Origin of the sequence: Ochrobactrum sp. S1502_03 (assembly GCF_044435015.1) — a bacterium.
Lineage (GTDB): Bacteria > Pseudomonadota > Alphaproteobacteria > Rhizobiales > Rhizobiaceae > Brucella > Brucella chromiisoli.
Genome location: NZ_JAYEXN010000020.1, coordinates 1 through 55238 on the forward strand (window position 1 = coordinate 1; position 55238 = coordinate 55238).

A 55238-nucleotide genomic window follows, 5' to 3' on the forward strand; every position below is an offset into this window, starting at 1 on the left:
GTTGCTCCCATCGCTCATAGCGGGGGAGTAGGTTCACATGGCTCAATTCTCGATGGAAATTAGTCGCCCAACCGGCTCAGTTCCGCGTGAAAACCAACACGTAAAGCATTAAAAGAAGGGAAAGCGAGGGCGGTTTAGCGCCCTTCGCGATACCACATGCTGCCGAAGATAAAGAGCAGAGCGGCCAGCGCAAATAATCCTGAGAACAACGGCAGACGATTGACGCTTTTAAGTTGCGTATCGGTGGTTTCGCGCAGACCGATCCAGTTACTGCCGCTGGCAGTGCGACCAGTGCTGACAGCTGTGATGGCAGGCACCTGAACGGAACTATCAGCACTTTCATGAGCGCGGTGAACGGAGCCGCCTGTTGCATCAGTCAGTGGCTTGAGGCGGTCGGTCGTGGAAATGCTGTCTGCAAATTCCGGCGCATCGACAGGGCCGACATGGGCAAGTGTTTCCAGATCGCCATTCTTCACGCGGAAGATGCCGACTTCATCTGTTTGCAACGAGCCTGTGAAGAGACCGGGTTTTCCCTGTGCAAGGTCGACCTGCAATTGTTTGCCGGATGGCGTGGTGACAGCAGCATTTCCTGGATTGTCCCCCATCGTCTGGCGCTGGATTGAAAGCGTGCGGCCGTTGCCATTGGCGGTCAGTGCTTCTTCTTCCAGTTCCGGCTCCTGCATCAGCCAGTGCGCGATACGGCGGTAAAGCGCGGCATAAGGGCCGCCGCCTTCAAAACCACGCGCCCAAAGCCAGCCTTGATCAGACAGGAACATGCCGACACGGCCCTTTCCGACCCGGTCGAGGACCAGAAGCGGCTTGCCATCTGCGCCACTCATAACGGTCTCGCCCCGCGTTGGGCCAATATCGATGGTGCGGAACCATCGGCTCCAGTGCGGAGGCTCCTGATCGCTGCCATCGAGGCCACGGGTAACGGGATGCCGTTTGCCAAGGTCAGTCAGGCGCGGATAGAAAGCTTTTTCGGTGACTGTGCCTGTGGGCATGGCTGGCAGTGCGCTGTAAAGTGGCGTTTGTGCAATTGACATGTCGCCCGCATATTCGGGGCCAGCCGCCACCAGCAAAGCGCCACCATTTTCCACATATTGTGCAATATAATCATAATAAAGCAGCGGCAGCACATCGCGATGCTGATAGCGATCCAGAATGATGAGGTCGAATTCATTGACCTTATCAACAAAAAGCTCGCGTGTTGGAAAAGCGATCAGGGATAACTCATTGATCGGTGTGCCGTCCTGCTTTTCTGGCGGACGCAGAATGGTGAAGTGGACGAGATCAACCGCCGCATCGGATTTAAGCAGATTTCGCCATGTGCGTTCGCCGTTATGCGGTTCTCCTGAAACCAGAAGCACGCGCAGATTCTCACGAATGCCGTCAATTGTCGCAACCGCATGGTTGTTGGAATCGGTTACTTCGCCCGGAAGGGTCGGTGTTGAAATCTCGACAATATTGACGCCTGCGCGCGGCAGCTCGATGGTGACAGGTGTTTCCTGTCCGACCTGCGCCTGTTCTTTGCTCACGGCCTCGCCATTCACACGGATCTCTACAGGTGCGGAACTTCCAAGGCTTTTGCCTTCATCGATCACGGTAAAGGACATTTCCAGCGGTTTGCCGCTGATGCCATAGCGCGGGGCCTTGTTGAATTTGATGCGGCGGTCGAATTCGTCAGGTTTACCTGTGACGAGCGCATGAACCGGCGCATCAAACCCAAGCGCGTTTTTATTGGCGGGAATATCATGCACCTGACCGTCGGTGATCATGATTGCACCAGCCACACGCGACGGCGGCACATCAAGCAGCAGGCGAGCCAGCGGTCCAAACAGGCGCGTTGCATAACCGTCTTCGTTTTCGCCGGGCTGTGCCGCTTCCACCACGCGGGTTTCAAATTGCGGCATGGTTGCAAGCTGGTCTTGCACCGCTTTGAGCGCCTGATCCGTATCGGCTTGGCGCGCTCCCAGTTGCTGGCTCTGGCTGCGATCAACGACAAGGGCCACAACACTTTTAAGCGGTTCGCGTTCTTCATTGATGATGACGGGATTAAACAGCGCCAATGCGAGGGCAAGGGCTGCAAGCATACGAAGCAATCCGCCACGCATGCGCAGCAAAATTGTTGCAAGGACAAACAATGCCAGCGGTGCCAGAATGCCAATCAGCCAAGGCAGGGTGAGAAATGGTTCGAATTCGATATTCATGTTAATTACCAAGCCGCTGAAGCAGGTCCGGCACATGGACCTGATCGGATTTGTAATTCCCGGTCAGCATATACATCACGATGTTCACGCCGCCGCGCAGTGCATAAATGCGCTGCATCGGATCATTGGGAACGGTTGGCAAAAGTGGATTGCCCTGTTCATCAACGGCCCAGGCACCTGCAAAATCATTGGCGGTTATCATGATCGGTGAAACGCCATCGCCGGTGCGGACCGGGCGGTCGCGCTCGGCATTGGAAGCGGCAGTGGCTGCGACCCATAACGGACTTCCTTCATAGCGGCCTGGAAAATCCGGCATGATGAAAAAGGACTTGGTCAGCACATGATCGCTGGGTACAGGCTCAAGCGGTGGCACATTCATGCCATCAAGAATTAAGCGAAGGCGCTGGTTGGCAGGGGATGCGGAAGCGTCAAGACTCGCGCCTGCCTGAAGCTGATCGCGTGTGTCAAACAGCACCGTGCCGCCCTGCTGCATATAGGCATCGACTTTGGCGATGGCCTCGGGGCTTGGCATTGGAGCGTCTGGATCAATGGGCCAATAGATCAGCGGATAGAAATTGAGTTCATCCTTGGCGGGGTCAACGCCGATCGGGTCGCCCGGCTCAAGCGCTGTCTTATCCGTCAAGGCAAAGGTTAAGCCGCGCAGGCCCGCCTTGCTGATATCGTCGGTCGCGCTGTTGCCGGTGATGATATAGGCGAGATGGGTTTTCGAGACAGAATTGATAATGGCTTCGTCACCCGGCTTGCTGTCATCATGGGTTTGTTGCGCTTGCGCGGTTTTCACACCGAACGGTATCAGACTGATTGCCGATGCTGCTGCAAAAAGAAGGGCAATGCCTGCGATTTTGGAGCGAATTTTCATGCGACGACGAAAAGCGCCACGCAGCCAGAGCATCAGCAATGTGTCGAGCGCGAGCAGCATGGCTGCAGCTGCGAAAAACGGACCACGCAATGAAATCGATTGATCGGCGTTGTAAGACGCAGGTGTTATGCCAACGGAAAGTGCTGGTTGGCTGATTGCTTGAAGCCTGATGTCGCTGCCTTCAAAAATGTTGAGCGCTTTCAAGCCATCCTCATTGCCGTAGAAACCGGGCGGCGTGTTGATGCTGACATCAGGCAATTTGTCTTTATCCATGATCAGGGGCTTTGCTTCTGATGATGGCGGCGTCAGTTCGCCGTGGGCTGAAAGAAGCTGGAATGGCGGCAGCGAAATTGAGCGTTGATCGCTTTGTGCGCCAGCGCGTTGCGACAACGATACAATGCGGCGCAGCATATCGACAAAAGCCCCGGATATCGGCAAGCTCGACCATGATGCATCGGGTGAAATATGGAAAAGAATTACGTTGCCACGCCCACGGCTTTCGCCGGTTACAAGAGGTGTTCCGTCAGCCAGTGTTGCATAGGCTTTGTCATTGAGATCAAAGGACGGTTCAGCCAGAACCTGCCGCGAGACGGTCACATCATCGGGCACACTCAGTCCGGCAAAAGGGCCTTTATCAGAAAAAGAACGAAGCTTTTGTGGCTCTGACCACGACAAAGTGCCACCGAGTGCTCGCTCGCCCTTGCGCAGGCGAACGGGCAGCAGTGGATCATTCTCATTGGCACCTGCAAGGCGCGGCCCGGCAAACCGCACCAGTGTGCCGCCATCCTCGACCCATCTTGTGAGTTGGTCTTCCACTGGCTTTGGCAAGGTGCCGATGTCTGCCATGATGAGGACCGATGGCTTGGCGTCGAGCACTTCCGGCACGGTGGTCATCAAATCTGCCGAGCGCGGTTCGATGAGATTGGCATAGGGGGAAAGCGCGCGCGAAATATAATGCAGCGGTGATAAAAGCGGCTGGGCCAGATCGCCATCGCCACTGGCCAGAAGGCCGATTGTGCGGCGCTCGGAACCGGCATCGATCAGACGTGCGGCGGCTGCCTGATTGGTCCCGTCAATGCGGATCACGTGGAAATCATTGCGCAATTCCACCGGCAGATTGAAACGAGCAACGGCTTCATTGCTCCCTACTGCGAAGGACAAAGGCGTTTCGGCGATGCGGCGGCCCTTATCATCATAAGCGGAAGCTGTGAGCGTGCGCGGCATGGTTATGCCTTCGGGGCGGGTTGCTTTTGCTTCAAGCGTATCGGCCTGATTTTCAATGGAAGTCAGCGCTACAACATGATTGAGATTTGCTGCGTACCAGAGAACGGAAGCGAGCTGATTATTTTGATTGAGCTTTGCGAAAGCTTCACTGTCCGTTGCCTGCGCCAAGCCGTCATTCATGAAAGCCAGACGGATTTTCTCACCTTGCGGGATGCTTGATGCAAGACGATCCAATGCAGCTTTTCGGTCAACGGGGATCGGGCGAGGCTGCAAGGCTTGCAGACGCTCGGTCGCGTGGCTGCCATCATAAGGGCCAATGTCTGTATTGGCAGGTTCGGCCGTGCCAAGCACATAAATTTGCGCATTTGCGGCTTGCGCATCTGCAATCAGCTTTTCTGCGGCATTGACGCGCTGTGGCCATTCTTCTGCGGAAGCCCAGCCGTTATCCATGACAATGGCCAGTGGTTGGCTGCCGGAAAGCGTGACAGCGCGTGGGTTCCACACGGGCGAGGCAAGAGCGAAGATAACGAGTGCTGCAATCAGCAGGCGCAGCAGCGTCATCCACCAGGGGCTTTTGGACGGCACTTCCTCGCGTTTGAAAACCTGTGCCAGAATTCTGAGCGGCGGAAAGCTCTCTTCCTGCGGGCGCGGTGGCGTCATGCGCAGCAGCCACCAGATAACCGGCAGGGCAAGAAGGCCGGCAAGGATCAGCGGTGATCCAAAGGCGAGAGGCAGAAAATTCATGCGCGTGCTCCACCAGGAGAGGATGCACTTAACACATCATGCAATCGTGACAGCGCTTCGGTCGCTGGCCGATCTGTGCGATGCACAGTATAGCTCCAGCCAAGCCGTTTGCAGAAATCAGACAAGGTTTCCCGCCGCGCGATGTATAAGCGCCGGTAGTCGTCGGCATAGGTTTCTGCGCGACCGGCAACAAGGGTGCTGCCTGTTTCAGGATCGCGGAACTCTGTGCGTCCCGCATAGGGAAATGTTTCTTCCGCAGGATCGGCCACTTCAACAAGATGCGCACGCACACCGCGCCGCGCGAGCTGATCGAGCAAGTCGGTCAGTTCATCAAGCGGATGCAGAAAATCTGAAACAAGTACCACTTCGGAAAAGCGGCGGATCTGGTTGATGTCCGGCAAAGCGCTTTCGGGTGCTTCATGCATTAATGCGCCTGCAAGCCGTTCGGCACCATTGCGGGTGGAAAAAGGGGGCAGCAGGGTCGGAAAGGCGATGCGTTCGCCTGACCGCGAGAGCAGCTCGGCTAATGCCAGTGTCAGCACCAGCGCACGCGCTTCTTTGGAGACAGGCGTCAGATTGGAGCGGTAGAGCATGGAGGAGGAGAAATCGCACCACAACCAGACCGTATGGGCTGATTCCCATTCCCGGTCGCGAACATAGGTATGGTCGTCGCGGGCTGAACGCCGCCAGTCGATGCGCGCCAGTGCGTCGCCTTCAACATAGGGGCGGAACTGCCAGAAGTTTTCTCCGGGGCCGCGTTTGCGCCGTCCATGCCAGCCATTCATGACGGTGTTGACGACGCGCCGGGCTTCGACCAGCAGATCGGGAATGCTTGCAGCGCGCACGCGCGCACGCGCCAGCGTATCCTTTCGGTCTGAAGCTGAAACCTGTGCGCCAACCGTCATCAGGCTGCTGCCTTCACCAGATTGGCAATGACATCGCGCACATGCATACCATCAGCGCGTGCTGCGAAATTGAGCGCCATACGGTGTTGCAGGACTGGCTCGGCCAGTGCTTTGACATCATCAACCGATGGGGCAAGACGGCCTTCATAGAGTGCGCGCGCACGCGCGCAGAGCATCAATGCCTGACTAGCACGCGGGCCCGGACCCCAGGCAATGTGCTTTTTTGCATGTTCATTATCGGCATCAGGACGCGCTGAACGAACCAGCTTGAGAATTGCATCCACCACACTTTCAGAAACAGGCATACGGCGCACCAGCGCCTGCATCTGGCGCAGACGCTCGGCATCAAGAATTGCGTAGGCTTTTGCTTCTGCAACGCCAGTGGTTTCCAGAAGGATACGGCGTTCGGCATCCAGTTCGGGATAGAGAATATCGATCTGCATGAGGAAGCGATCAAGCTGGGCTTCCGGCAGTGGATAGGTGCCTTCCTGTTCCAGCGGGTTCTGTGTTGCAAGCACATGAAATGGAGCTGGAAGGTCATAGCGCTGCCCAGCGACCGTGACGTGATATTCCTGCATGGCCTGCAAGAGTGCAGACTGGGTGCGTGGCGAGGCGCGGTTGATTTCGTCGGCCATCAGAAGCTGTGCAAAGATCGGGCCTTTGAGGTAGCGGAAAGACCGGCGACCATCGGCATCCTGCTCCATCACTTCCGAGCCGATGATGTCGGATGGCATCAGGTCGGGTGTGAACTGGATACGCTGACCTGAAAGGCCAAGCACGGTTCCCAGCGTTTCGACGAGCTTGGTTTTTGCAAGGCCGGGAAGACCAACGAGCAGAGCGTGACCGCCTGCGAGTACTGCTACGAGGGTACGCTCAATGACGCTTTCCTGGCCGAAGATAACGGTGCCGATGCTTTCCCTGATCCGCGCAATATCTGCAAGTGCGCGTTCAGCTTCGGCGACGATCTGATCGGGATTGGCGGCTTCGGGCGTAACAACAACACTCATAAGGACCTCGCAAAAATATCCGCACCTGCATATGATTGATTAAATCACTATATATGCTGACAAGCCGTGAAACGGTGACTATTTCATGACTTCCGGTATTTAAATTACATTCGAGCAGGAATAACCGAGTCGGATGACAAAAAGCACCCCTGAAGGGAACGAAAGGCTGCAAAGCGCAAAGCCCGCTACTGAAGGAATGGGCGGACTGGAGGCCCTTATTGCGCGTGCCCATGCGGATGCGCAAAGCGGACCGGCGACGAAAGAACGCGGAATTCCGCCAGTAGAGCGCTGGAACCCGGAATTTTGCGGTGTGCTTGATATGGAGATCAAGGCCGATGGGACATGGTTTTACATGGGCACACCCATCGGGCGTAAACAGCTTGTACGCTTGTTTTCAACGGTGTTGCGCAAGGATGAAGACGGAAAAACCTATCTCGTAACGCCAGTGGAGAAAATTGAAATCAGCGTCGAAGACGCGCATTTCATAGCCGTTGAAATGCAGGCTTCGGGAGAGGGAGATGATCGGAAACTGACCTTCCGCACCAATGTCGGCGATGTGGTTGAGGTGGATGCCGAGCATCCATTGCGCTTTGTCGTGGAGGATGAAAGCGGCGGCTTGAAGCCCTATATCAATGTTCGTGGACGGCTTGAGGCGCTGGTTGCGCGTTCCGTGATGTATGATCTTGTGGCATTGGGTGAAGAAATCGAAGTGAATGGCGTTATGATGTTTGCAATACGCTCTGGCGGTACAGTTTTCCCGATCATGCCTGCGGAAGCGCTTCAATGACGGATCGTTTGGTACATCCATACTCCACGTTTTCGGCCAATGATTTTGCCGAGCGTGTTCGCCACTGGCAGCCCGATCACAATGACCTGACGGGTGATCATTTGCTTAATCCCGATTTTACGCAGTCTATGGTCACAGCAAAAATGCGCGATGCTGCCGTGCTTGTGCCGGTCGTCGATCGCGGTTCGGAAGCAACGCTTTTGCTGACAAGGCGTACGGACACTTTGCGCAAACATTCAGGCCAGATCGCCTTTCCGGGCGGGGCCATCGACCCGGAGGATGGGACAGCGGAGAACGCCGCCTTGCGTGAAGCCAATGAAGAAATAGGCCTTGTGTCTGAACGCGCTGAAATTCTTGGGGCAATGCCGCGCTATCTGACGGGTAGCGGCTTTTCGATTACGCCGGTTCTGGCGGTCGTCAACACACCTTTCGATGTCCATCCGAACCCGGACGAGGTTGCAGATATTTTTGAAGTGCCGCTGTCATTCCTGATGAACCCGGACAATCACCGGCGCGAAAGCAGGCTGTTCAACGGCGCCGAACGCTTTTATTACGCGATGCCTTATCATGAGCGACTCATCTGGGGCGTGACCGCAGGCATTATTCGCGGACTTTATGAAAGGCTCTACCGTTGAGCGATACAGTGAATATTTCAGATCGGGCAAGCTGGCTTTGTTCCAAGCCGTTGCAGGCGCTTTTTGCTGCGCTCAACCGTGATGGTGGTGAAGTGCGTGTTGTTGGTGGTGCGGTTCGCAATGCATTGCTTGGCACGAAGGTCAGTGATGTTGATCTGGCGACCACGCATTTGCCGGAAGGAACAGTAAGGCTTGCCAAAGAGGCAGGTTTTAAGCCTGTGCCTACGGGCATTGAGCACGGCACGATTACCGTTGTGGTGCAGGGGCAGCCTTTTGAAGTCACGACCCTGCGCAAGGATATTGAGACCAACGGTCGTCATGCGAAAGTGGCTTTCGGGACTGACTGGAAGGCTGATGCCGAGCGGCGTGATTTCACGATCAATGCGCTTTATGCGACGGCCGATGGCGATGTGATCGACTATGTCGGCGGTCTTGCTGATATTGAAACCAAGACGCTGCGCTTTATCGGCGATGCTGAACAGCGTATCCGTGAGGATTATTTGCGCATTCTGCGCTTCTTCCGCTTTTTTGCATGGTATGGTTCGGGGCGTCCTGAAGCCGATGGATTGCGGGCGAGTGCACGATTGAAAGACGGGCTGAGCCAGCTTTCAGCCGAGCGTATCTGGTCGGAACTCAAGAAGCTGCTGTCCGCGCCCGATCCTTCGCGTGCGATGTTGTGGATGCGCCAATCCGGCGTTTTGACCGCCATTCTGCCGGAGAGTGAAAAGTGGGGTATTGATGCCATTCACGGACTCGTTCGCGCGGAAGCTGATCTTGGCTGGGACGTGGATGCTTTGCTGCGTCTTGAAAGCATTGTGCCACCCGATGCGGCTCGCATGACAGAGCTTGGCAAGCGGCTCAAAATGTCAAATGCCGAGCGTGCCCGACTTGAAGCGTGGGCACGCGCCGATGCTATCAAGTCGGAAACATCTGAACAGGCACTGAAGAAACTCATCTATCGCGGCAGTTCGCAGGCGGTCGCGGACCGTATTCGTCTGGCCTATGCGTCTGCACGACAGGAAGCCGCTGCCAGTGATGAAGCAATGATCCGCGCTGGCGGTTATTCAAGACTTCTTGATGCGCTTGAGAAATATGAACCGTTGGTCTTTCCTGTGACCGGCGGCGACCTTCTGGCGCTCGGTGTCGAGAAGGGGCCGGGGCTTGGCGAAGTGCTGCGTGATCTCGAAACTCTATGGATTGACTCCGGTTTTAGTCTTGACCGCGACGCGCTTCTGGACAAACTTGATCGCAATAAAATGAACGGCTGATGACTTGTAAAATTCAGCCATAGTTTCATTGAGTTATGGCTGAAATTTTTTAGGTTTGTTTTGAAAGAGCAGCGGAATGTCCAACACTGAACCATCGACTTCGCGGAATGCATCTTCTGATCCCAAGCAGAATTTTGGCACTGAGGGTATTGCGCCTATGGAGCGTCCGGGTGCCATCACGCGCTTCTTCATGGGTATCGTTGCCTGGGCCGAACGGCTCAATCTGAAATATGCGAAGCTCGGCAATCCGCCTGTCTATGACAATGCCACGTTCCCATGGGCGGCAGAGGTTGAGAAAGCTTATCCAGCTATTCGCAAAGAGCTTGAAAAGGTTCTGCTGCGTCAGAGCGAGCTGCCTTCGTTTCAGGACATTTCGTCAGACGTAAAAACGATTTCGACTGATAATCACTGGAAGACATTCTTCCTTTTGGGCTTTGGTGTGAAGTCGGAACAGAATATTAAGGCCTGTCCCAACACATGGAACGCGGTACAGCATATTCCGGGTCTGACGACAGCCATGTTCTCGATCTTCGAGCCGGGCAAGCACCTGCCGCCGCATCGTGGTCCTTATAATGGCGTGCTGCGTCTGCATATGGGCATGATCGTGCCGGAGCCCGCCGATAAGCTTGCAATCCGTGTGGATAAGCAGGTCTGCCACTGGCAGGAAGGCAAGGTTCTGATTTTCGACGATGCCTATGAGCATGAGGCGTGGAACCACACCGAGCATACGCGCGTGGTGCTGTTCGTTGATTTCGTGAAACCGCTGAAATTCCCCGCCCGTTTTGTGAACTGGGCGCTGATGAACCTCGCGATCTTCACCCCCTTCATCAAGGAAGGGCTGGATAACCACAATGAGTGGGAAAAGAAGTTTTATGCGCAAGCTGAACAGCTTCGCAATCAGCCAAAAGCCTGAGCGATTTGACTTTGAGCTACGGCGTTCTTAGATAATCTTCTGGAGTGCTTTTTCCTCCAGTTGCTTGTGCTCCACGAATGGGGATGCGCTTTAGAAGGAATTGTTGATGCTAGAGATTGTCGGAAGCCTCTGATCGTTCCGAATAATTGCTGCGCCTTTAGGAAAGCGCAGATGTTCAGGGACGGAAATGGCATTGGCTGTGAGGGAGCTTGGTTTACCCGCATGCGCTGATGCTTGTCATGGTTTCCATCCAGGCATAACAACAATGAATATCTCACGTATTGAACAGCGCGTGCTTCACGTGCTGGCGCAGGGCGGTTACATTCGCCATCTGCGCGAAGACGGACGTATCTGCGAAATCGAATGCTATACGCGTGAAGGCTATGTGCTTTCTGATTGCACGATGGCAATTTTCCAGCAATTGCGGCGAAAACGGCTGATCGAATCGCGTGGGGGAAGTGCTTATCGTATCTCCCTCAAAGGTCGCATCAACGTTCGCGCACAAGCCAATAATCGATGAAGAGGTGCTGAATGTATATCCGCACAGAACAACCGCAGGATATTGCTTCAATCCGTCATCTGACTGCTGAGGCGTTTCGCACGATGCCGTATAGCACTCAGAAAGAAGCGGCAATCATTGATGCTCTTCGTGCCGCGTCGGCTCTGACCTTATCGCTGGTCGCAGAAGAGAAAAACGACATCATTGGACATGTGGCGTTCTCGCCGGTCAGTATCGATGGTGTTGACAGCGACTGGTATGGATTAGGACCAGTGTCCGTACAGCCGGACAAACAAGGCAAGGGGATTGGTCGTGCGCTCATTCGTGAAGGTCTGAAGCGTTTGAAGAACGATGGAGCTTGCGGTTGTGTTCTGGTTGGAGATCCGGCCTATTATCAGCACTTTGACTTCAAAGCTGACGAGCGGTTGAAGCTTAAAGGTGTTCCAGCCAAGTACTTCCAATGTCTTTTGATGAAAGGTGATATGCCATCCGGTGAAGTGACCTTTCACGCGGCATTCGATGTATGAAGAAAGGGCGGGAAAATTCCCGCCCTTTGTCTAACTTATTACGGCCACTTTACCACGGGTGGCATGGACGAGAGAATGGAATTCACATTGCCACCGGTCTTGAGACCAAAGATCGTGCCGCGATCATAAAGCAGGTTGAATTCGACATAGCGTCCGCGGCGGATCAACTGTTCCTCGCGATCTTCCGGTGTCCAGTCCTTGTTAAAATTCTGGCGCACCAGATGCGGATAAACAACCGAGAACCCACGGCCCACATCACGGGTGAAGGCAAAATCCTTATCCCAGCCGCCCTGTTCTTCAGATGAATGCAGCCAGTCGTAGAAGATACCGCCAATACCGCGGGCCTCATTGCGATGCGGCAGATAGAAATATTCGTCGCACCATTCTTTCAAACGCTCGTAGTCGGCGATGTCCTTGTGTTTGTCGCAGATGAAGCGGAACGCCTTGTGGAAGGCAAGCGTATCCGGGTCTTCCTGCGTGCGGCGACGGTCAAGCACAGGCGTCAGATCAGCACCACCACCAAACCATTGCCGGGTTGTGACAACCATGCGCGTATTCATATGGACGGCCGGCACATTCGGGTTCTGCGGATGCGCGATCAATGAAATACCGCTGGCCCAATAGCGCGGGTCTTCTTCGGCACCGGGTATCTGCTTGCGGAACTCAGGAGAAAACTCGCCATGAACCGTTGAGACATGCACGCCGACTTTTTCAAAAACGCGGCCATGCATGATGGACATGACACCGCCGCCGCCTTTGCCTTCGTCCTTTTGCCATGGTGTGCGAACAAAGCGCCCTGGCTCCTGATCGGAAAGCTGGCCCTGCAAGTCGTCTTCAAGCTGTTCAAAGCTTGCGCAGATACGGTCGCGCAGTTCTTCAAACCAGTTTTGAGCGGCCAGTTTTTTCTCTTCGATATCATGCGGGATGATCGCCGGAATTTCGTCACGTTGCATTTCAGGTAACCTCTCGCGCAATCTCTTGAGTAATTTAATTCAGATGACTTAGCAAAGTCCTGCCTTTTGGCAAAGTGCGAAGACAGTATGGTGGGCGAAGGCGAATTTCTCTCCCCAAGAAAAGACTCGTCATGAAGTCGTCGCTTCCCTATCTTATGGGGTAGGGGATTTTAACCCTTTGTACGGGAGGCAACTGCATGAGCGCATCACCGCCCAAACCGCCGCTGGAAGGCTTGCGCAAGCAGCTTGAAAAAGGTCGCGCGAATAAAAGCAGGCTCCCACGGGATGGCTTTGTCCGTGAGACATTTGCTTTGCCGCGGCAAGCCGCACGCGATAAAGCGCGCGAATGGTTCGAGAGTTTTCCCAAGGCTGCATATTGGACAGAAATCGAGAGCTGGTGTGAACGGCCCGATGATGTCATCGAATTTACCATGCGCCGCCTGCCAACGTCAGATTAGAGATCTGATTCAACAAAGCTGCTCAAGCCATTGAAACCAGATTCAAAGGCGGCATTTGCGAAAACGCCCTTCGGTCTTTGCCGAAGGGCGTTTTGTTTTTGAGTCGTTATACCGTTACCGGACTACTTGGCCTCTGTCTGCGGTGCCTGTTCCCACGACTTCCAGTCTTTGATGATGCTGTCGGCATAGGCTTTGCCAACGCGATAGGCATTGGTTGTGGCCAGCGGGAAACCACCCGACTTTGCAGCGAGCGACTCTGATGCTGTCTGGTCTTTGCCCTGACGGTCGAAGTTGGAAGACGTGCGCAGAAGCGCGATACGGTTGAAGTCGAGCTTGTCCGCATCGGCTGCACGCTTAAGCGCTGTCAGCGTTGCGTTGTCTTCCATCTGTGACGTGCAGTAGTCGGCTTTGCCGTCGGTCAGGAGTTTTGCCCACTGTTCCATGGCTTCGCCGAGCTTCGTGCCGTGCCAGTACGTGTCGCCAGATGCGGTGTCGCAGATTGTAACCATCGGGGCGCTGGTTGCGGCTTCTTCCGTGTAGTGCTTGCGATATTCCTTGGCATCGTCGCTGTCGAGAAGTTCAACGCTTTGCGTGGTTTTAAGCGCATAATCTGCAAGCTTGCCATTGAGTTCGAACACTTCGGTGCCTGCTGCCCATTTTGGCTTTTCGCCCGGCTTGGATGCGCCGAGACCGAAGAAATCGGTGGTCCAGCCTTCAGGGGCTTCGCGAATATCAATGCGGTGGTTGAGGTTGGCATCAACTGCATATTTCGCCCAATGCGCAGAGCCGAGCGTGCCATGCTTGGGGTCAACGCCTGCAATGCCCGCGATGAGGAAATAGGTGTTCTTCAGATCAAGCTTGTCGCTCAGCGCCATGGCCGAGACTGCACTGGCTGCATTGGCAAAACCCATGGCGGTCGTCATGTGGCAGAGGCCCTCGGCCGTACAGTCAATATCGGGATATTCAGGGCTCAAGCCCGGCAGCTTCAGCTTCTGCGTGAAGTTTTCACCTTCCAGCCAAGGCTTGGCTTCTTCGCCGAACATAGTGATGACCATAACCTTCGGCGCAATGGTTTCAGCAGTTTGTGCAAATGCAGGAGCGGCAATTGCAGTGCTGAGCAGTGAGGCCGTAAGAACAGAGCTGCGGAACAATGGCTTCATTGGGGAGGACCTTTTTCTGGATGTATTAACGTGTTCGGGAACTGATTCCGCTTATTCGCCTATGCGGTTGAAACGGAATCTGTTTCCTGATTTCGCTGACGCATAGCTTCGCCTGCTGTGATTGCGACAGAAACCGCAAGATTGAGGGAGCGCGCACCCGGTATCATCGGGATGATCAGGCGCGCATCGGCGCTATCCTGAATGCTGTCAGGCACGCCGGCAGACTCTCTTCCGAACAGCAGGATATCGTTCGTCTGAAACTGATATTGCGTATAGGGGATCGCGGCTTTGGTCGAAAGCAACACGAGGCGCTTGCCTGCATGAAGGCGCCAGTCGTTGAAATGCTGCCAGTCGGCATGGCGGGTCAGGGCGGCTTGCTCAAGATAGTCCATGCCTGCACGCTTCAATGAGCGATCGGAAACATCGAAACCCGCAGGCTCGATTAGGTCCACCGCAAAGCCAAGGCAGGCGGCCATGCGCAGAATGGTTCCGGTATTGCCGGGAATGTCGGGCTGATAAAGGGCGATGCGCAAATCCATATAGAGCGGGTAGCTCACAAATCCGATGGCTGCAAGTGCCGTAACCCGCTCTTGCTCTGACATCAACACATCTGTGCTGTGATAAGTTGAAGGAAAACGATGCTTTGGTTGATCACAAAAATATTCCCTTTTTGTTCTCGTTCTCTCTTGGCAATTTCATAAGGTGCCCGTACAAGGATCGCCATGTTTACATGGTTTGAAAATCGACTCGAAGCTTATCCCGAAGAACCGCCGCGCGAGCCTCCGCGCGGGCTGGTCGCTTTTTGCCTTTATTATACCCGTGGCGCATGGCCATGGATTATCGGCATGGCAATTTTTACGACACTGATTGCCATTATAGAAGTGTCGCTTTTTGCCTTTATGGGCAATATTGTTGACTGGCTTTCGCACCAGTCACGCGAGACCTTTTTAAGCAATGAGGGCTGGCGGCTTTCATTGATTTCAGGTGTCGTGCTGGTGGGACTGCCGGGCGTAGTGCTCATTCACTCGCTGCTTATCCACCAGACCTTGCTCGGAAACTATCCGATGCGTGTGCGCTGGTTGATGCATCGCTATTTGATCCGCCAGTCGATGTCGTTCTTTCAGGACGAGTTTGCCGGACGTATCTCAACCAAGCTGATGCAGACCGCTCTTGCCGTGCGCGAAACGGTGATGAAGCTGCTTGATGTGCTCAATTATGTCATCGTCTATTTTGCCGGTACGCTGTTTATTGCGGCTTCGGCGGATATTGTTCTGATGATCCCGTTTGCGGTCTGGCTCGGCGTTTACATCATCCTGCTGCGCTTTTTCATTCCGCGTTTGCGGGTGATTTCGGAAAAGCAGGCTGATGCGCGCTCGCTTATGACCGGGCGCATTGTTGACAGCTATACGAATATTGCGACTGTCAAACTGTTCTCGCATTCAAGCCGTGAGGAGGCTTACGTCAAAGAAAGCCTCGATGGTTTTCTAACCACTGTGCATGGCCAGATGCGCATGATCACCCTGTTCCATTTCACGCTCTATCTTGCGAACTGCATATTGCTGTTTGCAGTGGGGGCGATTGGTATCAGTCTGTGGATGAACGAAGCGATTTCCGTAGGGGCGGTTGCAGTGGGCATCGGCCTGGTGCTGCGTTTGAATGGTATGTCGCAATGGATCATGTGGGAAATGTCGGCGCTGTTTGAAAACATAGGCACTGTGGAAGATGGTATTACGACGATCTCGCGCGCCCATGCTGTGGTGGATGTTCCTGACGCGCCTGCGCTGAGAGTGCGTGACGGTGTAATTGATTTTGATAAAATCGGCTTCCATTATGGCAAAGGCAAGGGTGTCATTGAAGGTCTGTCGCTTGACATCAAAGCAGGACAGAAGATCGGTCTTGTCGGACGCTCGGGGGCAGGTAAATCCACGCTCGTTAATCTGCTGCTGCGATTCTACGATCTTGAAAAAGGCCGCATCCTGATCGACGGGCAGGATATTTCAAAGGTAACGCAAGATTCGCTTCGCGCCAGCATCGGCATGGTGACACAGGATACATCTTTGCTGCATCGTTCGGTCCGTGAAAACATCATGTATGGCCGTCCTGACGCAACGGACGACATGGTCGCGCGGGCAATCCGCCTTGCGGAGGCTGATCAATTCATTCCGCTGTTGACCGATGCAAAAGGTCGACGTGGCTTGGATGCTCATGTCGGCGAGCGTGGTGTGAAACTTTCCGGTGGTCAGCGTCAGCGCATCGCGATTGCGCGTGTGATGCTCAAAGATGCGCCGATCCTTATTCTGGATGAAGCAACCTCTGCGCTTGATTCAGAAGTGGAAGCGGCCATTCAGGACAGCCTCAACACGCTTATGGAAGGCAAGACGGTTATCGCGATTGCGCATCGTCTTTCGACCATCGCTGCCCTTGATCGTCTGGTTGTGATGGATGAGGGAAAAATCGTCGAAGACGGGACGCATGAGGAGCTTGTTGCGCTTGGCGGTATTTATGCCGGACTATGGGCACGTCAGTCGGGTGGGTTCCTTGGCTTTGATGAGCAGGCCGAAGCGGAAATGTCAAAGTAAGGAATACGCAATTGATGAAAGCGGTTTATAGCCTGTTCGAGCGTTGGGTTGATCCCTTCCGCGAACCGGACAAGCTCAGGCCGCCTTCAACAACACTTGCTTTTTTGTGGCACTACGCGCGGCAGGCCAAATGGCCGCTTGCAGCCTCGCTGGTTGTTGGCGGTCTGCTGCCTCTTGTTGAGGCAGGGCTTTTTTACTTCACCGGCAGGCTTGTCGATATTCTTGATCAGTCAAGTCGCACAGGCGTTGAAAGAAGCTGGTCGGCGCTGCTTCAGGCCGCAGGTCCAGAACTTTTGTTCATGGGTATCACAGTTCTTGTCATCCGCTTTGTCGTCACGGGCATAAATACCCTGCTTGAAGGTCAGACACTTTCGCCGGGTTTCTATAATATGATCCGCTGGCAGGCGAATTCCTATGTTCAGCGGCAGTCCTATGCATTCTTTCAGAATGATTTTGCCGGGCGCATTGCGACCAAGGTCTGGCAAGCAGGGCAAGCGGCCGGTGATCTGATTGACAGTCTCATTCAGGTCGTCTGGTTCATGGCGATCTACAGCATCACCACGCTGGTTCTGGTTGGCCAGCTTGACTGGCGGCTTGCGGCCGCGGTCATCGTCTGGATCGTGGCTTTTGGTCTGATCGCAAGGCACTACCTGCCACGCATCCGCGAGAATGCGGAAGCATCTGCCGAAGCAGGCTCTATGATCAATGGCCGTATCGTTGACAGCTATTCCAATATTCAGACAATCAAGCTTAACACCGTCGATGATGACGAGCGCTATATGCGTGATGGCTTTAAGCGTTATCTGGCGGCTATCTTCCCCTTTCTCCGTTCACTTTCCGGTGTGCGTCTCGCCATGACCGGGTTGTCGGGTGTGATGATTGTGACGGTTGCCGTCATCACCATCGACTTGTGGACGAAAGACGCAATTACGGTCGGGCAGGTGTCGTTCACGCTCGGTCTGGTGCTGCGTCTTAACATGCTGCTCGGACGCCTCATGATGCAGCTGAATGGTATGCTGCGCCAGCTTGGTCTCATTGAGAATTCGATGAAGCTTTTGTCTGCACCGCTTGGTCTGGAAGACAAGCGCGATGCAAAGCAATTGCACATCACCGATGCGCGCATCGATATTCGGCATGTGACTTTCCATTATGGCAAAGCCGGAGGTGTTTTGGATGATATCAACTTCACCGTTAAGGGGGGGGAGCGGATCGGATTGGTTGGCCACTCTGGCGCTGGAAAAACCACGCTGGTGAATTTGATCCTTCGACTCTATGACGTCGAGAAGGGGGCTATCCTTGTTGATGGGCAGGATGTGCGTGACGTCACGCAAGCTTCGCTCCGGCGTGCTTTTGCGGTTGTCAGTCAGGAAACTGCACTTCTGCACCGCTCGTTGCGCGATAATATCATGTTGGCGCGTGATGATGCGACAGATGACGATCTTGCGGAAGCCGCGCGTCAGGCGGAAGCGGATGAGTTCATCGCAAGACTTGAGGACTTTAACGGACGCAAATCCTTCGATGCTTTTGTTGGCGAACGTGGCGTCAAACTTTCAGGGGGGCAGCGGCAGCGTATCGCGATTGCGCGCGCAATCCTGAAGGATGCACCGATCCTTATTCTGGATGAGGCGACATCGGCGCTCGACTCAGAGGTAGAAGCCGCTATTCAGGAAAATCTGCGTCAGCTCATGGAGGGCAAGACGGTTCTTGCAATCGCCCATCGTCTTTCGACCATCGCGGCGCTGGATCGTCTCATCGTTATGGATAAGGGGCGCATTGCCGAAGAAGGTACGCATGATGAGCTTATTGCGCGTGGCGGGATTTATGCGCGCCTCTGGGAGCGGCAATCAGGCGGTTTTCTGGGCGTAGACCATTAGTTTCGACATTTTCAGTGCCACAAAAACATTCGTACAAAGGGAAAATTGAGCGGCTGTTTTTGTTTGGCAGGATTTCAATGCACACCAATTCCGTACCCTGCGACATGGTGCCGTCCCTTAGGCTTGGCGTCTGGACAAGACTTTTCAACCTGCCTAAACCTGAACGCTGAGATGGAGGGAGTTTCGTTCTGCAAGTACTTGCGGGACTACCGTTTGCGTGCGAGCGCAAAAGGTAGGATCGCTTTCGCGCAGGTGCAAGGTGGACGAGGGGAGTTTTCAATTGGATATCCAGGTTAAAAAGGAATTGGCACGTGAGCGAACACGACACGGCTGAGCCGACACGGCGTGATTTTTTGTATATTGCGACGGGAATGGCTGGTGTCGTCGGTGTCGGCGGACTGGCATGGCCGTTTATCGACCAGATGCGCCCCGATGCTTCGACACTCGCAGCAGCGTCCATTGAAGTGGATGTTTCTTCTCTTGAAGAAGGTGCGTCCATGACCGTCAAGTGGCGCGGCAAGCCGATTTTCATTCGCAATCGTACTGCTAAGGAAGTTGAAGACGCCAAGGTAACTGCCTTGAGCGATCTGAAAGACATTGCTGCGCGTAATGCCAATCTTCCCTTGGATGCAGAAGCGACGGATGTCGCCCGTTCGGCGGGTGAAGGCAAGGAAAACTGGATCGTTATGGTCGGTGTTTGCACCCATCTTGGCTGCGTGCCGCTCGGTGAATCCGGGTCGTTCGGTGGCTGGTTCTGCCCATGTCATGGCTCGACCTATGACACTGCGGGACGTATCCGCAGCGGTCCGGCGCCGGAAAACATGCACATTCCAGAATACGCATTCACTTCCGATACGGTCATCAGGATCGGCTAAAACAGATCTTGGGGAGATAAAACATGAGTGGTCATCACTCCACATATACGCCCTCGACCGGCATCGAGAAATGGGTCGACGAGCGGCTGCCTTTGCCGCGTCTTGTCTATGATTCCTTTGTTGCCTATCCGACGCCGCGTAACTTGAATTATATGTATACGTTCGGTGGCATCCTAAGCTTTATGCTTATTGCGCAGATCATTACCGGCATTGTGCTGGCCATGCATTATGCAGCTGAAACGTCGATTGCGTTTGTTTCCGTCGAAAAGATTATGCGTGATGTCAATTCCGGTTGGCTGCTACGCTATATGCACGCCAATGGTGCATCCTTCTTCTTCATTGCCGTGTATCTGCACATTGCGCGTGGGCTGTATTACGGTTCTTACAAGGCGCCACGCGAGCTTCTGTGGATTCTCGGCGTGGTCATCTTCCTGCTGATGATGGCAACCGCGTTCATGGGCTATGTGCTGCCATGGGGACAGATGTCGTTTTGGGGTGCGACGGTTATCACGGGCTTCTTCACGGCCTTTCCGGTGATCGGTGAGCCGATCCAGCAATTGCTGCTCGGTGGCTTTGCGGTTGATAATCCAACACTTAACCGCTTCTTCTCGCTGCATTATCTGCTGCCGTTCATGATTGTGGGTGTTGTTATTCTGCACGTCTGGGCGCTGCATGTGACGGGTCAGACAAACCCGACCGGCATTGAAGTGAAGTCGAAGACGGACACGCTGCCGTTCACGCCTTATGCAACCATCAAGGATGCTTTTGGTGCGCTCGTCTTCTTCATCTTCTTCGCCTATTTTGTCTTCTACATGCCGAACTTCCTCGGCCACCCGGATAACTATATTCAGGCTGACTCGCTGAAGACACCGGCGCATATCGTGCCTGAATGGTATTTCTTGCCATTCTACGCGATGCTGCGTGCAATCACCTTCAACATCGGTCCGATCGATTCGAAGCTTGGCGGCGTTCTGGTGATGTTTGGTTCGATTGCGATCCTCTTCGTTGTCCCATGGCTTGATACGTCGAAAGTGCGTTCGGCCGTTTACCGTCCATGGTTCAAACTGTTCTTCTGGCTGTTTGTCATCAATGCGATCTTCCTTGGCTGGCTGGGCTCGCGTCCTGCTGAAGGCACGTACACATTGCTGGCGCAGTTTGGCACGCTTTACTACTTCGCATTCTTCATTGTGATCATGCCGGTTCTTGGCTTGATTGAGACGCCGAAGCGTCTGCCGAACTCGATTACCGAGGCGGTTCTTGAAAAGAGCGAAGGCAAGGCCGAGATTGCCCCAGTGGAAATCAAGGGCTGAAGCGCGAGATGAAGGACGTAAAAATGAAAAACATCCTCAAGAATTTCGCTGTCTTCGGTATTGCTCCGATCGTGGCTCTTGGTGTGACGCTGGGTGGCGCTTTTGCTGCTGGCGGTGGCGAGGGTGAGCCCGAGCACTATCCGATCCATCATCCGAAGCAGGAAAGCTGGAGCTTTTCGGGGCCATTTGGCACCTATGACAAGGGACAGCTACAGCGTGGCCTCAAGGTTTACAAGGAAGTCTGTTCGGCCTGCCATTCGATGAATCTGGTAGCTTTCCGCAATTTGGAAGCTCTCGGTTATTCGCCGGATCAGGTGAAGGCTTTCGCTGCCGAATATGAAGTCACCGATGGTCCGAATGCGGACGGTGAAATGTTCACCCGAAAGGCAATTGCGACGGATCATTTTCCATCGCCGTTTCCCAATGCGAATGCAGCAGCTGCGGCTAATAATGGCGCAGTTCCGCCTGACTTCTCGCTGATTGCCAAGGCCCGTGCCGTTGAACGAGGTTTTCCAACCTTTATCTTCGACGTATTCACGCAATATGCTGAAGGAGGCCCGGATTATATTCATACGCTGCTGACCGGCTATGATGAACAGCCGCCAGCTGGCATGCATATTCCGGAAGGCACGCATTACAACCCGTACTTCATTGCGGGGAAGTCGCTTGCCATGGCAAAGCCACTCAGCGATGATCAGGTGACGTATGATGATGGTTCTCCGCAGACGGTGGATCAGTATGCGCGTGACGTTTCTGCGTTTCTGATGTGGGCCGCAGAGCCGCATCTTGAACAGCGCAAGAAGACAGGCTTTCGGGTCATTATCTTCCTCGTGCTGTTTGCTGGTCTTGTTTATATTGCCAAGCGTTCGATCTGGTCGAATGTGAAGCACTGATCGCTTGTCATAACAGTTGAAGGGGCGCCAAAAGGCGCCCTTTTTGTTTTGATCGTGAAAGATCGTTCGAATATAGGGATTACGCTTGGCGCAGCCGCTATATCGTGGTTGAAGGTAATCTGAAAAAGCCTTTAAATTTGTCGTATTGAAAGGACTGAACATGGAATCCGGCCTTAAAGCCACGTTGAAAGACGCGATCAGAACGATTCCTGATTATCCAAAACCCGGTGTTCAGTTCCGTGATGTCACGACATTGATGGGGGATGCACAGGCTTTCCGCCGCGCTGTCGATGAACTTGTCTATCCTTATGCCGGAAACAAGGTTGATAAGGTGGCGGGTGTCGAAGCGCGTGGCTTCATTCTTGGCGGCGCGATTGCGCATCAGCTTTCGGCTGGCTTTGTTCCGATCCGTAAGAAGGGTAAGCTGCCGCGTGATACCGTGCGTATCGCCTACAGCCTCGAATATGGCATTGATGAAATGGAAATGCACCGCGATGCCATCGTGCCGGGCGAGCGCATCATGCTGGTGGACGATCTGATCGCAACGGGTGGCACGGCGGAAGCTGCGGCCAAGCTGCTTCTCCAGATGGGTGCCGAGATCGTTGCCGCTTGCTTCATCATTGATCTGCCAGACCTTGGTGGACGCAAAAAGCTTGAAGCGCTTGGTGTACCAGTGCGAACGCTTGTCGAATTTGAAGGCGATTGAGTTTAGCAAAAGCAACGGTTTTATGCGTCAATCACCGTTGCTTTTGTTTTAAGCAGGTAGCTTCACCATGGCGGCATTGTCGAAGGATAAAACTTTGTCGCCGTTTTGGTTATAGGCGCTGCTGCTCATGCTCAGCATTGACCAGCCGGGACGTGAGCCGAGAGGCCGTATCGCATGGACGGTACGCTTATAGGTGATCGTGTCACCTGCATAGACCGGGCGTATCCATTTGAGATTCTCAAAGCCGGGTGAGGGGCCAAATGTTGGCGGAACTTCGCCGCCCTTGATAGCGTCTTTGGTTGCCTCAACAATAGATGCCACGTTCAGCTTCATAAAAACTGCGGTGGTGTGCCAGCCAGACGCACAAAGACCACCCAGAACGCTGTTCTTGGCGGCTCGCGCGTCAAGATGAAACGGTTGCGGGTCGAACTTTGATGCGAAGTGGATGATTTCCTCGGCGCTGAAGGTATAGCTGCCGATGGTCAGCTCTTCGCCGAGATGCTCTTCAATAAAGCTCATGCCGCATCCCCTTCTTGCTCAGGATTGCGAAGGCCGATCATGGCCGTGTGCTGTAGCTCGCAAACAACTTCGCCACGCTGATTGACGATCTCGTTATGCACAGTGAGAAAGCCCACATGCGGCATGGATTTGGAGCGGCGGCGGTCAAGCACCGTCGATAGTCCGCTCAGGGTATCACCCGCAAGAACAGGCCGCTTCCAGCGGTTGAATTCAATACCGGGGCTGCCCTGTGAGGTCGAATCTTTCAGGTAGGCATCCCAGATCATGCGCATGAAAAGCGACACGGTGTGCCAGCCCGAAGCAGCGAGACCGCCGAGCACGCTTGCCTTGCCTGCTTCCTCATCAAGATGGAAGGGCTGCGGGTCGAACTCGCGCGCGAATTCAATAATCTCTTCTTTGGTGATGGTGCGAGGGCCAAAGGGCAATTTCAGCCCTCGGGTAAAGTCCTCATAGGCATATTTGGGTGTTTTATCAGTCAATCCGGTCTCCTCCCGACCAGAGTGGCGTTGCCACTCTGTTTCTCTGCCTGCGCATGTCTTAAATTCCCAAACCGGTTCCCATTTTTGGGAGACATGCGTAGAAAAAAGGCCACCGTTTTCACGGTGGCCTGATCGTATCAGGTATTGAAGCGGAACAGCATCACATCGCCGTCATGGACGATGTATTCTTTGCCTTCGTCCCGCGCTTTGCCTGCTTCCTTGGCACCGACTTCACCATTGTATTTGATGTAATCTTCATAGGCGATGGTCTGCGCACGAATGAAGCCGCGCTCGAAATCCGTATGGATAACGCCAGCAGCACCCGGAGCCTTGGTGCCGCGCTTGATGGTCCATGCGCGTGTTTCCTTGGGGCCAGCCGTGAAATAGGTGATCAGGTCGAGTAGCTTATAGCCAGCGCGGATCAGACGATCGAGGCCCGGCTCTTCAAGGCCCATGGCGTCGAGATATTCCTTGGCTTCTTCGTCGGCAAGCTGGGCAACTTCCGCCTCAATAGCAGCAGAAATGATAACGCTTTCAGCACCTTGTTCAGCAGCCATTTTGGCGACGGCAGCGCTGTGCTCATTGCCATTGGCGGCATCGCTTTCAGCCACATTGCAGACATAAAGCACTGGTTTCGAGGTGAGCAGGTTCAGGCCCTTGAGGATCAGCAGATCATCTGGTGCAATGTCTTTGAGCATCAGGCGAACAGGCTTGCCGTTCTGCAACAGTTCAAGTGCCTGTTCCATGACGGGCAGCACGGTGGTTGCTTCCTTGTCCTTGGATGCTGCGCGCTTGCGGATCTGAACGATGCGGCGCTCGATGCTTTCGAGGTCCGAGAGCATCAGTTCCGTTTCAACGGTTTCAGCATCCGACACAGGATCAATGCGGCCTTCGACATGGGTGATGTCGTCATCTTCAAAGCAACGCAGAACATGCACGATTGCATCGACTTCGCGGATATTGGCGAGGAACTGGTTGCCCAGACCTTCACCCTTGGATGCACCGCGCACCAGGCCTGCAATATCAACGAAGTTGATGCGGGTCGGGATGATTTCCTTTGAGCCTGCTACTTTCGCAATACCATTCTGGCGGGGATCGGGGACGGCCACTTCGCCGGTGTTCGGCTCGATGGTGCAGAATGGATAGTTTGCAGCCTGTGCCGCAGCGGTCTTGGTCAGCGCGTTAAAAAGCGTGGACTTGCCGACATTAGGCAGGCCGACGATGCCGCATTTGAAACCCATGATCTTACCTGTCAGACTAGAATAGAATTGGTGTCGCTATGCGACTTGGATAAATCTTTTGTCGCTATGCGACATGTAACTATGAAGCGTCAAGAGCACCGCGTAAAAGTCGCAGTTTAATCCTTGTTTCCCAAGAGCTTCTTGAGCATTTCAGCCATTGGTCCGCCTGCTGGAATCTGCGGCTTCGCTGCACTCTGGCGTGCCTGCCGAATGTGGCTTTGGGCTTTCGGCGGCGCTTTTGCTGCCTGCGCAGGGTCAGCCTTGAAGCCGTTGGGACGCTGATTGCCGTCGCCCATGGCAACAGCCACGCGGTTCATGAAGCTGTTGTCTTCTTTTTTGGCGAGCAGGCCAACATTGTCCGCGATTGCACCAAACAGCTTATCAAGCCATTCATTATCGACTTTGGCGAAGTCGCCCAGAACATGATTGTGGACAAGTTCTTTTGCACCGGGATGTCCGATACCAAGGCGCACACGACGATAGTCTTTGCCGCCGGGGAACGCCTGCACATGGGCGTCGATAGATTTGATGCCGTTGTGACCGCCGGAGCCGCCGCCTGTCTTGATGCGCAGCTTTGCAGGCGCAAGGTCAAGCTCATCATAGATCACGACGAGATCGGCAGATGTCAGTTTGTAGAAGCGCATGGCTTCGCCAATCGACTGGCCGGAATTGTTCATGAAAGTCATTGGCTTGATGAGAAGGACTTTCTCGCCGTCAATCACGCCGTCGGCGATCTCGGCCTTGAACTTCTTCTGCCAGTTGGAAAAGCGATGGCGGCGGAATATTTCATCCACCGCCATAAAACCGATATTATGTCGGTTATGCGCATATTGAGGGCCGGGATTGCCAAGTCCTGCGATGAGCAGCATGGTTGTCTGACCCCTCTATGCGGACAGCGATTACTCGCCGTCCTTCGCTTCTTCTGCGCCTTCAGCGTTTTCTTCCGACTTGAGGCCGGCAGGTGTCGCAATGGTAGCGATCGTGAAATCGCGATCCTGAATAGCAGGGGTTGCGCCCTTAGGAAGCTTAACAGCCGAAATGTGAACCGAGTCACCGAGCTCAAGGCCGGTCAGGTCGATTTCGAGTGCGTCAGGGATAGCATTTGCCGGAACGATCAGTTCAACGTCGTGACGAACAACGTTCAGAACGCCGCCCTTCTTGATGCCCGGTGCTGCTTCTTCGTTCTTGAAGTGAACAGGAACGTTAACATGGACAACCGACTTCGCGGAAACGCGGAGGAAGTCAACATGCTGAGGGAAGTCGCGGACTGGATCGAGCTGGTAATCCTTAGGGAGAACCTGAATCTTCTTGCCGTCTACTTCGATCGTAGCAACCGTGGTTTTGAAGCCGCCGCCATGGATCTTGTAGAAGATTTCCTTGTACGAGACAGCAATTGCGAGTGGCTCCTGCTTGTCACCATAGATGACTGCTGGAATCTGGCCGTTGCGACGCAGTTCGCGGGAGGACCCCTTACCAACCCGTGTACGCAGATCGGCCTTGAGCACGTAAGTATCGCTCATGGCATTTCCTTTCAAAGTTACTGGAGTGTCGCTTGCCGTTTTATCTGTGCATGATCTTGACCGAAAACCGGTTTCCACTTTTCGGGATCATGCAACGACGAACAACATGAAACAGCCCGATATGCCTTTCACAGGGTGAAAGGCCGGGCGGCTTCATTCCGCGTTGCCTCCAAGGGTGTCTACGCGGATGGCGGTGCTATAGAACAAAGGGGCTTTTCATGCAAGGCGTTCCACAGCTTCTGTGGGCTTTTGTCTTAACGGGTGGCATTGGCCGCGTCAAAAATGTTAAGCGCATGGCAGACTGATCGCGGGTTCTGCCTGCCGAGTCGTCACAACATCCACGGAACAAAGGAAACGAGATGCAGGTCGGTATCGACATGGGTGCTGTTGCTGGAAGTGGTTCTGCCTCGGCAGTGGCGCTTGGCGGTGGTAAGCAGGCCATGCTTGATCTTGAAGAGCTTCTCGCAACGCGTCTTCTGGTGCAGGGCAATTCCGGGTCCGGCAAGTCGCATCTGCTGCGCCGCCTGCTTGAGCAGAGCGCACAGTGCGTGCAGCAATGCATCATAGACCCGGAAGGCGATTTCGTAACGCTTGCCGATCTTTACGGCCACGTGGTTGTCGATGCTGCCCGTTCGGAATCTGAACTCACCCGCATTGCAAGCCGCATTCGCCAGCATCGTGTTTCGGTGGTGCTTAATCTCGAAGGTCTGGACGTCGAGCAGCAGATGCGTGCGGCGGCGGCTTTCCTTGGTGGTCTGTTTGATGCGGAGCGCGATTATTGGTATCCGATGCTCGTCGTGGTTGATGAAGCGCAGCTCTTTGCGCCCGCTGCCGCTGGCGAAGTGTCGGATGAAGCGCGCAAGCTTTCGCTTGGTGCGATGACGAACCTCATGTGTCGTGGCCGTAAGCGCGGTCTGGCCGGTGTGATTGCCACGCAGCGCCTTGCAAAGCTTGCCAAGAATGTGGCTGCGGAAGCATCGAATTTTTTGATGGGGCGGACCTTCCTCGATATTGATATGGCGCGCGCCGCCGATCTTCTCGGTATGGAACGCAAGCAGGCGGAACAGTTCCGCGATTTGCAGCGCGGCCATTTCATTGCGCTTGGACCGGCCTTGTCGCGCCGCCCGCTGCCGATCAAAATTGGCAAGGTTGAAACTTCTGCGCGTTCGTCGTCGCCAAAGCTGATGCCTTTGCCCGATGCGCCGGAAGATGCGCGTGATCTGATTTTTACGCCAGCGCCGGAAGAAATCCGCACCGTTGTGCGCCGCACACCACCACCGCCGCCGCCACCATCGACGGCAGAAATTCTGGCACAGGTGGCCAAGCCAAAGCCGGAAGCAGAGCCTGTTGAGGCACCGTTGTTCCCCGGCATTGTGGAAGCCGAGCGTGATAGCTTGCTTGAGAAGGTCATGCGCGAGATCGTTGACGATCCCGATGCTTCTTTCCGCTCTGTTGCTGTGCTTTATCAGGATTTTCTGGTGCGCTGCCGGATTCATCGAGTTCCTGGCGAGCCGCTCGCTTTGCCTGCTTTCCGCCGCCGTCTTGCGGTTGCGCAAGCGAGCATTGAGAGCGATGTTGCGACTGGTGAGACATGGCAGAAGGCATTGGCGCTTTCTGAAAGCCTTACCGATGATGTGCAGGGTGTGTTTCTGATTGTCGCACAGGCAGCAGTGACGGGGGCGATATGCCCGTCTGATGCGGCACTGGCGCGAGCTTATGGCACTCACTCGCTAAGTCGCGCCCGACGCCTGTTGACCTACTTCGAAGAGCGCGGATTACTGGTTGTGCGCAATGATTTCAAAGGTTTGCGCATCGTGAACTTCCCTGATCTTGAGTGCGAGACGGCACCCGGCGATCCGAATGCGCCTGATGATCAGGCGGATGAGGCGCTTGCGGCGGAATAAAGTGGTTCTGTGCAAACCGTCATGAACCTGTAATGATCCTCAGCAACTGCTTGCAGGATCATGCAGAGAGACAAGATGACGACAAAGCCGCAGCCTGACTTCCGAGAACTGTTTATGACATTTGGCAAGATAGGGCTTTTGTCGTTTGGCGGACCTGCCGCGCAGATTGCCATGTTGCAGCGGGTTCTGGTTGATGAAAAGCGCTGGCTGGATCAGGAGCGACTGATCCATGCGCTGAATTTCTGCATGTTATTGCCGGGGCCGGAAGCCATGCAGCTCGCGACTTATACAGGCTGGGCGATCAAAGGCTGGCGCGGTGGCTTGCTGGCGGGGCTTTTGTTTGTTCTGCCCGGTGCAACCGTCATGCTGGCCTTGTCGGCGCTTTATGTTGCCTTTGGACATGTGGATATTGTTGCGGGGCTTCTGTTTGGCCTCAAGGCAGCAGTGCTGGCCGTGGTGTTCGAAGCGCTGTACCGGATGGCGAAGCGCACGCTTGCTTCCGGTTTTTCCTATCTGATCGCGATTGCTGCCTTTGTTGCGATTGCGCTTCTGAAGCTGCCGTTTCCAATTGTCGTTCTATTGGCAGCACTTGCCGGTGGTTTACGACACTGGTTGCGGGGCGGTGCTGCGAGCAATAACGTCGCGCAAGCCGCCCCCAATGCATTGCGTGAATTTTCGCTGCAAACCCTCATCTGGGGTGGGTTATGGCTGGTGCCATTGGTCGGGCTTTATCTGGCCTTTGGCGGCATGCATGTCTTCACTGCGGAAGCTGCATTTTTTTCCAAACTGGCAGTCGTTACATTTGGCGGTGCTTATGCAGCACTGTCCTACACAGCACAGCAGGCCGTTGAACATTTTGGCTGGATGAAACCCGGTGAAATGCTGACCGGTCTGGGACTGGCAGAAACCACGCCGGGGCCGCTGATCCTTGTACTGGTTTTCGTCGGCTTTGTAGGAGCGGCCAATCTGTCAGGATTGCCGCCACTGGCCGGTGGGCTTGTGGGCGGGCTGATTGCGCTCTGGTTTACCTTCGTGCCGTGCTTTCTCTGGATATTGGCTGGTGCGCCATTTGTGGAGCGCCTGCGTCAGCTGCGCTGGCTGTCAGCCATGCTGAGTGGAATCACGGCTGCGGTTGTTGGTGTGATTGCCAATCTCGCGCTCTGGTTTTCGCTGCACGTCCTGTTTTCACAGGTTCAAGAAGTGCCGCTCGGTCCTTTCACGCTGCCGCTGCCAGATGTCAGCACAATAGACAATGCCGCCGTCCTGATTGCAGGCGCGGCGGCATTCTTGCTTCTCGTTTTAAGGCTCAACATGCCGCTTGTGCTGTTGCTTGCGGCATGTCTCGGCATCGCAATTAAATTAATCGAACAGGCTTGAAACCGATTCTTCAGCCGCGGTGCGCGCAATCGCTTCACCAATCAGGCTGGAGATCGACAGGACGCGAATATTCGGTGCGTCGTTGATCGCGGTCGTTGGCTGGATCGAATCGGTGATAACCAGTTCTTTCAGCTTCGATGAAGCGATACGCGCAACAGCACCACCCGACAGAACGCCGTGGGTGATGTAGGCTGTAACGCTGTTTGCACCCTTGGCGAGCAGAGCTTCTGCTGCGTTACACAGCGTGCCGCCGGAATCAACGATATCGTCGAACAGCAGGCAATCTTTGCCGGTCACATCGCCGATGACGTTCATGACTTCCGATTCCCCCGGACGCTCACGGCGCTTATCAACGATTGCAAGCTGCGCATCGATGCGCTTTGCCAGCGAGCGGGCGCGAACCACACCACCAACGTCAGGCGAAACGACCATGCAATTGCCGGTCGGATAGTTTGCTTTCACATCGCGGGCGATGACCGGAACCGCATAGAGGTTGTCGGTCGGAATATCGAAGAAGCCCTGAATCTGACCTGCATGAAGATCCAGTGTCAAAACGCGGTTTGCACCGGCTTCGGTGATGAGGTTGGCAACCAGCTTTGCCGAGATTGGCGTGCGTGGGCCGGGTTTACGATCCTGGCGCGCATAGCCGAAATAAGGAAGCACAGCAGTGATGCGGCGTGCTGATGAACGACGGAAGGCGTCGATCATGATCAGCAGTTCCATCAGATTGTCGTTTGCCGGATAGGAGGTCGATTGCAGAACGAATACGTCTTCGCCGCGCACGTTTTCCTGAATCTCGACGAAGATTTCCTGATCGGCGAAACGGCGAACAGTCGCCTTGCCCAATGGAATGTCGAGATATTGAGCAACGGATTCGGCAAGAACCCGGTTGGAGTTGCCTGCGAAAAGTTTCATTCTTTTTGCCTCTGAAGCCGGAGCAGTTTCGTTCTGTCGCAAAAAGTCCGTGAAACGGACGTGATCTGTTGTGTCAGCGTGAACCGAAACACGTTCGGCTACGCTTATGCCACTCTTAAAAACTATAAAACCGCGTATTCTTTTTTAGAGGTGCCAAATACTGCAGCTTTCAAGGTTTTCTTGAATGAGCGGCCTATTGCAAAGAGTCACCATCATTGCAAGTCCTGTGAGGTCACAATTGCTGCAAAAAGCTCTCTTAAAGTGCTTTCCCACAGGGCTGCCCACTGGATTCAGTAAAAGATTTCAGTATTTTGTCGGCGAACTGCTTTTTCATGCGCGATTTGCCGCAAGCCAGTTTGAATATTCCTGTATGGTTTTGTCAGCGATTGACTGCATGGCCGAAGGTGGAACAACGCTCCATGAGTCTGCCGCTGAACCGGATACTTTTTCCTGCCCCTGAATGCGATGAAGGCGATTGCCTGCCGCATCGAGAACATCCCAGACATAGAGAACGGTTGTCTGATTGTCTTCAGACAGCACCGAGAAATAGCCTTTCATGACATAGGCGGCATCCGCGCCATTATTGCCTGCAAGCTCAATGCCTTTTGCACGCGCGTCATCATTAATGCGATGAGTGAGCGGCGTGACGACTGTGACAGGCGCGCCGATGATCGGGGCAATATAAAGCTTGCCCGGCTTTAAGGCTGCGGAACGCGCTGGCACTGTGGGCGCCGTCGCGGGTGTCGTGGCGGCCGGGGTCGGCGCTGCCGGTGTGGTTTGTGCAGGTTGCGGCGTGGCTCCCTGCACGTTCAATGCAGATTCGGTGCTGTTGCAGGCGGCAAGCAGTCCAGCAAGCAACAACATCATGAAAAGACGTGCCTTGTTCATGTTCGGCTTCATGCTCCTGAAAGCGCAGACTATTCCAGCGCCCGTCAGATTTATCGCCGATTGTGCGCTATTTGGCAATCATATCAAGAGAATGGCGGGATAAAGGCAGAGCAGCACCATTTGTTGTGAGATAAGTCTGCCCCAGCGTCATGGCGGTTTCCGTGTCGGAATCCATAATGATCATGTGTGCAAACAGCGTCATATCCGGCTGTATGCTTTCGGGATTTCCTGAATAAAACATTTGCGGGTCCATCCAGGATGGTGTGAAGCGCGCGCCTACAGAATAGCCGCAGGCATTGAGCCTGTGACGGGTGAGGCCATGGGCTTCCATCGTGCGCGAATGTGCGTCAAACACATCGCCAAATGTTGAAGCAGGTGTCATCGCCTGTTCGACCGCTTCGAGAGCTTCACGTGCAGCGGCGTAAAGTCTTTCGTGCTCCGGCTTTGGCTGCCCGACGATAATCGTGCGCATCATCGGTGCATGGTAATGGCGATAAACGCCGGACCATTCAAGCGTGAGCTGATCGTTTGCAGAAAGTGTGCGGCGCCCGGCTTTGTAGCGGCAGAGCAGTGCATCGGCGCCGGAGCCAATGATATATTCATTGGCCGGATAGTCACCATCGCCTGCAAAATTGGCGGCCATCATCGCAGCAAGAATATCGGCTTCGCTTGCGCCGGCTTTGATAAGTTTCAGTGCGGCATCCAGCGCATCGTCGCCTAACTCTGCCGCACGTTTGATAAGCGTTATCTCGGCCGGGCTTTTGAGAAGGCGCAGACTGTCCACTATGCCGGAGGCATCGTAGAGCTTAGCGAAGCTCTGTAACTGATCATCAAGTTTGCGAGCATTGGCGCCGGTTAGTCCATGGGTCTGGTATTCAATGCCGATGCGCGTGCCCAGCAGATCAAGTTCGGTGAGAATATTTCGCAGATCAATGGCCGGGTTTGCATTGTCGCGATCGGTCCAGACGACGATATTCTCGATGTTGGATGTATGGCGCGCTTGCCGGAGGTCGGCGGAGCGGGTCATCAATACGGTTGAACCGTCGGCTTTGACGACAAGGCACTGGAAAAAGCAGAAGCCAAAGGTGTCGTAGCCGGTCAGCCAGTACATGCTTTCCTGCGCAAAAAGCAGCAAAGCATCCAGCTTCTCTTCCTCCATCTTCAAGATCAGACGGTCGCGACGTGCAGCGAATTCTTCCGGCTCGAAGTGAAGGGCCATGCGGTTCTCCTCAGTCTACAATGGCAATGGCGGCGATCTGACGGCCATAATCAGGCTCGTTACGATGCGTCGTGCGCCGATAGGAATAAAACTGTTCTTCATCGGCATAGGTACACTGACGCAATGATTCTGCCCTGACACCCGCGCGGGTCAGGCGGTCTGTGATGAAAGTCCAGAGATCGAAAAGCTTGTGTGCTTCTTTGTCCGAAGGCTCAAAATATTTGGTATAAGATGGGTCTTTGCTTGTAAATTCGGCATAGAATTCCGGTCCGACTTCATAATTGTCTGGGCCGATTGTTGGACCAAGGACGGCAATAATATTTTCGCGCTTGGCACCCAGCTTGATCATCGCTTCAATGGTGTTTTCGAGCACACCTGTAAACGCACCACGCCAGCCGGCATGGGCCGAGCCAATGACGCCTGCTTCATGATCGGCAAACAGCACCGGGCCACAATCAGCCGACAATGCGCCAATCGCGATGCCGGGAACATTGGTCACCATTGCATCGGCTTTTGGGCGTGGCGCCGTGAGAGGTTCGGTGACATAGACAACATCAGGTGAGTGGACCTGATGCACTGTGACGAGATGATCGGATGCGACGCCAAGTGTCTTGGCCACGCGGCGGCGATTCTCGCTCACGCGTTCCGGCACGTCATTGGAGCCGCTGCCGACGTTCAGCCCTGCATAAATGCCATCTGAAACGCCGCCTTTGCGGGTGAAAAAGCCATGCGCAATGCGCTTGCCGTTTAATCCGGCAATGCCGTCCAGCAGAGGGGAGCGAAGCGGTTGCGGCTTGTCGGTCATGAGCTTTCTCTTTCAAACGGCTGGATGGTGGGGGAGGCTTGATTGCTTGTCAATCGCAGCTTTTTGACGATGTGATTTATCAGGCAGTCTCAAAGGGGAAGATTTTTATTTGTTTGTCGGCAATAGCCAGCACTTTGAAAAGCGTTCCCATCTGGTCGGGCGCTGCCAAGCGCTCGACATCTTGGCGCAGTTTATTCTGGAAAGCGCCCTCGCGCCCGGCCCCCAAACGTCCAGCGCGATCAACAAGACCCATGCCCAACAGAAAATCGCCCTGCGTCATGGTTGCGGTTTTGCAACCGCAATTGCGCGCGGTTTTTTCCAGCATGTCGAAATCGACGTGGCTGGTGAGGTCTGCTTCTCCCGGATGGGCAAAAACATCATCATAGGCATGCTTCAGCATAGCTTGCAGTGTGTCGCCGAAGCCCGATTGCAGATGGCCATAATCGATAGAAAGTGCGGCCCCGCGCGAAATGGCAATGCGCTGTGCAATTTCCTGCATCAAGGCGGTGCGGGCAGGGGCTGCTTCGAAAATTGTGCCTTCGGGTGCTGTCTGGTGGCCTGCGGGCAGCAGTGCCTCATCAATGCCGCCTGTGCCGCTGATGAAGTAAAACTCGTCCTGTTCATTCAGTGCGATCAGCCGTTCGACAAAACGGCCATTCGATTTTACGAATTGTCTGAACGGAATTGCATCGAACAATTCGTTGGAAACGAGGATGAGTGGGCCGCCCGGAACATCAGAGAATTGTTTGAACCATTCCACGTTCTCACGGCCAAGTTTCTGCTTTTGCTTTTCGACCAGTCTTGGACTGGTCTCAACCATGGCAATGCACATTGAACCAGACATTCCAGGCGCAAGCTTTGCTATTGTGCGCAACATGTCACTCATCAGCGTTCCGCGACCGGGACCAATCTCGCAGAGCACGGCGTTATCAGGGCGACCGAGAGCGTCCCAAATGCCAACACACCAGATACCGATCAGTTCACCGAACATCTGGCTGACTTCTGGAGCGGTGATGAAATCGCCATCGCGCCCAAAAGGTTCGCGTGTCGTATAGTAGCCAGATTCCCGGTCGCCAAGGCAGGCAGCCATATAGTCGGCAACGCTGATCGGCCCTGTGGTGCCGATCAGCCGTTTCAGCCGGTGTTTTAACGATGCCTCAGGCATGTTTTGCTGCCGCCCGATTGGCGCGCCACATCGCCCATAGACCAATCAGAACCATCGGAAGGGAAAGGATCATCCCCATGGTCAGCCAGCCGCCGAAGAGATAGCCAAGTTGTGCATCGGGTTCGCGGAAAAACTCGACGATGATGCGGCTCAGACCATAGCCGAGAACGAATGTGCCTGCGATAAAGCCGGGTGCTTTGAGTTTTTTACCGGCCCAGACAAGCACGAACAGAACGAAAAACAGGACCAGCCCCTCAAGAAATGCTTCATAGAGCTGGCTTGGATGGCGCGGAAGGCCGCCGCCATTCGGGAAGCGTACAGCCCATGCCACATCGCTGACGCGGCCCCATAATTCATCATTGATGAAGTTCGCCACACGCACCACGCCAAGACCGACTGGTACACCCGCAGCGACAACATCGAACATGCTCCAGACCTTGATGCCGCGTGAGCGTGCAAAAAGGATCATGGCAATTGTTGTGCCGAGAATGCCGCCATGAAAAGACATGCCGCCATCCCAAACCGCAGGAATAGCCAGCGGATTGGTGAGATAATAGGGGAGGTTATAAAAAAGCACATAGCCCAAACGTCCGCCAAGCACGACGCCAAGCGCTGCCCAAATCACAAAATCATCAAGCGCTTCAGGCTGCATGGGGGGCTGGTTGCTGGCCCACAGGCGGTGGTTGCGCAGCAGCTTTTTGCCATACCACCAGGCAAACATAATGCCGATGACATAGCCAAGGCCATACCAATGCACGGCCAGCGGACCGATCGAAAAGATCACTGGATCAATATTTGGAAAAGCAAGGCCAGAGGCTGGCTGCAAAGTCTCCATGATAAAATAACTCCATTTTCCGGCGGAACATGCGCGACGATATCTGAGTGGTCAAGTCATCACGTTTATACAGCTTCACTTGCATCACAACCGAGACAGCCCTATTTCCAATTGAGGTTTTCAACAAGACCGTATCGAAGATAGGAAAGAATGCCATGACCAGCGGATCAAACCGGGTTCTCGACGAACTCGCCAAGCTTGTGACGGATGCGGCAGGTGCTGCGCAAGGCGTGCGCCGCGAAGTCGAGACTGCACTGCGCTCACAGAGCGAACGTGTGCTTCATACGCTCGATGTTGTGCAGCGGGAAGACTTCGAAGCGGTGCGTGAAATGGCGATCAAAGCGCGCGCTGAAAATGCGGCCCTGCTTGCCAAAATCGAAGCATTGGAAGCGCGTCTTGCTAAATTCGAAGTTGATTCGACTGCGAAAACGCCAAAAAACTCTGCTCAAACAGCAAAATCCAAAGATAATTCATAATTTTTTATTAACAGGCTATAAGTGCCAAAAACCCTTGTCTTAGAGTCGCTTAAGGCAGGGGTTGCGGTTCGCTCCTCCCATATTTCCACATGCTTTAATGCCTCTTTTCAGAAAAGGGGCTGGCGTTCAGATTCAGCATCAATAGACTGAAAACACTACATGATTCGTAATGGGGTCATGTAGGCAGCGGCGAGGGGCTGTCGTTTTAGTTTTCGCGTCTTTCAGGCTGCTTTCCAGTATCAGTTGCGTATGTGCGTATGCCATTGAGGTGTTGCATGCTGAGTAAGCGTGCGAACTCCTCAACCGATCAATTCGTGCTTTTTTCTGCGCTTTGTTTGCGTGGGGGAGGTGCGGGCGAGCAGTCACTTGCGCGCCGGGAATTTGGAGGTGTCTTTTGAGGCGCTTCCCAGAACAGGAAACGGACATGAGCCTTCTTGAGCTTGAATTTGCACGCGAAGCACATCCGGTGGATGTGATCGAGCATGTTGCGAATTCAAACGACTGGACGTTCGAGCGGACTGGCGACGACGAAATTGCAATTTCGGTGGCGGGCAACTGGACCGACTACCATATCTCGTTCTCCTGGATGGAGGATTTTGAAGCTCTGCATCTGGCTTGTGCCTTTGACATCAAGGTTGCCGAACCGCGGGTCAATGAAGTGATGCGGTTGCTGTCGCTTATCAATGAAAAGCTTTTGATGGGCCATTTCGATCTTTGGCAGCAGGAAGGCGCGATCATGTATCGCCAGTCGTTGCTGCTTGCCGGCGGTGCAGAACCCACCAGCCGTCAGGTGGAAGTGTTGCTTTCAGCGGCGCTTGAAGCATGCGAAAACTATTTTCAGGCCTTTCAATTTGTTGTGTGGTCGGGTGTCAGTGCGCGTGAAGCACTGGAAAGCGTTTTGTTCGAAACAGTCGGACGCGCATAAATTTAATCCCGGTTTTTTGACCGGGATTCACTTTGGGGGATAAGATGAGCGGAACTGAAACGATCAGCTGGGCAGATTTCGAGAAGGTCGATATTCGCACAGGAACGATTGTTGAGGCTGTGCCATTTCCTGAAGCCCGCAAGCCAGCTTTCAAGCTGAAGATCGATTTTGGGGACAAGATCGGTATCAAAAAATCGTCAGCACAAATCACAAAACATTATGAGCCGGATGCGCTGATTGGTCGGCAGGTGCTGGCCGTGGTCAATTTCCCCCCGCGCCAGATTGGGCCTTTCATGTCCGAAGTTCTTACGCTCGGTCTGCCTGATGAGAATGGTGAAGTGGTCCTGGCTGCAATTGATAAAAGAGTTCCAGACGGCGTTAAACTATACTGATCGTCTTTCTGTGATTTGTGCATGTCGCCTGTTGTGTGCGATTGATCGCACAAGCAACAGACAGGAATGAAGCAGATGCAGGGAACGATTGTCGTCGCCATAGGCGGAGCTCTGGGAAGCATATTGCGCTATTGGATGACCATCTGGCTTGCGCCGGTAAGCCAGGGGCTGCCCTGGGGCACAATTGCGGTCAACATCATCGGTTCATTTGCCATTGCTTTCTTTGGCGCGATGACGATGGCATCCAGTCGTATTGAAGTGCATGAGATCTGGCGTCTTGCCTTTATGGTTGGCGTCTGTGGGGGCTTTACAACCTTTTCCTCATTCAGTGTGCAAACTTTCGAACTGTTGCGTCTTGGCATGCCGGGGCGCGCACTTTTGAACATCAGTATTTCGCTTGCTGCCTGTCTTGCCGCGACAGCTCTTGGTTATTTCGCAGCACAGGTGCTCAATAAAGTTTAACAGTTTCTGCCGCGCATCTTATCTCAAAACTGCTTCGCAGTTTTGCTGGAAATGCTCTAGGCCGGAATGCGGATAATTGCTCTTAAGCCGCCGGTGGGGGCATCTTCCAGTTCGATATCGCCGCCATGGCTTCTTGCAATATCGCGTGCGATGGCGAGGCCAAGCCCGCCTGTGCCGCCTGAATCCTGTGTGCGTGCTTCATCAAGGCGCACAAAGGGTTTGAAAACGTCTTCGCGACGATCTTCCGGTATGCCGGGGCCGTCATCATCCACGATGATTTTCAGCCAGCCATCTTCATGCGTGAGTGCAAGTTCGACATTCTGCGCATGGCGGAACGCATTGGACACCAGATTGCTGACAAGACGCGAAAAGGCGTTCGGTCGAACATGGATCTCGCTGTCGCCTTCAATGGAATATTTGAAGCCGCGTTCGCGCAGTCGCGCTTCATTGGAAAGTTTGTCGCAAAGCAAACGCACATCATAGGTTGCCGCCTCTTCCGCACCTTCGCCCCGCGCAAAAGCCAGATAGCCTTCAAGCATCGTCTGCATGTCGGCAATGTCCTGATTGAGCGGTTCGGTGTCGATGGCATTGCCGGTGAGGGCGAGTTGCAACTTGAAGCGGGTAAGAATGGTGCGCAGATCGTGGCTGACGCCAGAAAGCATGGCTGTGCGCTGTTCAATCTGTCGCTCAATGCGCGAGCGCATCTGAATGAAAGCAATGCCAGCGCGACGGACTTCTTCCGCACCATGGGGGCGGAAGCCCTCCGGCATCGGGCGGCCTTTGCCAAAACTTTCAGCCGCCTGTGAAAGCTGCTGGATGGGTTTGATCTGATTGCGCAGGAAGGCAATCGCAATGATCAGAAGAACAAGGGCTGTGCCGATCATCCAGGTGAGGAAGATACCGGTATTCGATGCATAGGCCTGACTGCGGCGGGCAAAGACACGAAGCACTTTATCTTCGAGCTTGATGCGAATTTCGATCAGATCGGAATCGCCAACCGTATCCACCCAGAACGGACGATTGATCTGACGGGTGATTTCTTCGCTCAGGAAGTAATCGAGAATGGCGAAGAACGGTTTTGGTCCCGGTGGTGGTAGCGGATCGGGCGGCAGGATCGAAATATTGAGGCCAAGACGCTGCTGTGAGATACGGATCAGGTTGTCGTATCCGGGTTCCTGCGGGTAAGTTTCTAAAATGTCGATGATTGCAGAAATATCACGGACAACGGCTGTTGAAAGCCGTTCAGTCACCATCTGCCAATGCCGTTCCATGAAGACATAGGCGATCACGGACTGAAGCAGCACCATCGGTGCGATGATGATGATGAGCGAGCGCGCATAAAGCCCTTTGGGCATTTTGCGCGCAAACCAGCGCGTTATCGATTTCCAGGGTGACTTCATCGTCTCAGACAACTCCAGACGGTTCTGCTTGTTGCATGTTTTTGGTCACGCTCTGAAATTTGCGAGGCTCCGCGCTTAGGTCTGGCTTCTAGTCGATTATTCAATACTCAACTTATAGCCGATGCCGCGCACGGTTTGCAGCCAAACCGGGTTGGCCGGGTCCTGTTCGATTTTGCGGCGCAGACGGTTGATCTGCACATCAATTGTGCGCTCGCCGACATCCCCATCCTGCCCGGTCAGCTCATGACGCGGAATGGTTTCGCCGGCGCGTTCTGCAAAGATGGCCATGATATCCTGCTCGCGGTCCGTGAGCTTGATTGTTTCGCTGCCTTTTTTCAACTCGCGGCGCGGGATGAAAAACGTGTAAGGACCAAAAACAATCTGTTCGATCTTTGGCTGGGCAGGGGTTGCTCCACGACGCAGGATATTGTTGATGCGCAGGATCAGCTCGCGCGGATCGAAAGGCTTGGGCAGATAATCGTCTGCACCGGCCGACAATCCATCAATGCGACTGTCGGTTTCCGACAGTGCGGTGAGCATGAGGATCGGCACGGTTTTTTGTTCGCGCAGCGACCGGGTGAGCGAAACGCCGGTTTCGCCCGGCATCATCACGTCGAGGATCAGCAAGTCGAAGTCGATGCCTTCAAGCTTGCGGCGTGCTTCGGCAGCGCTGCCAGCCATCGTGACCCGAAAACCGCTGGTCGTCAGATATTGCGAAAGAAGGCTGCGGATTCGCGTGTCATCATCGACAACAAGAAGATGAGGCGCGTCATCCGAAAGGTGCTTTTCTTCTTCAGCCATGGCGTCGTTTGGTCCCATCCTGTTCCAGATCAGCGCGCATCATTTCATCACGCGTGATTGGCTTTAATTCTACCCATGCCCTAGCAGGCCAACTGTCTTTGGTTCGCCATGACATGATACATCTTACCGACAGGAAAGTGGCGCGTCTATGAGAGCGTTTCCACAGCTGCTTCTGCTGCTGTGAAGTCATCAATCTGAACGCGCCGTTCAGGATTGACCATGTTGTAAAGAAAGCGCTCGATTACTTTCCGTTCTTCAGATTGACATTCTTCCAATGCCCTCGCGATGCGGCGCGACTGTGGCAGCGTGAGCGCAAGAGTGAGTTGGCGTCCACTTTCTGTTGGATAAAGCCGGCGGTGGCGGCGGTCATTGAGCCCCGTCGCCTGCACGACATGGCCGGTGTCGATAAGCTGCTTGAGAACACGAGACAGGCTTTGCTTGGTGATGCGCAGCACTTCCAGCAGTTCAGCGACCGTCATTCCCGGCTTGCGGTTGATAAAATAAAGCACGCGGTGATGGGCGCGGCCAAAGCCTATCTTCTCCAGAATCAAATCCGGGTCAGCAGTGAAATCGCGATAGGAAAAGAACAGCAACTCAATGACGCTGAGATCGGCAGCCTCCAGCGAGGTCAAAGGATTGGTTATATAATTCACATCATTCGTCGAGTTCACATCGAAGCTCCGTCTTGTTACGATAAATATGTCAGCATTGTTGACATAACTCAATCGTCAAGATAATTTTTGGGAAGTGCGGGGCGGTATTTTTGGAATAAAGTTTACGCTGCTGCATGCTGGAGGAGAGATAATTACGCTGTTTGCCGGTGTAATACTGTCCCATAAGGACAGTAGCGTATCATGGCGAGCGTTATTTTCCGCATTGACTGGAAATATCGATTTAACTGGCTGGAAAAGATTAGGGAAAAGGCTCATTCGAGCCAAACGGGATGGTGGAAAACCGCTACCCAATTTTGAGGAAGAGTAAAATGTCTGCGATTCCATTCGATCAACGTGACGGATTTATCTGGCAGGATGGCGAATTCGTCGCCTGGAAGGATGCCAAGATTCATGTGCTGACCCATGGTCTACACTATGCGAGTGCAGTGTTTGAAGGCGAGCGTGCTTATGGTGGCGAGATTTTCAAGCTGACCGAGCATACTGAGCGTTTGCATGAATCCGCTCGAATTCTTGGTTTTGAAATTCCCTATAGCGTGGAAGAGATCGACAATGCCTGCCGCGAACTGCTCAAGAAGCAGGGCTTTGAGGATGCCTATGTGCGCCCCATCGCATGGCGTGGATCGGAATCGCTTGGCGTTTCGGCGCAGAACAATCGCATTCATGTGGCTATCGCGATCTGGCAATGGCCGAGCTATTTCTCACCTGAAGAAAAGATGAAAGGCATTCGTCTCGATATCGCAGAATATTGCCGCCCAGATCCACGGACTGCGCCATCGCGCTCCAAGGCTGCCGGTCTTTATATGATCTGCACGATTTCCAAACATGCAGCTGAAGCCAAGGGCTATGCGGATGCGCTCATGCTGGACTGGCGTGGACAGGTTGCGGAAGCCACAGGCGCGAATGTTTTCTTCGTAAAAGACGGGGCTCTGCATACGCCAAAGCCGGACTGCTTCCTTGATGGAATTACGCGCCGCACGATCATTGATCTTGCCAAGCGTCGCGGCTTGGACGTTGTCGAGCGCGTAATTATGCCGGAAGAACTGGAAACATTCAGCGAATGCTTCCTGTGCGGAACTGCGGCTGAAGTGACGCCGGTTTCAGAAATTGGGAAATACAATTTTAAACCTGGCGTAATTACGAATATGCTTATGAATGATTATACAAATGAAGTTCAGCCAAAGCGAAGAGCGGCTGAATAGCAGTGTTTTAAACAGAAAAAAGCGGCGTTTAAGCCGCTTTTTTACTATATGGATGCTTAGTGTTTGACTTTGAAGCGTTTCGGCCCAAGATTTTGTATGTCGGATTCGCGTTATTCCGGCTTTTAACTCAGATGGGGTGACGATTATGGAATCTCTACTGCCTATCATTCTTCAGCTTGTTTCGGGGGCAGTCGGTGGCAATATTGCCGGTGCCGTCAAAAACCTGAGCCTCGGTACTGCTGGTAATACTGTTGCCGGTGGTATTGGTGGGGTTATCCTTGGTCAGCTTCTGCCGTTATTGTCTGGCGGCGGGCTGGATTCTGTTCTTAATGGTGTGGTTGGCCAGTTGGCAGGCGGTGGCGTAGGCGGTCTCGCGCTTACGGCAATTGTCGGGCTGATCAAAAACTCGTTGGCTAGCAAAGCTTAAGGGTAAATCAGACCTGAGAGCAGGTAAATAGAGCGGTTGTGGAGACGTCAGCCGTTGGAAATTTATTGCGAGATGGAAAATGGGCGGCTCTCAGCCGCCCGTTTTGTTTGCAAAAGCGCTTGCACGATCTTACTTTAGAGTGCACTTCGATCCGATGGAATTTATGCTCTAAAATAGGGCAGCTTTAACCGCAGTTTTTAATTCTGCTGACTGAATGGAGTATCCTGAATGGGGCAATTGCAAGCTATTATCGTCCCGGTGACGCCTTTTCAGCAGAACTGTACTATTCTTTTCGATAGCGACACAAAGAAGGGCGTGGTGATTGACCCGGGTGGCGATTTCGATCGCATTAAGGAAGCGATTGCCTCTCAAAATGTCGATGTGGAAGCCATCTGGATTACCCATGGGCATATTGATCATGCGGGTGCCGCGCTTGATCTTAAGGAAGATCTCGGCGTTGACATTATTGGCCCCCATAAGGATGACAAGTTTTTGCTGGATAATCTGGCGACGACTGGCCTTAAATATGGACTGACCGAGGGTGTACGCAATGTAACACCGGATCGCTGGCTTGAAGAAGGTGACAAGGTCACTGTTGCGGGCCACACATTCGATGTGTTTCATTGTCCGGGCCATGCGCCCGGCCATGTGGTCTTTTTCAATCCAGAAGCGCGTTTTGCGATCGTCGGTGATGTTTTGTTCAATGGCTCCATTGGCCGTACCGATTTGCCCGGCGGCGATCACGCAGCGCTTATTCGCTCCATTAAGGAAAAGCTTTTGCCACTTGGCGATGATGTTGGCTTTCTGTGTGGCCATGGCACCGGTGGGCGCTTTGGGGAAGAACGCCGCAACAATCCGTTTCTGAATGATCTCGGATATGCCTGATCTGGTTTATCCTTAAAAAAAGCCGCCCTGTGAGGCGGATTTTTTGATTTTGCGGACTTGATCAGTTGGCCGAGCAGAAGTGATCGCGACCATCATACCCGCGATAGGTGCCGGTATTTGGATTGAACGAGCGATAGCGGTCCGAACAATATTGATACCAGCCACGGCTCCAGGGTTCATAACCAACACGATACTGCACGCTGCGTGCAGGCGGGGCTGGATAGTAGGCTGGAGGCGGTGGTGGTGGCGCATAAACCGGCGCTGGCTGCACATAGGTGGGCTGTGGCTGGCTTAGCGCGCTGCCAAGCAATGCGCCCGCTGCAAGGCCGATGACGCCTGCGGCAACCGCATCGCCGGTGCGATCACGATCGCGGTGACGATAATATGGACGACCCCATCCGCCCCGATCCCAGCCGCCACCATCCCATCCGCGACGGCCCCAGGAATCTGCTGATGCCGCAGCCAATGGCGCTGAAACTGCTGCTATGGAGGCTACGCCAAGAATAGCCGCTTTGAGTAACCTGTTCATTGTTCGCTCCTTCGGAAGCATAACTGCAATCTCTACGATGCGTCCGGTTGAATGGGCACGGAGCATCAATCATGAATAACAAGTTAATAGTGTCGACATGAATGGAGGCTGAACAATGTTCATAGGGCGCGGAAATCGCGGTTAATCGGTAAATTAGATGCAGTGGCGGTAATATTTCGCGCGTTTGGCTCTGTGATGATTCCATAAAAAACCCCGGCGTCAGCCGGGGATCAAATTCTTGATCAGTAAGACTCGAGCTTAGTCAGTAATCGAAATGTTTACTGCCTTAGGGCCTTTGCCGCGACGATCCGGTTCCGTCTCGTAGGAAACCTTCTGATTGTCAGCAAGTCCTGCCAAACCCGAAGCCTGTACAGCAGAGATATGCACGAAGATGTCTGCGCCGCCATCATCAGGCTTGATAAATCCGAAACCTTTTTCGGAGTTGAAGAATTTGACCTGTCCGGTCTGTGCCATGGGATCCGTTCCTTTTCCTTGGCGCCACTGCTTTATGAGAGACAGTGGAATTACTACTTCTGCCGAACGCACCACACACCCGGCAGAGGGTCATGCAGGCAGTTATCGACTTAGGAAAAGAAACGATCATTGCTGGAGAGTACCCCCCAACCCGAAACTTCTAGCGGTTCCGGCGCGCCGTTCTTCAAGTCTTCCGTTGTGCTCAAATTGCCCGGACATTTGAAGACTGATCTATGATGCGTTATTTGGCAAGCAAATTCTTTTCGCAAAATGCGATTAGTTTTCTTCGAAAGGGTATCATTGCTAAATTTTTCAAAAATTACCAGAATACCGCTAATTTAATACAAAAAGAGTGCGAGAGAGGGGAAATATATAAAATCATACTATGGTATAGTATGCCTTGTTGCTTATTTATTGCGCAAAACTATGCATGCGCCGCCTGCTGCTCGTAGTTTAGTGCAAATGTTATCCGCCTCGCTGCGATTATCAGCGCCTATGCGTACCGCATAAATACCCCGTCGGGCAATGGGAGTACGAACACGGCTGATGACCGGATTATGCCCAGACAGCACGCTTGGAAATTGTTTGCGCAGACGATTCCATTGATTGACCGCGACACTGCGCCGGAAATTGCCTGCGACCTGAATGCCCCAAGGCTTCGGCTTGATGCGCGACATGGGAATGGTTGCCGTGCGAATAATTGGCAAGCGCTGGCATGCTTGCGCAAAGCTGAGCTTGGCATCAAGTGGGCGGTTGTTGATTTCATTGCCTGATGCGAAGTTATCCGCCGGTGCGCCCGTTAGATCCAAGACGTAATCTTCGGTTTCAAGTGGCAAAAAGCCACCGGAGCGCATCCAGTTGGAAACACGCGTTGGGCCTGCATTATAAGCCGCCGCCGCAAGGCCCCAATTGCCGAAGGCGCCTTTCAGTTCACTCAAAAAGCCTGCCGAGGCAGGAATTGCCTGTTCGATGTCGAAGGGATCGGCCAGTCCGCGCTCTTTGGCCGTATAGGGCATGAACTGTGCAATGCCCTGTGCACCAACCGGACTCACAGCGCGATGGTCAAAACGACTTTCTTTCCAGATTAGCCGTGCAAAGAAGTCTTTGGGAATACCGCGTTTTTTAGCATTCGTTTCAATCAGCTCGCAGATTCGTTCAACCGTGGGCTCCGCCTTCTTAGACGGTATGGGCGGACCATAGATTTCGGTTTCCGGCCTATTTTCAGCAGAAACGGATTTGATAGCGTCCGGCCAGCAAAGAAGCTGGAAAATTGTGACAGTTGCCATAACCAGATGCGAACGCTTCATGCAGCCTTTCCGCCATTGATCCCCGAAAGCTATAGACAGAGTAAAGCAAGTTTCTGACTTGTCGATATGACTTTCATGTGCGGATGCGGAATATATGCGAATATATCCTTGTTCTTCCTCTTCGCTGTGCCATTTTAGTCGTTAACAGGAGAGGAGGGAGCAATGCTTCTGAACAGAATCAGCCGATTGAGCATCTTGGCGGGTGCCTTGTTTCTCACAGGTTGCGTAGCGGAAGGGGGCCCCGATTACCGCCCGCCCATGCGCCCCGGACCATCGCAGCCGCAAATGTGCCCAATGATCTATGCGCCGGTTTGTGGTGAACGTGGGTCTTCGCGCAAGACGTTTGGCAATGCCTGTCAGGCGCGTGCCGACGGTTATCGGATTGTCGGAAACGGACAATGTCGTTCGAGGCCGGGGCAAGGTTCCGGCTGGGGAGGAGAGCGTCCGGGCCGCCCGCCACATCAGGGCAACAGGCCGGGACGCCCGGGTGCAGCTGCTTGTACGCGTGAATATATGCCGGTTTGTGCACGCCGGGGCAATGACAGGCAGACATTCCCGAACCGCTGTGAAGCGGAACGTGCTGGCTACCGCATCACGAATGGCGGGCAGTGCCGTTAAGCACTGAACGCTATTGACTCACCGTCCCGGTCGGCCCGTCTTGCCGGGGCGACGCTTTTTGCGGGCAGTTTCAGCCGCGTCTTCATAAGAGCCGATACCTGAACGCTCGCGGCGGATGGCTGCATCGTCGGCCCCTGCCGGCTTTTCTGTGCGCTTGACGGTCATCTCATCCAGCGTGTTCTTGCGGAACAGCGGCTTGGCCATGTCCGTGCCCGGTCCCATATTATCGAGCGATGGCTTCGCAAAGAGTGACTTCTTCGGCTCGTCGCCAACAGTGCGGTGCACCTTGCGACCCGCGTTGTGACGGCCTTTTGTGCGACCGGTCACAGGGCTTTCAAGCTCCACTTCACGCGCCATCGGATCGTCGGCAATGGCGAGTTCCATTTCACGCAGGCGTTTAACCTCATCCCGTAGGCGTGCCGCCTTTTCGAAGTCGAGATCAGCAGCTGCATCGCGCATCTGCTTTTCGAGATGTTCCAGATGGGCGGCAAGATTGTTGCCCATCATCGCGCCTTCTTCGGCAAAGCCTGAAATATCGGCGCGGACGTGATCCTGCTCGTAAACCGAATTCAGAATATCCGAGATATTCTTCTTTACCGAAGCAGGCGTTATGCCATGCTCACGATTGTAAGCTTCCTGCTTTTCGCGGCGGCGGCTGGTTTCATCCATCGCGCGCTGCATGGAGCCGGTGATGTTGTCTGCATAGAGAATGACCTTGCCGTCAACATTACGCGCCGCACGGCCGATGGTCTGGACAAGTGAGGTTTCCGAACGCAGGAAACCTTCCTTGTCAGCATCGAGAATGGCAACGAAACCACATTCGGGAATATCAAGGCCTTCGCGCAGCAGGTTGATGCCCACCAGCACGTCGAACGCGCCAAGGCGCAGATCGCGGATGATTTCGATGCGTTCCAGCGTGTCGATGTCCGAGTGCATGTAACGCACGCGAACGCCCTGTTCGTGCAGATATTCGGTCAGGTCTTCGGCCATGCGCTTGGTCAGCACCGTGCAGAGCGTTCGATAGCCCTTGCGTGCAGTCTCGCGAATTTCGCCCAGCACATCATCAACCTGATTTTTCGCCGGGCGGACTTCGACTGGCGGGTCGATCAATCCGGTTGGGCGGATGACCTGCTCGGCGAAGACGCCGCCCGCTTCTTCCATTTCCCACTTGCCCGGCGTTGCCGAAACCGCAATGGTCTGCGGACGCATGGCGTCCCATTCCTCAAAGCGCAGCGGGCGGTTGTCCATGCAGGAAGGCAGGCGGAAGCCATATTCGGCCAGCGTCGCTTTACGACGGAAGTCGCCGCGATACATGCCGCCAATCTGCGGAATCGTAACATGGCTTTCGTCGAGGAAAACCAGCGCGTTATCCGGGATGTATTCAAACAGTGTCGGTGGCGGTTCGCCCGGTTTGCGTCCTGTCAGGTAGCGCGAATAGTTTTCAATGCCGTTGCAAACGCCGGTGGCTTCCAGCATTTCAAGGTCGAAATTCGTGCGTTGCTCAAGACGCTGCGCTTCCAGCAGACGACCGGCGCGGGTCAGTTCTGCGAGGCGGTGCTGCAACTCTTCCTGAATGGACTTGATCGCCTGATTAAGCGTCGGGCGGGGTGTTACATAGTGCGAATTCGCATAAATTTTGACCGATTGCAGATCGCCGGTTTTCTGGGCGGTCAGCGGGTCAAACTCGGCGATGCTTTCGATTTCATCGCCAAACAGCGAAATACGCCATGCCCGGTCTTCCAAGTGGGCCGGGAAGATTTCAATCGTATCGCCACGCACACGGAACGAGCCGCGCACGAAATTGATGTCCTGTCGTTTATATTGCTGCGCCACGAGATCGGCGAGAAGCTGGCGCTGGTCGAGCCGGTCGCCAATCTTCATCTCGAACGTCATGGCCGTATAGGTTTCGACCGAACCGATACCGTAAATACAGGAGACAGACGCCACGATGATCACATCATCACGCTCGATCAGGGCGCGAGTTGCGGCATGGCGCATCCGGTCGATCTGTTCGTTTACGGTCGATTCCTTTTCGATATAGGTATCGGACCGCGCCACATAGGCTTCCGGTTGATAGTAATCGTAATAGGAAACGAAATATTCGACGGCATTGTTCGGGAAGAAGCTTTTGAACTCGCCATAAAGCTGCGCCGCAAGTGTCTTGTTCGGCGCGAGAATGAGCGCGGGGCGCTGCGTTTCCTGAATGACCTTCGCCATGGTGAAGGTTTTACCCGAGCCGGTGACGCCAAGCAGCACCTGCGTGCGGTCCTGATCTTCCAAACCACTGATCAGATCGCGAATGGCCGTTGGCTGATCGCCGGATGGCTCGAAGCTCGATTCCATCTGGATCGCAATGCCGCCTTCCGACTTTGGCGGTCTGGCTGGGCGGTGCGGTGTCCACAACTCACCATTCTTAAACAGCGGATTGCCGGATTCGATGAGGTCGGACAACGCTTTAACGGTTGCGGTCGCCCCGGTCGGGTTGAGAGCTGTGGCCTCTTCCAGGCTGATATCAAGGCCAGCGACAGGATTGAGACCGGCGGCGGCGCGTTCTTTCGCCGAAGCGGCGCCGCCCATGGAGGTTCCACGCGCACTGCGCGATGATTCCTTGCTGCGCTCAGGCACTTTTTTCGGTGCCTTTGCTGCCTTTGCTTTGGGCTGAGGCTTGTCTGCCTCATCGCCAATCTCTTTGGCCCAATCGGAGATTGAGCCAGAAAAGGGTGTGCCTGACAAATCGCGTTGTGGCGCCTCGCCAAAACCGCGCGTTTCGTCATGCGAATCCTGAGTGTATTTGTCTTTTGAGGAGGCCATGCTCCCAATATGGAATTTCGCAACACAAATGAAAAGGGCGCCCGGATCAAATATGGAACAAATCCGGTGCGCCATATCGCAATTTTATGTTGCTCCTGACATCAGGCTGTCAGGAGGTGGCAATCACCGTGGCCCGCGTGGGCGCCAGCGATCACCGGGACCATAAAAATTAGGATGATAACCGGGATGGTCGCGCCAGCCAGGATGGTCGCCCCAGTGTGGACGCGGTGGTCCCCACTGGTTTGGTCCGCGCCAGTTTGGACCCGGACGATACGGACCCGGTCCCCAGCCTGGGCCAGGGCCCCAACCGGGGCGCGGCCCCCAACCGGGACGTGGACCCCAATTGGGGCTATTATTCCATCCATCATTATTGATGGCTGAGCCGATTACGAGACCTGCAATCAGTGGTATGCCAATGGCTGCGGCAGTTGATCCGAAATTGTCGTTGGTGGTGTAGCCTCCGCCGCCTGTCTGAACAGCGATATAGCGAGAGGAAGCCCATCCATCGAGACCGCGATAATTGACGCGACACCAGCCGTAGCCACTCGTACAACCTGCCACGCCGATGATGACACCGTTTGGAATGCGCCCCATAGATGGATATTGCGTTCCGGGACCCGTGCGCAGGTTTATATTTGCGGTTGCAAGACCGTTGGAGGCTTCCGCATTTGTTGCAAAAAGAATGGCTAATGTAGCAATAGTTGATTTAATAAGAAATCTCATTATTTGCCCCATGTTCAATCTCTGTGCATGTATATATATCATTAAAGCTATAAATTTACTTAATGATATTTAGTTTTATGCTGTTATGTTTAATAGTTAAAAATTTATCTTTTAGGGCATGTTTGGATCTCATTGAATTAGATCAGCGCTCTAATGCTTTGTTTTAACGCGCATCTTTGTCCGAAAATCGTTTCACGCTTTTCGGGATGCGCACCAAATCGCTGTTGTCTTTGATTTGCATGGCAGAGGTGTTGATGATGCACTTTCCCTTGCGACAGGCTTGCAGCATACTCGCAGCCGACTCTTTTCAGACTCGCAAGGGACCTATCGATGAACGATTTCAATGCGCCTAAGGGCATGCTGACTGTGCGCACGCAGGCTATGCCAAAAGATACCAATTCGGCTGGTGATATTTTCGGTGGCTGGGTTATGGCGCAGATGGATACGGCCAGTGGCATTCGTGCTGCTGAACGCGCCAAGGGACGTGTGGTTACTGCTGCCGTGCGTGAAATGTCTTTCGCAAAGCCGGTCAAAATCGGTGATGTTCTGTGTGTTTATACGGAAATCATCCGTGTTGGACGCACATCAATTACGTTGCGTGTTGAAGCATGGGCGCAGCGCTATCTCGCCGAGGAGATGGATCTTGTGACGCATGGCGAATTCGTCATGGTGGCGCTCGACAAGAGCGGACAGCCAACGCCGGTTCCGGCAGAGTGACACCAACAGGGCCTGTTGCTATTTGCAGGCGCGATATCCACTTCGGCGCTGCATGAGGTCGAAGTGGAAGTGGTCGGCGTGTTCGCGGTTATAACCGGGGCCTAAAACCGTGGTGAAATAATTGCAGGCATCGGAGCGAACGCTGTTGAGCAGACCTTTCTCCCTAAAGGAGAAGAAGCCGGGTTTGCGCACGGCTATGCTTTTGCCATTGTTGAGAACAATTTTCGTGACGTCGATGGCGTTGCCGCGGGAATGTTCCGACATTTTGGCGCCGCGACGGTGGTTCATGGTACGGCAGGAATAGCCGCCCGCGTTGTGAATGGTATTAATGCCGGAGAGGTAACGCAGGCGGGACGAAGGTTGCAGGTCGCCCTTGATCCAGCGTGCAAAGGCTTCGGTGACTTGACAATTGAGCGTGGCAGCGGGTTTGAAGGCGATGGAACCGCTGTTGAAGCCGCTGACTTCAATCGGGTTGTCGATGCGACATGTGCCGCCTTGATTGATGGGCGACTTTTCAGTGAAGACGACGCCAAGCCGCTTGAGCCGGGTGCGGCAGGCGGCCTCTGAATTTGACAGGGTGTACATGTTTTCAGCCGTACTGACCGGGTTCTGAATAGGCGAAGCAAAGCCATAATCGCCAGCATAGTGTGGCTGGCTATGGGTCGTCATCTCATTGGCATTGGTTTCGATTTCTTCGGCAAGTCCGACGACGCGTGCTTCGCGCGGGCTTTGGGCGGAAGGAACCGGGGCAGGCGGCACAATGATATCGGCGCTGCCAATGTCAGCCTGCGGGCGGGGAGGACGATCACCGGAACAGCCAGCCATAAGCACCAGCAATATAAAGCTTGCCGGGCGTGCATAGCGACGAAAGCGGTTGGACAACGCAAAACTCATGTCCATGCCTTTCAGTTTGGAACTGGCTCCAACACATATTAGACCATAAGCGTAAACGAACAGTCAGCGCTTCTGTTAAGGGCTGTGGCGATAATCAGGCGTCTCATGGTCATAAGATTGGCGAAATCTCTATAACACTCTGCTAACAGTATTTTGCGGTTTCGGGCCAAGCCGCGACAGTGTCCTTCCGGTCCCCAAAGTTTTTTTCATGTCAGCACTCATGTCACCAAGCGTTCTGCCGATTCTGCTTCTGATTGGCTCCAATATTTTCATGACTTTTGCCTGGTACGGGCATCTGAAATTTACCAGCACGCCGCTCGTAACGGTCATTCTTATCAGCTGGGGTATCGCGCTGATTGAATATTGTATGGCTGTGCCTGCAAATCGCATCGGGCATGAAGTGTATTCGACCGCACAGCTTAAAACGATGCAGGAAGTCATCACGCTGGTGATCTTCAGCTTGTTCTCGGTCTTTTATCTCAAAGAAGCCTTCACCTTGAATCACCTGCTTGGCTTTGCGCTGATTGCCGGTGGTGCGGCCCTTATCTTCCGGGGTTGATTACTCTGCTGCGCTCAGAGCTGGTTCCGTTTTGCGCTTCCAGAACATCGGGACCAGTTCCACCGCCAGCATTGCGGTAAATAGCAGGCCGCAGCCGATGAAGCCGATGAAGGTCAGCCGGTCCCCGAGGAAGATTGCGCCGAACATTGCTGCAAAGATTGCTTCGGAAGACAGGAAAATCGCAGCCTGCGCTGACGTCGTGTAGCGCTGGCCGATGGCTTGCAGCGTGAATGCGACGCCAGATGAGAAGACGCCGGTAAACAGCAGTTCTTTCCATGTCAGGGCGATGGCATTCCAGTTGATGTCTTCGATAGCAACGGCAATCAGAAGGCCAGCGGCGGCCGCAGTGGCAAACTGAACGCAGCTTAGCGTGATGGGGCGCCCGGAACGATTGGCCCGGCTGATCAGCAGAACCTGCATCGCCCAGAATATCGCGCCGATGATGATGAGCCAATCTCCGTGTTTGAGGGCGCTTAGCTGCCCGCCGGAAAGCAGAAAAATACCTGCAAGACATGCCCCCGCGCTTGGCCAGACAATGGGATGCGGCCAATTTCTGAAAATGATGACGCCGAGCACCGGCACCATCACGACATACAGCCCGGTCAGAAAACCGGCATTGGTGACAGAGGTGGTAATCAGGCCGATTTGCTGGAGCACAAGACCAGTAAAGAGCGTTGCGCCAACAAGCATGAAATAAAGATAATTCGAACGATCAAGCTTATGCGGCGAGCGCCTGCCTTCAGCAATCGACCATGGCAAAACCGACAATGCGGCAATAGCAGAACGAACACCGATAAACAGAAACGGGCCGATGCTTGCCATGGCAGTTGATTGCGCGACAAAGCCCATGCCCCAGATGACGCCCGCCAGAAGAAGGAGCATATTAGCCTGTACGCGTGTCATCAGTGCCTCATGTCTATAAGAAACAAGGATGACAGCTTGGCTCATCATCCCTTCGTGGATATGCTATAGGCATTAGCCTGACGCTGCGGCAAGGGATTTCCTCTTGTTGCGAGTGTGGCAAAGCTTTTTCGGAAGGGCAGCATGTTTTCTTGTCTATTTAATCATAGGTCAGTTCTTACAGGCGCTGCACTGGCTCTCGTTTTTGCAAATCCCGGTTCAGCCTCGGCCGCTTTCAAACAGATTCGCGATAGCTGGGTTCTGTGTGATTATGCGTCCAATTGCACGCTTACGCTTAACAGTACAACGCAAGGCGCCCCCTCGTTCAATCTGTATCGCAGCAGTGCAGTTGGCGCGCAGCCCTTGTTACGCTTGTCCAATCTTGATTCGAAGCCTGCCTCCGGGCAATTCGTCATTGCGGTTGATGGCAAGCCAGCTCTTTCCGCCGCTGTTTCCGCACTCAAGCCCAATGATGATCAGTTCGATTATGATAATGCGGCGGATGTTGCCAAGCTGATGGATGCCATGAAGGCGGGGCAGAAATTGACGCTGCAACTTGGAAATAAGACTTACAGCTATTCGCTGTCCGGTTTTGTCGGTGGTCTTATTTATCTTGATGAGCAGCAGGCGCGGAATGGCACAGTCGCGGCCCTGCAGGCCAAAGGCAAAAAGCCTGCGCCGCCTGCGCCCGATGTCTCGCTGATCACAGCTCCCGAACAGTTGCCAAAGAAAATCCGGCCAGATTTTACCGATGAAAAAGGTGTATGTGGCACGTCTGGCGGGTCATCCTTTGACACAGGTGGCGGTTTTAAAGCGAAGATCGGTGATGGGTTGAGCATGATTGCAATGCCATGCGGCTCGCCGGGAGCTTATAATCAGCCTTATGTCTTCTATAGCCAGTATGAGAATCAGGTGGTTCCAATCGCGTTGCCAACCATTTCGGATGATGGTCCAAGCACGGTCGATCAGGCATGGAATATCGACTGGTCGCAGGCAAACAAGACAGTGACCGCGTTTTTCAAGGGCAGGGGCTTGGGTGATTGCGGAACCTATGATGTCTGGAAAGCCACCGATGATGGCGAAGGCAAGGTGCGCTTTGTGCTTGTTGAAGAGCGGTCGAAAGGTGATTGTGACGGCAATTATGCGGGTGGGCCTGAAAAGTGGCCTGCAAGCTGGCCGATTTCTGTAAAATAGCGCAATGTTTCCCGCACAATTAACAGGCTAAAATTTTTGTTCGTGAAATGATTTGTGAAAATGCTATAGTTTCATCAACATCACTTTGAACGGTTCCGAAGCCTGTGCTTCGGGGACCGTTTTCTTTTGTGTGCCGGCGGGTATTTTTACCTTTCGGACGGTGATTTTGCTTCAATGTGTGAGGCAAGATCAGGCGGGCAATCAAACTGCCGTCGCATTTAATCCCGGAGGGGAGTGCGACGGGCGATGGAAAGGACTGGACTGGGTATGGAAAAGTTCCCGATGACCCCTCGCGGTTTCGAAAACCTCAAGGAAGAACTGCGCACGCGTCAGCAAGTTGAGCGCCCTCGGATCATTGAGGCGATTGCTGAAGCGCGCGCGCATGGCGATCTTTCTGAAAATGCTGAGTATCACGCTGCAAAAGAAGCCCAAAGCCTGAATGAAGGCCGTATCAACGAGCTTGAAGATCTGGTTGGCCGCGCCGAAGTGATCGACGTTACCAAGCTTTCCGGCGATAAAATCAAGTTTGGCGCAACCATCACGCTGATCGATGAAGACACCGAAGAAGAGAAGGTCTATCAGATCGTTGGCGATCAGGAAGCCAACGTCAAGGAAGGCCGTATTTCGATTTCCTCGCCAATCGCGCGCGCGCTGATCGGCAAGGGTGAAGGTGACACGATTGAAGTCAATGCACCGGGCGGCTCGCGTTCTTACGAGATCATCAGTTTCAAGTTTGTTTGATGTCTGAGGTAACGGTTCCCGTTGATCAGGTTGAGGTCGTTGCGCCTAATTTCAAGCGTCGCCTTTCGGGCGTGACCTCAACCATCGTGCAACTTATCCCTTTGCAGCGCGCGAAGGGATTGGGCATTGCGACAATGGGGCCGGGACTGCCTGACAGCCTGCCGCATTTAGGCTGGTCAGCGCTTTTCTCCTTTTGGAAAAGGCCTGCGAGGCGACGTTTCCGTATCTGGCACGCACGTCGCAATATCGAAATGCTGGCAGGCATCTTCATGCGCGATGTGCTGCGCATGAAGCTCAGGCTGGTGTTTACGTCTGCTGCACAGCGCCATCACAAAGCTTTCACCAAATGGCTGATTCGCCGCATGAATGCGGTGATTGCGACCAGTGGTCGTTCGGGACGTTTTCTCGAAGTGCCGCATGATGTGATCATGCATGGCGTTGATCTTAAACGGTTTCATCCGCCGCTCGGCGATGATGACCAGTTCAGCGCATCCGGGCTGCCGGGTAAATATGCAGTTGGCTGTTTTGGCCGGGTGCGTCATTCAAAAGGCACGGATTTGTTCGTTGATGCGATGATTGCGCTGTTGCCAAAATATCCTGACTGGACGGCAATCATTACCGGGCGCACGACGACTGAACATCAGGCATTCGAAGATGATTTGAAAGCGCGTATTACGGCTGCTGGTTTGCAGGATCGCATCCGCATTCTTGGTGAGGTGCCGGATGTGCGCATCTGGTATCGGCGGCTTACACTTTATTTGGCGCCATCGCGCAACGAAGGTTTTGGCCTCACGCCGCTGGAAGCCATGGCTTCACAAACGGCTGTCGTTGCAAGCGATGCCGGTGCCTATGCCGA

General features: G+C 54.0%; 57 protein-coding genes (1 of these 57 running past the window's edge). 28 read left to right on the forward strand and 29 right to left on the reverse strand.

Going from position 1 to position 55238, the window contains the following annotated elements:
* Positions 1 to 134: 134 nt before the first annotated feature.
* From VBH83_RS13215 to VBH83_RS13230, 4 genes are read right to left on the reverse strand one after another with little or no spacing between them, the layout of a single operon-like run.
* On the reverse strand, positions 135 to 2210 hold the full coding sequence (locus VBH83_RS13215; protein WP_396998136.1) for a hypothetical protein: 2076 nt from the start codon (positions 2208 to 2210) through the stop codon (positions 135 to 137).
* 1 nt (position 2211) lies between these two features.
* The gene (locus VBH83_RS13220; protein ID WP_265985581.1) at positions 2212 to 5058 is read right to left on the reverse strand and encodes a DUF4159 domain-containing protein; all 2847 of its coding nucleotides are present in this window, start codon (positions 5056 to 5058) and stop codon (positions 2212 to 2214) included.
* Entirely contained in the window at positions 5055 to 5963 is a 909-nt protein-coding gene (locus VBH83_RS13225) for a DUF58 domain-containing protein (protein WP_396998138.1), read from the reverse strand. The genes VBH83_RS13220 and VBH83_RS13225 overlap by 4 nt, the downstream gene beginning before the upstream one ends.
* Positions 5963 to 6970 carry a MoxR family ATPase gene (locus tag VBH83_RS13230; protein WP_265985579.1) on the reverse strand — a complete coding sequence of 336 codons (1008 nt, stop codon included), beginning with the start codon at positions 6968 to 6970 and terminating at the stop codon, positions 5963 to 5965. Before VBH83_RS13230 ends, VBH83_RS13225 begins: the two co-directional genes overlap by 1 nt.
* A 133-nt stretch (positions 6971 to 7103) precedes the next feature.
* On the opposite strand from VBH83_RS13230, the gene VBH83_RS13235 reads away from it, so the two are divergent.
* From VBH83_RS13235 to VBH83_RS13260, 6 genes are all read left to right on the forward strand, one after another.
* On the forward strand, positions 7104 to 7757 hold the full coding sequence (locus tag VBH83_RS13235; protein WP_396998140.1) for a DUF1285 domain-containing protein: 654 nt from the start codon (positions 7104 to 7106) through the stop codon (positions 7755 to 7757).
* Positions 7754 to 8392, forward strand: a complete 639-nt coding sequence (locus VBH83_RS13240) for a CoA pyrophosphatase (RefSeq protein WP_265985577.1) — start codon at positions 7754 to 7756, stop codon at positions 8390 to 8392. Before VBH83_RS13235 ends, VBH83_RS13240 begins: the two co-directional genes overlap by 4 nt.
* Entirely contained in the window at positions 8389 to 9660 is a 1272-nt protein-coding gene (locus VBH83_RS13245) for a CCA tRNA nucleotidyltransferase (protein ID WP_396998142.1), read from the forward strand. Before VBH83_RS13240 ends, VBH83_RS13245 begins: the two co-directional genes overlap by 4 nt.
* A gap of 76 nt (positions 9661 to 9736) precedes the next feature.
* Complete coding sequence (locus VBH83_RS13250; protein WP_396998144.1) at positions 9737 to 10573, forward strand: aspartyl/asparaginyl beta-hydroxylase domain-containing protein; 837 nt, start codon at positions 9737 to 9739, stop codon at positions 10571 to 10573.
* Positions 10574 to 10838: 265 nt separating this feature from the next.
* Positions 10839 to 11093 carry a YjhX family toxin gene (locus tag VBH83_RS13255; protein ID WP_265985574.1) on the forward strand — a complete coding sequence of 85 codons (255 nt, stop codon included), beginning with the start codon at positions 10839 to 10841 and terminating at the stop codon, positions 11091 to 11093.
* A gap of 11 nt (positions 11094 to 11104) precedes the next feature.
* Complete coding sequence (locus tag VBH83_RS13260) at positions 11105 to 11599, forward strand: GNAT family N-acetyltransferase (RefSeq protein WP_265985573.1); 495 nt, start codon at positions 11105 to 11107, stop codon at positions 11597 to 11599.
* A 38-nt stretch (positions 11600 to 11637) separates the two neighbouring features.
* Here VBH83_RS13260 and hemF read toward each other — a convergent pair whose 3' ends face one another.
* Complete coding sequence (hemF, locus tag VBH83_RS13265; RefSeq protein ID WP_265985572.1) at positions 11638 to 12552, reverse strand: oxygen-dependent coproporphyrinogen oxidase; 915 nt, start codon at positions 12550 to 12552, stop codon at positions 11638 to 11640.
* A 197-nt stretch (positions 12553 to 12749) separates the two neighbouring features.
* Here hemF and VBH83_RS13270 point away from each other — a divergent pair, with 197 nt between their 5' ends.
* Positions 12750 to 13010, forward strand: a complete 261-nt coding sequence (locus VBH83_RS13270) for a hypothetical protein (protein WP_265985571.1) — start codon at positions 12750 to 12752, stop codon at positions 13008 to 13010.
* A 122-nt stretch (positions 13011 to 13132) separates the two neighbouring features.
* Here the strand turns inward: VBH83_RS13270 and VBH83_RS13275 are convergent, their stop codons facing one another.
* Positions 13133 to 14170 carry a purine nucleoside permease gene (locus VBH83_RS13275; RefSeq protein ID WP_265985570.1) on the reverse strand — a complete coding sequence of 346 codons (1038 nt, stop codon included), beginning with the start codon at positions 14168 to 14170 and terminating at the stop codon, positions 13133 to 13135.
* 59 nt (positions 14171 to 14229) lie between these two features.
* Positions 14230 to 14709: a tRNA (cytidine(34)-2'-O)-methyltransferase gene (locus VBH83_RS13280; protein WP_265985702.1), complete on the reverse strand. Its 480-nt coding sequence runs from the start codon at positions 14707 to 14709 to the stop codon at positions 14230 to 14232.
* Between the two features lie 183 nt (positions 14710 to 14892).
* On the opposite strand from VBH83_RS13280, the gene VBH83_RS13285 reads away from it, so the two are divergent.
* The 6 genes from VBH83_RS13285 to VBH83_RS13310 all read left to right on the forward strand — a co-directional run bounded on the left by VBH83_RS13285 (position 14893) and on the right by VBH83_RS13310 (position 22407).
* Positions 14893 to 16749 (forward strand): ABC transporter ATP-binding protein, encoded by a 1857-nt coding sequence (locus VBH83_RS13285; RefSeq protein ID WP_265985569.1) that lies wholly within the window; start codon positions 14893 to 14895, stop codon positions 16747 to 16749.
* A gap of 14 nt (positions 16750 to 16763) precedes the next feature.
* A complete protein-coding gene (locus tag VBH83_RS13290; RefSeq protein ID WP_396998148.1) occupies positions 16764 to 18623 on the forward strand; it encodes an ABC transporter ATP-binding protein in 1860 nt (619 codons plus the stop codon).
* A gap of 311 nt (positions 18624 to 18934) precedes the next feature.
* Complete coding sequence (petA, locus tag VBH83_RS13295; RefSeq protein WP_265985567.1) at positions 18935 to 19498, forward strand: ubiquinol-cytochrome c reductase iron-sulfur subunit; 564 nt, start codon at positions 18935 to 18937, stop codon at positions 19496 to 19498.
* Between the two features lie 23 nt (positions 19499 to 19521).
* Complete coding sequence (locus VBH83_RS13300) at positions 19522 to 20808, forward strand: cytochrome b N-terminal domain-containing protein (RefSeq protein WP_265985566.1); 1287 nt, start codon at positions 19522 to 19524, stop codon at positions 20806 to 20808.
* Positions 20809 to 20831: 23 nt separating this feature from the next.
* Complete coding sequence (locus VBH83_RS13305) at positions 20832 to 21701, forward strand: cytochrome c1 (RefSeq protein ID WP_396998151.1); 870 nt, start codon at positions 20832 to 20834, stop codon at positions 21699 to 21701.
* Positions 21702 to 21861: 160 nt separating this feature from the next.
* Positions 21862 to 22407, forward strand: a complete 546-nt coding sequence (locus VBH83_RS13310) for an adenine phosphoribosyltransferase (protein WP_396998153.1) — start codon at positions 21862 to 21864, stop codon at positions 22405 to 22407.
* Positions 22408 to 22455: 48 nt separating this feature from the next.
* On the opposite strand, the gene VBH83_RS13315 is transcribed toward VBH83_RS13310, so the two are convergent.
* The 5 genes from VBH83_RS13315 to VBH83_RS13335 all read right to left on the reverse strand — a co-directional run bounded on the left by VBH83_RS13315 (position 22456) and on the right by VBH83_RS13335 (position 26166).
* Positions 22456 to 22926 carry a MaoC family dehydratase gene (locus VBH83_RS13315; RefSeq protein WP_396998155.1) on the reverse strand — a complete coding sequence of 157 codons (471 nt, stop codon included), beginning with the start codon at positions 22924 to 22926 and terminating at the stop codon, positions 22456 to 22458.
* Entirely contained in the window at positions 22923 to 23405 is a 483-nt protein-coding gene (locus VBH83_RS13320) for a MaoC family dehydratase (protein WP_396998157.1), read from the reverse strand. Before VBH83_RS13320 ends, VBH83_RS13315 begins: the two co-directional genes overlap by 4 nt.
* 137 nt (positions 23406 to 23542) lie before the next feature.
* Positions 23543 to 24646: a redox-regulated ATPase YchF gene (ychF, locus tag VBH83_RS13325; RefSeq protein ID WP_265985561.1), complete on the reverse strand. Its 1104-nt coding sequence runs from the start codon at positions 24644 to 24646 to the stop codon at positions 23543 to 23545.
* A gap of 116 nt (positions 24647 to 24762) precedes the next feature.
* On the reverse strand, positions 24763 to 25515 hold the full coding sequence (pth, locus tag VBH83_RS13330; RefSeq protein ID WP_265985560.1) for an aminoacyl-tRNA hydrolase: 753 nt from the start codon (positions 25513 to 25515) through the stop codon (positions 24763 to 24765).
* Between the two features lie 30 nt (positions 25516 to 25545).
* Entirely contained in the window at positions 25546 to 26166 is a 621-nt protein-coding gene (locus VBH83_RS13335) for a 50S ribosomal protein L25/general stress protein Ctc (protein WP_265985559.1), read from the reverse strand.
* 359 nt (positions 26167 to 26525) lie between these two features.
* Here VBH83_RS13335 and VBH83_RS13340 point away from each other — a divergent pair, with 359 nt between their 5' ends.
* Positions 26526 to 28070, forward strand: coding sequence for a helicase HerA domain-containing protein (locus VBH83_RS13340; RefSeq protein WP_396998160.1), 1545 nt, complete (start codon positions 26526 to 26528; stop codon positions 28068 to 28070).
* A gap of 75 nt (positions 28071 to 28145) precedes the next feature.
* Entirely contained in the window at positions 28146 to 29447 is a 1302-nt protein-coding gene (gene chrA, locus VBH83_RS13345) for a chromate efflux transporter (protein WP_396998162.1), read from the forward strand.
* Here chrA and VBH83_RS13350 read toward each other — a convergent pair.
* The 6 genes from VBH83_RS13350 to lgt form a co-directional block, all read right to left on the reverse strand.
* A complete protein-coding gene (locus VBH83_RS13350) occupies positions 29430 to 30362 on the reverse strand; it encodes a ribose-phosphate pyrophosphokinase (protein WP_396998164.1) in 933 nt (310 codons plus the stop codon). The two genes, chrA and VBH83_RS13350, sit on opposite strands and share 18 nt — an antisense overlap.
* Before the next feature lie 330 nt (positions 30363 to 30692).
* Positions 30693 to 31262 carry a hypothetical protein gene (locus VBH83_RS13355; protein ID WP_396998166.1) on the reverse strand — a complete coding sequence of 190 codons (570 nt, stop codon included), beginning with the start codon at positions 31260 to 31262 and terminating at the stop codon, positions 30693 to 30695.
* Between the two features lie 55 nt (positions 31263 to 31317).
* Positions 31318 to 32469 carry a M24 family metallopeptidase gene (locus VBH83_RS13360; protein ID WP_396998168.1) on the reverse strand — a complete coding sequence of 384 codons (1152 nt, stop codon included), beginning with the start codon at positions 32467 to 32469 and terminating at the stop codon, positions 31318 to 31320.
* 10 nt (positions 32470 to 32479) lie between these two features.
* On the reverse strand, positions 32480 to 33274 hold the full coding sequence (pgeF, locus tag VBH83_RS13365; protein WP_396998170.1) for a peptidoglycan editing factor PgeF: 795 nt from the start codon (positions 33272 to 33274) through the stop codon (positions 32480 to 32482).
* A 79-nt stretch (positions 33275 to 33353) separates the two neighbouring features.
* Positions 33354 to 34439 (reverse strand): class I SAM-dependent methyltransferase, encoded by a 1086-nt coding sequence (locus VBH83_RS13370; RefSeq protein WP_396998172.1) that lies wholly within the window; start codon positions 34437 to 34439, stop codon positions 33354 to 33356.
* Positions 34432 to 35277: a prolipoprotein diacylglyceryl transferase gene (gene lgt, locus VBH83_RS13375; protein WP_265985700.1), complete on the reverse strand. Its 846-nt coding sequence runs from the start codon at positions 35275 to 35277 to the stop codon at positions 34432 to 34434. The genes VBH83_RS13370 and lgt overlap by 8 nt, the downstream gene beginning before the upstream one ends.
* 152 nt (positions 35278 to 35429) lie before the next feature.
* On the opposite strand from lgt, the gene VBH83_RS13380 reads away from it, so the two are divergent.
* From VBH83_RS13380 to crcB, 4 genes are all read left to right on the forward strand, one after another.
* The gene (locus tag VBH83_RS13380; RefSeq protein WP_396998174.1) at positions 35430 to 35750 is read left to right on the forward strand and encodes an accessory factor UbiK family protein; all 321 of its coding nucleotides are present in this window, start codon (positions 35430 to 35432) and stop codon (positions 35748 to 35750) included.
* A 424-nt stretch (positions 35751 to 36174) separates the two neighbouring features.
* Positions 36175 to 36675, forward strand: coding sequence for a YbjN domain-containing protein (locus tag VBH83_RS13385; protein WP_007875981.1), 501 nt, complete (start codon positions 36175 to 36177; stop codon positions 36673 to 36675).
* A gap of 44 nt (positions 36676 to 36719) precedes the next feature.
* Positions 36720 to 37067: a tRNA-binding protein gene (locus VBH83_RS13390; protein WP_265985550.1), complete on the forward strand. Its 348-nt coding sequence runs from the start codon at positions 36720 to 36722 to the stop codon at positions 37065 to 37067.
* 75 nt (positions 37068 to 37142) lie between these two features.
* Complete coding sequence (crcB, locus tag VBH83_RS13395; protein ID WP_265985549.1) at positions 37143 to 37529, forward strand: fluoride efflux transporter CrcB; 387 nt, start codon at positions 37143 to 37145, stop codon at positions 37527 to 37529.
* A gap of 56 nt (positions 37530 to 37585) precedes the next feature.
* On the opposite strand, the gene VBH83_RS13400 is transcribed toward crcB, so the two are convergent.
* From VBH83_RS13400 to VBH83_RS13415, 4 genes are all read right to left on the reverse strand, one after another.
* Complete coding sequence (locus tag VBH83_RS13400) at positions 37586 to 38929, reverse strand: ATP-binding protein (protein WP_265985548.1); 1344 nt, start codon at positions 38927 to 38929, stop codon at positions 37586 to 37588.
* Between the two features lie 96 nt (positions 38930 to 39025).
* A complete protein-coding gene (locus VBH83_RS13405; RefSeq protein ID WP_265985547.1) occupies positions 39026 to 39748 on the reverse strand; it encodes a response regulator in 723 nt (240 codons plus the stop codon).
* Positions 39723 to 39845, reverse strand: coding sequence for a hypothetical protein (locus VBH83_RS13410; RefSeq protein ID WP_396998177.1), 123 nt, complete (start codon positions 39843 to 39845; stop codon positions 39723 to 39725). Before VBH83_RS13410 ends, VBH83_RS13405 begins: the two co-directional genes overlap by 26 nt.
* Before the next feature lie 31 nt (positions 39846 to 39876).
* On the reverse strand, positions 39877 to 40401 hold the full coding sequence (locus VBH83_RS13415) for a MarR family winged helix-turn-helix transcriptional regulator (protein WP_396998179.1): 525 nt from the start codon (positions 40399 to 40401) through the stop codon (positions 39877 to 39879).
* 311 nt (positions 40402 to 40712) lie between these two features.
* Here VBH83_RS13415 and VBH83_RS13420 point away from each other — a divergent pair, with 311 nt between their 5' ends.
* The 3 genes from VBH83_RS13420 (at position 40713) to VBH83_RS13430 (ending at position 42915) form a co-directional block, all read left to right on the forward strand.
* On the forward strand, positions 40713 to 41603 hold the full coding sequence (locus VBH83_RS13420) for a branched-chain amino acid aminotransferase (protein ID WP_265985545.1): 891 nt from the start codon (positions 40713 to 40715) through the stop codon (positions 41601 to 41603).
* A gap of 145 nt (positions 41604 to 41748) precedes the next feature.
* Entirely contained in the window at positions 41749 to 42030 is a 282-nt protein-coding gene (locus tag VBH83_RS13425; RefSeq protein WP_265985544.1) for a hypothetical protein, read from the forward strand.
* 228 nt (positions 42031 to 42258) lie between these two features.
* The gene (locus VBH83_RS13430) at positions 42259 to 42915 is read left to right on the forward strand and encodes an MBL fold metallo-hydrolase (protein WP_396998181.1); all 657 of its coding nucleotides are present in this window, start codon (positions 42259 to 42261) and stop codon (positions 42913 to 42915) included.
* A gap of 61 nt (positions 42916 to 42976) precedes the next feature.
* Here VBH83_RS13430 and VBH83_RS13435 read toward each other — a convergent pair whose 3' ends face one another.
* The 3 genes from VBH83_RS13435 to VBH83_RS13445 form a co-directional block, all read right to left on the reverse strand.
* A complete protein-coding gene (locus tag VBH83_RS13435; RefSeq protein ID WP_396998183.1) occupies positions 42977 to 43444 on the reverse strand; it encodes a BA14K family protein in 468 nt (155 codons plus the stop codon).
* A 258-nt stretch (positions 43445 to 43702) separates the two neighbouring features.
* Positions 43703 to 43918 carry a cold-shock protein gene (locus VBH83_RS13440; protein ID WP_265985541.1) on the reverse strand — a complete coding sequence of 72 codons (216 nt, stop codon included), beginning with the start codon at positions 43916 to 43918 and terminating at the stop codon, positions 43703 to 43705.
* A gap of 407 nt (positions 43919 to 44325) precedes the next feature.
* Positions 44326 to 45225: a lytic transglycosylase domain-containing protein gene (locus VBH83_RS13445; RefSeq protein WP_265985540.1), complete on the reverse strand. Its 900-nt coding sequence runs from the start codon at positions 45223 to 45225 to the stop codon at positions 44326 to 44328.
* A gap of 162 nt (positions 45226 to 45387) precedes the next feature.
* On the opposite strand from VBH83_RS13445, the gene VBH83_RS13450 reads away from it, so the two are divergent.
* Positions 45388 to 45843 (forward strand): Kazal-type serine protease inhibitor family protein, encoded by a 456-nt coding sequence (locus VBH83_RS13450; RefSeq protein WP_396998186.1) that lies wholly within the window; start codon positions 45388 to 45390, stop codon positions 45841 to 45843.
* Positions 45844 to 45861: 18 nt separating this feature from the next.
* On the opposite strand, the gene uvrB is transcribed toward VBH83_RS13450, so the two are convergent.
* Both uvrB and VBH83_RS13460 read right to left on the reverse strand, forming a co-directional pair.
* Complete coding sequence (gene uvrB, locus VBH83_RS13455) at positions 45862 to 48654, reverse strand: excinuclease ABC subunit UvrB (RefSeq protein ID WP_396998188.1); 2793 nt, start codon at positions 48652 to 48654, stop codon at positions 45862 to 45864.
* A 123-nt stretch (positions 48655 to 48777) separates the two neighbouring features.
* Entirely contained in the window at positions 48778 to 49377 is a 600-nt protein-coding gene (locus VBH83_RS13460; RefSeq protein ID WP_396998190.1) for an SH3 domain-containing protein, read from the reverse strand.
* Positions 49378 to 49707: 330 nt separating this feature from the next.
* Between VBH83_RS13460 and VBH83_RS13465 the strand changes: the two genes are divergently transcribed.
* The gene (locus tag VBH83_RS13465) at positions 49708 to 50094 is read left to right on the forward strand and encodes an acyl-CoA thioesterase (protein WP_265985536.1); all 387 of its coding nucleotides are present in this window, start codon (positions 49708 to 49710) and stop codon (positions 50092 to 50094) included.
* A gap of 18 nt (positions 50095 to 50112) precedes the next feature.
* Here the strand turns inward: VBH83_RS13465 and VBH83_RS13470 are convergent, their stop codons facing one another.
* The gene (locus tag VBH83_RS13470; protein ID WP_265985535.1) at positions 50113 to 50988 is read right to left on the reverse strand and encodes an extensin family protein; all 876 of its coding nucleotides are present in this window, start codon (positions 50986 to 50988) and stop codon (positions 50113 to 50115) included.
* A 208-nt stretch (positions 50989 to 51196) separates the two neighbouring features.
* On the opposite strand from VBH83_RS13470, the gene VBH83_RS13475 reads away from it, so the two are divergent.
* Complete coding sequence (locus VBH83_RS13475; RefSeq protein ID WP_265985534.1) at positions 51197 to 51547, forward strand: DMT family protein; 351 nt, start codon at positions 51197 to 51199, stop codon at positions 51545 to 51547.
* Here the strand turns inward: VBH83_RS13475 and VBH83_RS13480 are convergent, their stop codons facing one another.
* A complete protein-coding gene (locus tag VBH83_RS13480) occupies positions 51548 to 52450 on the reverse strand; it encodes a DMT family transporter (protein WP_396998192.1) in 903 nt (300 codons plus the stop codon). It lies immediately after the preceding gene.
* Between the two features lie 141 nt (positions 52451 to 52591).
* Here VBH83_RS13480 and VBH83_RS13485 point away from each other — a divergent pair, with 141 nt between their 5' ends.
* The 3 genes from VBH83_RS13485 to VBH83_RS13495 all read left to right on the forward strand — a co-directional run.
* Complete coding sequence (locus VBH83_RS13485) at positions 52592 to 53641, forward strand: DUF1176 domain-containing protein (protein ID WP_396998194.1); 1050 nt, start codon at positions 52592 to 52594, stop codon at positions 53639 to 53641.
* A 267-nt stretch (positions 53642 to 53908) separates the two neighbouring features.
* A complete protein-coding gene (greA, locus tag VBH83_RS13490) occupies positions 53909 to 54382 on the forward strand; it encodes a transcription elongation factor GreA (RefSeq protein ID WP_265985699.1) in 474 nt (157 codons plus the stop codon).
* Positions 54382 to 55238, forward strand: the 5' portion of a protein-coding gene (locus VBH83_RS13495; RefSeq protein ID WP_396998196.1) for a glycosyltransferase family 4 protein. 205 nt of this gene lie beyond the right edge of the window; only the first 857 of its 1062 coding nucleotides appear in the window; the start codon lies at positions 54382 to 54384; the stop codon falls past the right edge of the window. Before greA ends, VBH83_RS13495 begins: the two co-directional genes overlap by 1 nt.

What these genes read in the sequence shown, in the direction of transcription:
- VBH83_RS13215 (WP_396998136.1), bottom strand. Translation starts at nt 2,210, where the DNA reads ATGAATATCGAATTCGAACCATTTCTCACCCTGCCTTGGCTGATTGGC.
- VBH83_RS13220 (WP_265985581.1), bottom strand. Translation starts at nt 5,058, where the DNA reads ATGAATTTTCTGCCTCTCGCCTTTGGATCACCGCTGATCCTTGCCGGC.
- VBH83_RS13225 (WP_396998138.1), bottom strand. Translation starts at nt 5,963, where the DNA reads ATGACGGTTGGCGCACAGGTTTCAGCTTCAGACCGAAAGGATACGCTG.
- VBH83_RS13230 (WP_265985579.1), bottom strand. Translation starts at nt 6,970, where the DNA reads ATGAGTGTTGTTGTTACGCCCGAAGCCGCCAATCCCGATCAGATCGTC.
- VBH83_RS13235 (WP_396998140.1), top strand. Translation starts at nt 7,104, where the DNA reads ATGACAAAAAGCACCCCTGAAGGGAACGAAAGGCTGCAAAGCGCAAAG.
- VBH83_RS13240 (WP_265985577.1), top strand. Translation starts at nt 7,754, where the DNA reads ATGACGGATCGTTTGGTACATCCATACTCCACGTTTTCGGCCAATGAT.
- VBH83_RS13250 (WP_396998144.1), top strand. Translation starts at nt 9,737, where the DNA reads ATGTCCAACACTGAACCATCGACTTCGCGGAATGCATCTTCTGATCCC.
- VBH83_RS13255 (WP_265985574.1), top strand. Translation starts at nt 10,839, where the DNA reads ATGAATATCTCACGTATTGAACAGCGCGTGCTTCACGTGCTGGCGCAG.
- VBH83_RS13260 (WP_265985573.1), top strand. Translation starts at nt 11,105, where the DNA reads ATGTATATCCGCACAGAACAACCGCAGGATATTGCTTCAATCCGTCAT.
- hemF (WP_265985572.1), bottom strand. Translation starts at nt 12,552, where the DNA reads ATGCAACGTGACGAAATTCCGGCGATCATCCCGCATGATATCGAAGAG.
- VBH83_RS13270 (WP_265985571.1), top strand. Translation starts at nt 12,750, where the DNA reads ATGAGCGCATCACCGCCCAAACCGCCGCTGGAAGGCTTGCGCAAGCAG.
- VBH83_RS13275 (WP_265985570.1), bottom strand. Translation starts at nt 14,170, where the DNA reads ATGAAGCCATTGTTCCGCAGCTCTGTTCTTACGGCCTCACTGCTCAGC.
- VBH83_RS13280 (WP_265985702.1), bottom strand. Translation starts at nt 14,709, where the DNA reads ATGGATTTGCGCATCGCCCTTTATCAGCCCGACATTCCCGGCAATACC.
- VBH83_RS13285 (WP_265985569.1), top strand. Translation starts at nt 14,893, where the DNA reads ATGTTTACATGGTTTGAAAATCGACTCGAAGCTTATCCCGAAGAACCG.
- VBH83_RS13290 (WP_396998148.1), top strand. Translation starts at nt 16,764, where the DNA reads ATGAAAGCGGTTTATAGCCTGTTCGAGCGTTGGGTTGATCCCTTCCGC.
- VBH83_RS13300 (WP_265985566.1), top strand. Translation starts at nt 19,522, where the DNA reads ATGAGTGGTCATCACTCCACATATACGCCCTCGACCGGCATCGAGAAA.
- VBH83_RS13305 (WP_396998151.1), top strand. Translation starts at nt 20,832, where the DNA reads ATGAAAAACATCCTCAAGAATTTCGCTGTCTTCGGTATTGCTCCGATC.
- VBH83_RS13310 (WP_396998153.1), top strand. Translation starts at nt 21,862, where the DNA reads ATGGAATCCGGCCTTAAAGCCACGTTGAAAGACGCGATCAGAACGATT.
- VBH83_RS13315 (WP_396998155.1), bottom strand. Translation starts at nt 22,926, where the DNA reads ATGAGCTTTATTGAAGAGCATCTCGGCGAAGAGCTGACCATCGGCAGC.
- ychF (WP_265985561.1), bottom strand. Translation starts at nt 24,646, where the DNA reads ATGGGTTTCAAATGCGGCATCGTCGGCCTGCCTAATGTCGGCAAGTCC.
- pth (WP_265985560.1), bottom strand. Translation starts at nt 25,515, where the DNA reads ATGCTGCTCATCGCAGGACTTGGCAATCCCGGCCCTCAATATGCGCAT.
- VBH83_RS13335 (WP_265985559.1), bottom strand. Translation starts at nt 26,166, where the DNA reads ATGAGCGATACTTACGTGCTCAAGGCCGATCTGCGTACACGGGTTGGT.
- VBH83_RS13340 (WP_396998160.1), top strand. Translation starts at nt 26,526, where the DNA reads ATGCAGGTCGGTATCGACATGGGTGCTGTTGCTGGAAGTGGTTCTGCC.
- chrA (WP_396998162.1), top strand. Translation starts at nt 28,146, where the DNA reads ATGACGACAAAGCCGCAGCCTGACTTCCGAGAACTGTTTATGACATTT.
- VBH83_RS13350 (WP_396998164.1), bottom strand. Translation starts at nt 30,362, where the DNA reads ATGAAACTTTTCGCAGGCAACTCCAACCGGGTTCTTGCCGAATCCGTT.
- VBH83_RS13355 (WP_396998166.1), bottom strand. Translation starts at nt 31,262, where the DNA reads ATGAAGCCGAACATGAACAAGGCACGTCTTTTCATGATGTTGTTGCTT.
- VBH83_RS13360 (WP_396998168.1), bottom strand. Translation starts at nt 32,469, where the DNA reads ATGGCCCTTCACTTCGAGCCGGAAGAATTCGCTGCACGTCGCGACCGT.
- pgeF (WP_396998170.1), bottom strand. Translation starts at nt 33,274, where the DNA reads ATGACCGACAAGCCGCAACCGCTTCGCTCCCCTCTGCTGGACGGCATT.
- VBH83_RS13370 (WP_396998172.1), bottom strand. Translation starts at nt 34,439, where the DNA reads ATGCCTGAGGCATCGTTAAAACACCGGCTGAAACGGCTGATCGGCACC.
- VBH83_RS13380 (WP_396998174.1), top strand. Translation starts at nt 35,430, where the DNA reads ATGACCAGCGGATCAAACCGGGTTCTCGACGAACTCGCCAAGCTTGTG.
- VBH83_RS13385 (WP_007875981.1), top strand. Translation starts at nt 36,175, where the DNA reads ATGAGCCTTCTTGAGCTTGAATTTGCACGCGAAGCACATCCGGTGGAT.
- VBH83_RS13390 (WP_265985550.1), top strand. Translation starts at nt 36,720, where the DNA reads ATGAGCGGAACTGAAACGATCAGCTGGGCAGATTTCGAGAAGGTCGAT.
- crcB (WP_265985549.1), top strand. Translation starts at nt 37,143, where the DNA reads ATGCAGGGAACGATTGTCGTCGCCATAGGCGGAGCTCTGGGAAGCATA.
- VBH83_RS13400 (WP_265985548.1), bottom strand. Translation starts at nt 38,929, where the DNA reads ATGAAGTCACCCTGGAAATCGATAACGCGCTGGTTTGCGCGCAAAATG.
- VBH83_RS13405 (WP_265985547.1), bottom strand. Translation starts at nt 39,748, where the DNA reads ATGGGACCAAACGACGCCATGGCTGAAGAAGAAAAGCACCTTTCGGAT.
- VBH83_RS13410 (WP_396998177.1), bottom strand. Translation starts at nt 39,845, where the DNA reads ATGTCATGGCGAACCAAAGACAGTTGGCCTGCTAGGGCATGGGTAGAA.
- VBH83_RS13420 (WP_265985545.1), top strand. Translation starts at nt 40,713, where the DNA reads ATGTCTGCGATTCCATTCGATCAACGTGACGGATTTATCTGGCAGGAT.
- VBH83_RS13425 (WP_265985544.1), top strand. Translation starts at nt 41,749, where the DNA reads ATGGAATCTCTACTGCCTATCATTCTTCAGCTTGTTTCGGGGGCAGTC.
- VBH83_RS13430 (WP_396998181.1), top strand. Translation starts at nt 42,259, where the DNA reads ATGGGGCAATTGCAAGCTATTATCGTCCCGGTGACGCCTTTTCAGCAG.
- VBH83_RS13435 (WP_396998183.1), bottom strand. Translation starts at nt 43,444, where the DNA reads ATGAACAGGTTACTCAAAGCGGCTATTCTTGGCGTAGCCTCCATAGCA.
- VBH83_RS13440 (WP_265985541.1), bottom strand. Translation starts at nt 43,918, where the DNA reads ATGGCACAGACCGGACAGGTCAAATTCTTCAACTCCGAAAAAGGTTTC.
- VBH83_RS13445 (WP_265985540.1), bottom strand. Translation starts at nt 45,225, where the DNA reads ATGAAGCGTTCGCATCTGGTTATGGCAACTGTCACAATTTTCCAGCTT.
- VBH83_RS13450 (WP_396998186.1), top strand. Translation starts at nt 45,388, where the DNA reads ATGCTTCTGAACAGAATCAGCCGATTGAGCATCTTGGCGGGTGCCTTG.
- uvrB (WP_396998188.1), bottom strand. Translation starts at nt 48,654, where the DNA reads ATGGCCTCCTCAAAAGACAAATACACTCAGGATTCGCATGACGAAACG.
- VBH83_RS13460 (WP_396998190.1), bottom strand. Translation starts at nt 49,377, where the DNA reads ATGAGATTTCTTATTAAATCAACTATTGCTACATTAGCCATTCTTTTT.
- VBH83_RS13465 (WP_265985536.1), top strand. Translation starts at nt 49,708, where the DNA reads ATGAACGATTTCAATGCGCCTAAGGGCATGCTGACTGTGCGCACGCAG.
- VBH83_RS13470 (WP_265985535.1), bottom strand. Translation starts at nt 50,988, where the DNA reads ATGAGTTTTGCGTTGTCCAACCGCTTTCGTCGCTATGCACGCCCGGCA.
- VBH83_RS13475 (WP_265985534.1), top strand. Translation starts at nt 51,197, where the DNA reads ATGTCAGCACTCATGTCACCAAGCGTTCTGCCGATTCTGCTTCTGATT.
- VBH83_RS13480 (WP_396998192.1), bottom strand. Translation starts at nt 52,450, where the DNA reads ATGACACGCGTACAGGCTAATATGCTCCTTCTTCTGGCGGGCGTCATC.
- VBH83_RS13485 (WP_396998194.1), top strand. Translation starts at nt 52,592, where the DNA reads ATGTTTTCTTGTCTATTTAATCATAGGTCAGTTCTTACAGGCGCTGCA.
- greA (WP_265985699.1), top strand. Translation starts at nt 53,909, where the DNA reads ATGGAAAAGTTCCCGATGACCCCTCGCGGTTTCGAAAACCTCAAGGAA.